This is a genomic window from Aquamicrobium sp. LC103 (assembly GCF_001014615.2).
GTDB lineage: Bacteria > Pseudomonadota > Alphaproteobacteria > Rhizobiales > Rhizobiaceae > LBCQ02.
The window spans coordinates 169,116-225,420 of the sequence record NZ_LBCQ02000012.1; the positions used below are offsets into that span (position 1 = coordinate 169,116).

Below are 56,305 nucleotides of genomic sequence, written 5' to 3' on the forward strand. Positions count from 1 at the left end.
CTGCGGAGTTTCTCCAGCACGACCGTTCCATGCGGGGAGGGGATCGAGAAAGATCCGTTTTCGTTCTGCGTGCCGATGGTGGGGTCCTTCTCCGCCTGCAACCCCTCGAAGGAGGTGGCCGAGACCCAGCTTTGCTGGATGAATTCATATTGACGCTCGATGTCGGCGTTCAGGCACATGAAGAGGAGGCCTTTCTCCTTTCCGTTCTCGTAGGTGCGGCCGACGCGCAATATGCGATGGCGTTTGTTGATCCGGATCTGCTTGTCCGGATCGTCGCCCATCGTGTCGCGCGGATTCGAGCGGCGCACATGCGAGCCGAGCGGGCAGTGCAGGCCTTGCGGGTCTTCCTTGGCGAATGAGAAATCATTGTCTGCCGTACGTTTGGGGCGGCCGTTGGGATTGCGCACCAGCGAGGACCCGTCCTGCCAGCGCCCGACCATCTTCGCTGCGATCCAGCGGGCGTCTATGCTGTCGTTTCCGGATTTTTCGCGCGCGCCACGGACCGCCTGTCTGCAGAATTTGTTGAACGTCTCGACTTCCTGCCGGAGCTGGCGCACGACGACGTAGGAGCCGTTCCTGGCGAAGTCCCTCAAGACAGCATCCCCACCGAAGAGCGGAGCCGCATCGTCTTCAAGGTCGGGCAGGACGCCGCCGCGGTCAAGCGATGCGGGAACGGTCGCCGTCGGCGGAAAAAAGCCGAGCTCGTCCTTGTAGCCGAAAAGAAATTCGCCCGGCGCCACGACATGCATCGGCGCGACCGGCCCGTACGATCGCGGCGTGCCGGCGACGACGGGCTGCGAGATGCCGTCGGCGAAGCCGAAATGCTCATAGGTCTTGTCCCCCTTGCGGTGGATGACCAGCGGCAGGGAGGTGACGACCTCCATGCCGGCCGCCGTCGTCCTTTCCCGGAATTCCGCCACATCCTTTTCGAGGATGGCGGGCGTCGAGGCATAACAGACGACCATGGCGTCGACGGGTTTTTCCCGCGAGCCCCATTCCCATTTCTCGGGCGCGCTGTCGCCTATGTCATCCAGCGCGCGGCTCCTCGCGGGGCTGCCCATCCCCTGCCGGAAGGCCGTCGAGAACGTCTTCAGCGATGCCTCCGCCACGTCGCCGCCAAGTCCGAGCCGCGCAAGCCCTTCCGGGCCGAACAAGGTTATCATTGCCTCCCTGTCGGGCAATCGGTTGGCAAAGGAGGTTTTCGCGGTGACGAGTTCCAGCCATTCCTTCCGCGCCTTTCGGGGTAATCCTTCCGGAATGCGGACCGCGATCATGCGCGCATGCTCCAGCGGACCGAGCGGGCCGAAGAATATCGTCTGGATCTCGTCGCTCTCCAGTGCTCCGGCCGGCGGAGGCAGCGACCCGAACAGGCGCAGCCAGTTGCGGGCCTCGCTCTCCGTCTCGGCCTTGGCCAGGCCGCAGCGTATCAGCGAGTTTATCCTTACGCGCCGCGTGTTGATGCCCGGATAGGCCGAATACCAGAACAGCGTCGGTATCTGCTGGCGCCTGGCCCAGCGCTTGAACCGGTCACCGTCGGTCGCGCCATCGAGAAAAAGCGCCCTCGTCTTCGGAAATCCCAGCGTGTTGCTCCACACGCTGGTGAGGCCGGCATGGGCCTTGTTGATGAAATCCTCCAGATAGCTTTCCCAGCTCCCGCCGAAATTGCTGAAGAACATCAGCTTGTCGGTGCCTGGAAGCTTCACCCAGCGCGCAAAGTGAATGGTGTTGATGTCGGCGAGATAGCCCGGCCGGAAGACCTTCTTTGCCCAGATCGAGATGAACAGGAATGCCAGCCACAGGGTGATCCGCCGCAGCAGGCCGGGCTTCATGATCGAAATAGCGGTCAAGTTGTTCTGCGGAGAGAGGTTTTCGCTCGCGATGATCTCCTCGAGCCGCGCCGGATCGACCGAGACTTCGTCCGACGCGTCCCGCTTTTCCAGATGACGCAGCCATAGAAAGAGCACCAATCCGGCAACGAGAATGAACAACAGCACACCAGCCACCGTGAGCACCAGCGCCGTGCCGATAATCAGAAGGACGCGGAAAAATCCGGTAGGGTTGTCGAAGACCAGGCTGTAGGTGGTCCACCAGCAGAGGCCGAAGACGACCAGGGCGGTCAGAAGGAGTTTGGGTGCCCCCAACGTGGCGGTAAGTGCGTTCCAGGCGCTGTGTCCGGGCCGCTCCAGCAGGCTCTCCGCCGGCTCGAACGCCCAGTCGAACCTGCCGCTCTCCGCGAGGCGGGCGCGAACCGCGGCAAGCGTCTTGCCCGCGTTGATTCCAGCCGGCCTGACGGTTTCGGAAATGATCTTGCGCGACGCGGCTTCAAGTTCGGCCTCGGCGCGGATGCGCGCGATCGAATGACCGGGCGTGCCGGAGAACACGAGGCCGGCGGTGCTGCCGAACAATTGCGAGATCTTGACCGTCCGTTCGCGCATGAAACTTTCGAGAGGTTCTTCGGAGCCAAGGCCGCAGGCCTCTTCGAATATGCCGCGGACGAAAGGGCCGGCGTGGGCTGCGAAGCCTTCCAGGACGGCTGCTTCCGTTCCGTCGCCCGAAAGTTCGAGCACGAGTTGAGCCGGCTCGCCGTCGTGCTCGTCGGCCGGGTCGGCCCTGCCTGCGACCGCCAGGCTTGCGAAATGAATCTTGCCGCTCGCGTCGAGAGCGGCCGTGATTTCCTTGCCAGCCGGATTGCCGAGCGCGCCGACCTTCTCACGCAGGTCGGCGAGGCCGATCTTCGGGTCGATTTCGCACACCACGATGACCATCGCGTGATCTGCGGTCTTCGAGAGAGGTGAAACCTCGAAGTCCACCTTCAGGCTATCGGGATAGGCGCCCAGGGACGCCAGCCGTCCCTGCCGTCCTTTCGCGCGGCGCAGGTTCTTCTTGGAAAAGAGGGCACGAAAGCATTCGGCGATCTGTATCCGCGCAATCGCCCCGCCGATGCATTGATGGATGCCATGCCCGAAGACCATGTAGTCGCGCGCCGGCCGATCGGTGATGAATTCGTTGGGACGCTGCACGGCGCCCGGATCGAACATTGCCGAAAGCGTGGAAGGCACGATCGACGTTCCCGCCTTCACGATGCGCTCACGGTCGGTGCCCTTGGCGATGACCGTATCCTGGTTCGCATAGCGGAACGGGCCTATCCAGATCGGCCGGAAGCGCATCGCTTCCAGGATCGCCCGGTCGAGCCGCTCGTTTTCGCCGGCGGCGATCGCCGCCTCGATCTCCCGCTGCGCTTCCGGACGGGAGAGGACGAAATCGAGACAATTTCCCGATGCCAGCAGGTTCGTCGGCGTGAAGCCGGCGATCATGCCGAGCATGATCGAATGGACGTCGCCGAGCTTGATACCCGGCGCGTTGCGGTCGAGCATTTCCACGAGGCGCCCGAGCGGCGTGTCGCGATCGCCGTCGCCCTCGCGGATGACGTCCATCGAAAGATCGATCGCGTTGACCATGTGCTCGGCCGCCACGACCGCGAGTTCGCGCGCCACCGCACCGCCGAACGGATCGGCGAAGAAAAGGCCGCTCAAGGCGTTGGCCCAATCGGCAAACCGGGCCTCATCCTCCACCACCATGCCGAAATATTCACGGCATATGCGCACCGGAACCACCTTCAGAAGATCGTGCACCGCATCGAAACCGGGTCCGGCCCGCATTATGATCTCGCGGGAATGATGCTCGGCGATTGGCCGCACCCTCTTTTCGACCTCGTCCACCGGAAAGGCGCTGAGAATGGTCGATTTCATCTGCCGGTAGGCGGAGCCATCCCGCATTCCCAGAATGAAGTTGGTTCCGCCGGCGATCTCGGTCATTTCGAGGCCGTAGGGCGTCTCGAAGACATCCTGCCGCTCGAGTATCTCGCGAACGTCCTCGTTGCGCGTGACGAGCAGGACGTTGCCGATCTTCACCATCGGCCGAAAGCGCCTGACGGGGGTCAGCCACCAGCGCGGATCGCGCAGAAAGAGGCCTTTCAGCTTGGTGCCGAGGCCTTTCGAGCGCAGACGCTCGACGTCGAAGGGCGGCAATTCGCTCGCCGGTCGGGAGTGCCCCTGGGCCTCTCGGATACCGTCATAATATTTGGTCGTGATCATCGCTTCAAAGCCCCCGCATCCTCGGTCAAACGGATGCGCCATGAAAGTGATCTACGGCGGTCGGCGACCCGCGTATGTGAAGAGGTTCACAAAACCGCGTCGCACTCGTTTTCTGTCATTTCACGCTCTCGAAATTGCTTATGATGAAGTCGTTCATGGATTTTTTTGCGAACGGGATCCACTCCACCTTGCGGTATGCGAAATCCGGGTGCCGGGTTCGGAAAATCTCCAGTTCCTTGCGCGCCTCCTCCATCCGTCCGCTGCGGGCCAGCGCTCCGATCTTGAGGAAGCGCGGGTAGAAATAGCCGGGTGAAAGCGCGAGCGAGCGGTCGGCCGTGCCGATCGCCGACGCCCAGTCCTCCATGAAGCAATAGGCAGCCGTCAGTTCCCCGAGATTATGGAAGCCGTATGTGTCGAAAGGGCTCAGCCGCACCGCGTCCAGAAACAGTGGGATCGCGTCATTCGCTTCGCCGAGCAGCAGATGCGCGCTGCCCTTGGCGGAACGAGCGAAAGCGAAGCTGGGATTGATGTGCAGCGCTTCCTCGAGATGCTCCAGCGCCGATTTCGGCAGGCCGCGCATGATGTCTGTTATGCCGAGATAGGCGTGGGGCCTGGCGTCCTGGCTGTCCATCAGCAACGACTTGCGAGAATATTCCACCACCTTGTCGAGAAATTCATTATCGCCGAAGCGCAGCCAGGCGCGCCAGAAATTCCACCAGGCAAGCTCGTTGAGCACGGCGCTGGAATTCGGGTCCTCCAGATAGGCCTTCTGAAAATAGTCGAAGGCGATCTGCGTGTCCTCGCGGGTGCGGCGCTGCATGTGCCATCGGCCGCGCCGAACCAGTTGCCAGGTCTCCATGCTCTCCCATGGTATCTGGAAGGTCCGCACCTGCTCCGCCTTGTCGACCTCCTTTTCGAGCATCGAGACGATCTCGCTGCCGATTTCGTCCTGCAGATCGACGATGTCGGCGAAATCGCGATCGAATCTCCTCGACCATGCCAAGCGCCCGGTCGATGCGTCCGCCAGGCTCACGTTGAGCCTGATCTTCCCGCTGCCCCGGGAAAGCTTTCCGCTGACGATATAGCGGGCGCCGAGCGCATTGCCGATGAGCCGCGTCTCGAGTGTGTCGTCGCGGAAGTGGAAGCTCGAACTCCTCGCGATAACCGGCAGCCAGCGAATGTTGGAAAGGCCCTGGATGATGTCTTCCGCGATGCCGTCGGCGACATATTCGATCTCGCGATCGTCGCCCTCGATACGAAAGGGCAGGACTGCGACCGCGGGCGGTCCGCTCGGGCTGGGCCGCGGCCGTGGCGATCTGGCGAGGCTTCCGATCGCCGGCGAGGACGCTCCGCCCCGCGACGCCACGAAGACGCGCACCGGCAGGGCAATGTTTTTCAGCGAAAACTCGCCGAGGTCGGTGAACAGGGCCGCCGACACGCTCTTCACATGGTGCCAGGTCGTCTCCGAGACCGCGAGGCCGTCATGCGGCGCGAATTCCTGGATGCGCGCGGCGATGTTTACATCGTCGCCATAGAGGCTTTCGCCGCGCACGATGACGTTGCCGGTGTTGATGCCGGCGCGAAAGGGCATCCGCATGTGCTCGGACACCGACCCATTGACGTCTGCCAGCCTTTCCTGGAAGTCGAATGCCGCCCGCAGTGCGTCAACCGGCACGCCGAACTCGGCCATGAGGCTGTCGCCGGCTGCGCCGAACATCCTTCCCCCGAAGGAAACGCAACTTTCGACGATGATCGTCCGCCGTTCCTCGAATGCGGAAACGGCCGCTTCGTCATCGAGACCCATGAGCCGCGAGAAACCTACAGCGTCGATGGAGATGATGGTCGCGAGCTGACGGGAATACTGCCGCTCAGCCATGTCTCCTCACCCCTTGCTTTTGGAATCGAAGGTTAGCCTTGACGCTTGCTTGCTGCAATCGCGAAATTCGCGATCTCGACTTTGACGTGTAAAGTTACGATGCAATCCTTAATTGTATCTCGCTTCGAAAAAACTGGCGTTATGCGCGCGCGAGGACAAAATCGCGAATGTAATGATTTTCACAGACGGATGTCATGAACGTCCTGCATCTTGGCGGCGCTCGGCAGCGCGTCTGTTCGGGCAGCGAACAATTAAAGGGAACAGGAAGATGATATCCATTACGTCCAACAGTGGCGCGAGGACGCCGCCGGGCGCCACGATCATGTCGCTTTCAGACGAGTTTCGGCCCGAGAAGAGAAGCCTGCACGAACGTGCGCTGGTGCTGATCGACAATCGCGCGCTGTCGCGCGAATGCCTGTCGCGCAGCCTCGTCTGGCACGGCGTTCAGTGGGAAGTGGTCGCCTGCGGCTCGATTCAGGAATGGCGGGAGACGTCCGCTCTCCACCGCTCGCCGGCCGCCGTTCTCATCCACATCGGCGGCAACAAGGCCACGGATCCCGCAGTTGCGGAGGAGCTGCGTGCCTACGTGTCCGAATTCGGACCGACACCGGTGGTCGTCCTGGCCGATGCCGACGACCTCGCGCAGATATTCGCCGCGCTCGACAGCGGCGTGCGCGGCTACATCCCGGCTTCGGTGGGCGTCGAGATCTGCGTCGAAGCCATCAAGCTCGCGCTGGCGGGCGGCGTATTCGTTCCGGCAAGCAGCGTTCTCGCCATGCAGAAGTCGCTGCCGCAAGCCCAGAGCGGGCCTTCGTTGTCCGACCTGTTCACGCCGCGCCAGGCCGATGTTGCCGACGCTTTGCGCAAGGGCAAGGCCAACAAGATCATCGCCTACGAGCTCAATCTTTGCGAAAGCACGGTGAAGGTCCACATCCGCAACATCATGCGCAAGCTGAAGGCGACGAACCGCACGGAAGTCGCGTACAAGATGAGGGACCTTCTCCCTCTGGATACGGCCGCGGCAGGATGATCCGCCGATCATGCAGGCGCGTAGCTTGCGCGGCTGCTTTCGGGGCAGTTCGCCGGATCACATCGGCCGACCGCCCGTCGCCGGAATGATCGCTCCGGTGACGTAGCTTGCCTCCTCGCAGGCGAGGAAGACGAAGGCACCCGCCATTTCGGCCGGTTGCCCGCACGTCCGAGCGGCGTGTTCTTGCCGAAATTCGCCACCTTCTCCTTCGGCATGGTCGAGGGGATGAGCGGCGTCCAGACCGGCCCCGGCGCCACGGCGTTCACGCGGATTCCGCGTTCGGCGACGAGTTGCGCGAGCCCTTGGGTGAAATTGGCGATCGCGCCCTTGGTCGTGGCATAGGCAAGAAGCTGGGGCGAGGGATCGGCGGCGTTGATCGAGCTCGTGTTGATGATCGAGCTGCCCGGCTTCATCCTCGGGATCGCCGCCTTGCTGAGGTAGAACTGGCTGTAGAGATTGGTGCGGAACGTCACGTCCCATTCTTCGGCGCTGATGTCCTCGATCTGCCTGAACGTCGCCTGATGCGCGGCATTGTTGACGAGAATGTCGAGCCGCCCGAACTCGCTCATCGCTCGCTCGACGAGTTCCTTGCAATGGCCTTCGTCCTTGATGTCGCCTGCCGCGAGAACCGCGCGGCGGCCGGCTCCTTCCACCCAGCGCGCGGTTTCCTGCGCATCCTCGTGTTCGCTGAAATAGGAGACGATCACATCCGCGCCCTCGCGGGCATAGGCGATCGCCACGGCGCGGCCGATACCGGAATCGCCGCCGGTGATGATCGCGGCGCAGCCCTCGAGCTTGCCGCTTCCCTTATAGCTTTCCTCGCCATGGTCGGGACGGGGCGACATTTCCTCGGTGTAGCCGGGCATGTCCTGTTTCTGCGGAGGAAAGGTCGGCGTCGGATATTTGGTCCTGGGATCCTGCATCTGCTCCTGCTCCTCTCGTTTCCTGGATGCAGACCAAACAAGCGCGAGACCATCCTGTTCCGCCTCGACGAGGAAGCTGTGACGGAACCCGGCGCTGCCTGTGCAGTTGAGTGGAAGAGGTGACAGAATGAGCATTCCCGTTCCGCAACCCGATCCGAAACGTCCGCCGCCACCGCCGTTTCCCGGGGAAAAGCCGGTCCGCGAGCCGGACCCGGATCGTCTTCCGGACGAAGCGCCCGTTCCCAACCCGGACGAGAACGACGCTCCTCCGAAGCACGCCGGTTCGGACCGAATTCCTCGCGGCGGCGCCTAGCGCGCTCCGAAGATCATCTCGCGGAGCCAATGAGAGAGCAACTGGTCGTACGCCCGCTGGCTCTCCGCGGTCGAGAGTGCGTGATCGGCGCCGGAGATGACGCGGTAGGTGACCGAGCGGGCATGGACGAAGGAGGAGAGGTAGCTTGCTACCGCCGGATGCGGGACGATCTCGTCATTCTCCGATTCCACGATGAGAACATCGCCTTCGAAGTCCCGGCAATGCTTCAGGGCGACGTTCTGGTCCGCGCGTACGAGCGAGCGGCGGTAGACGGCGAGATCTTCCTTGTCCAGTTGGAATTTCGGCATGCTCCAGTCGACGTCGCGATAGAGTGCGGGAACCCGCAGCGCGAGCCAGCGAACCGGTCGGCGCGACGTGGCTATGGTGGCGAGATAGGCACCGTAGCTGCTGGCGACCACGGCGATGGAGGAGTTGTCCACCTGCGGCTGCCTGGCCAACATGTCATAGGCGGCGCAGATATCGGCGAGATTGTCCTCGCGGGTGACGTGGCGAAGCTCGCTCGTCGACGCGCCGTGACCGCGCAAGTCGAAGGTCAGGCTGACAAATCCCAGTTGCGCGAATGCATTCGCGCGCTTCTTGTCGCGCTCCTGGCTTCCCGCCCATCCGTGGACGAACAATACACCCGGCACGCCGGTGTCCGGCTCGATCAGCTGCCCGGAAATAAGATCGTCATTGAGAGGAATGCTCAGCTTCTTCACACGCAATTCTTGCCTCCACTCGGGCGAACTTGAGCAGCGGCCCTTCCATTTCGTCCTCCCCATCGAAGCCCACCAAAGCATCTTCCGGCGGCATATCCTTTCCGCCGTAGATCTCTACAGTCCTTGCCCTGACGGCGGCCAGTGTCGGGTCGTTCGCCAATGCTTCCAGGGCCAGGATTTCCGCGGCGGTGGCGCCGCCTACTCTCCAGGACTGTTCCAGGACCCCGATGCGCATGGTTCCATTCGGGTCAATGCCGCAGGCGACATCATAGTTGCGTCGCGACGCAATCATTTCCGGCAGATACCGGTCGGCGAGACCATCGAAATGCATCGCGCAGGCGATCGCGTCGCGCAGCATCGGCGATTGCACATGCGCCAGCAGGTCGTCATATCCGCCGGGAACGACAAAAAGCTCGGTTCCGCCATAGGCCTGCTTGCCCTGATTGTTGGTCGTTCTGAACTGCGTGCCCCAATAGCTGGCGCTTTGCCGGGGCAGCCTTATCTGGCCGACGCCGTAGGTGGTCACCTCGCGCAGATTGGTTTCCACGACGAGCGGATCGTCGAGGCTTATGTCGGTATCGAGGGAATCGATAGCGGGCTCGATTTCCGCGGGCGAGGACACGACCGTCTGGCCGTGGCCGCCTCTGGCGTTGACCCGCTTCAGCCGTACCGGGCCGCTGCCGAGGAGCGTATGCGCCGCCGCCGAAGCGTCTTGTCTGCAAAAGGCGGTAAATCCCGGCAGCACCAGATTGATTGCCAGCGCCGGCAGCGCCTGCCGCCAGGAAGCCGGCGCGGTGGAAAATTTTGGTATGAGCGGATGCATGATCGCCTTGCCGGCCATGAAGGCTTCCGGCAGCCAGGCACCGAGCAGATCATGTTCGGATTTGATGTTCAGCCGCTTGGCGCTTTCGGCGCCGCTGAGCGTGTGTTGCGGTACGACATAGCAATTTCGACCGAGCTTGCGTGCTCCGCAATCGCCAGCGAACCGAAGCTCCAGCAGACCCGCAAGACGTTCGGCGACCGCTGCATGCGAGATCGCCTCATGACGGCTGTCCCCGGAGATACAGCCATGGGTATGGAGAATGGTCTTACCGGACCCGCGGGCATCGCCTTGACGGCCCATTGCCGATCACCCAACCTGGTTTGCGACGAATGGCCGGATCCGCGACGGATTTGCGCTCAGAAAAGCCACCAGGCTCCGCAGCCGGGGCGGGTTTTCGCCGCTATTACCTCGCCTTTCCTGCCTTCCTCCTTCCGTTCTTCCTCCAGCGCCGCCGCCAGCATCCGCCGCGCCTTTTCCAGAACCTTCTTGCGATTGGGATTTCTTTGCCCATCCGCGGGTAGCGACAAGGTCACCTTGACCCGTTTCGATCCCGGATCGACTTCCACCCGCGGAGAGCGGGAACTGGAAGAGGGTGAATTCTGCTCACTCGCCATCATTTTTATGTTCTCCCTTCTGGCTTCAGCCGCGAGTGTGTCTCGAATGGACGAAGCCTGAAAGAAAAAACTTTGCGTGAACGGCTTTTGTTCCGTCACTTTTAAATCGAATCAGAGATCCTGGCAGGATCGTCACCGAAAGTCGGTTCCGGGGCGGCTTTCCTCGCCGCTTTCCGCCATGACCGCCTCGATCAGGCGACGGGCCTTGGCGACGATTTCCTCGTGCGACGGCTCGCTTTCCGCAGGCTCGAACGTGCAGTCTACGGTCACGCTTTGCGCGTTCCCGCCGATGAACTCCACCGTATAGTGCAACAGTGGCGAATCCGTATGGCGGATGATGCAGGTTTCGAAAGCGGACATGGCATCCTCGACAATCCGTTGCCCCCGCCTGACAACAACTCGGGCGATGCTCCGGTTCCGGGCCCCGCCTCGACAATCGGAACAGGATCGCCTTGAGCACGTTCGCCGAAGATCATATCTGATTAAGGACGACGTGCCGGGCATCGTTGAGATGTTCTCGCATGCGATCGTCGAAACGGTTCAACGGCTGGCCCGTTGAGGAGCGAAGATTTGTCCGGCCCCGTCTTTTCGAACAGCTACGCGGCTCTTCCAGAGCGTTTCTACGTCCGCACGTCGCCCACGCCGGTGCGGGAGCCTCGGCTGATCCATGTGAACGAAGATCTTGCCCGCGAGCTGGGGCTCGATCTGCAATGGATCTCCGGCAGGGAAGGCGCCGAGCTTTTCGCCGGCAACAAGGTTCCGGAGAGCGCGCAGCCGATCGCATTGGCCTATGCCGGGCACCAGTTCGGGCAATTCGTGCCGCAGCTCGGTGATGGCCGTGCCGTTCTGCTCGGAGAGCTTTTCGACAGCAGCGGCCGGCGACGCGACGTGCAACTGAAGGGCTCCGGTCCCACATATTTCTCGCGCGGCGGCGACGGCCGGGCCGCGATCGGCCCGGTGCTGCGGGAGTATATCGTCAGCGAGGCGATGGCGGCGCTCGGGATCCCGACCACGCGGACCCTGGCCGCGGCGACGACCGGCGAGCCGGTCTACCGTGAGACGCGCCTTCCCGGCGCGGTGGTGACCCGTGTCGCGGCAAGCCACATCCGCATCGGCACTTTCCAGTTCTTCGCCGCGCGCGGCGACACCGAAGCGGTGAGAGCACTCGCCGATCATGCGATAGCACGCCACTACCCGCATCTTTCCGACGACGGTCGGCCCTATCTCGGCCTGTTCTCCGCGGTGGTCTCGGCCCAAGCCGATCTGGTGGCGAAATGGATGCTGGTCGGCTTCATTCATGGCGTCATGAACACCGACAATATGACGATTTCCGGCGAGACGATCGATTATGGACCATGCGCCTTCATGGATGTGTTCGACCCGGGCACGGTGTTCAGCTCGATCGACCATTTCGGCCGCTACGCCTATGCCAATCAGCCCTATATCGCGCAGTGGAACCTCGCGCGCCTGGCCGAGACGCTGCTGCCGCTGATCGCGGACGACAAGAATGCGGCCATCGCCGATGCGGAAGCCGTGCTCGATCAATTTCCCACGCGCTTCGAGAATGCGTTTCGCACCGGTATGAGGAGAAAGCTCGGACTGGAGGCGGACCGGCAAGGCGACATCGCGCTGGCACGCAATCTTCTGGACGTGATGGCGCGCAACAAGGCGGATTTCACGCTGACTTTTCGCGCTCTCGGCAATGATCTGGAAGCAGCGGCAGGCGAGGGGATGACGCGGTCGCTCTTCGCCGTTCCCGAAGAATTCGACGCCTGGGCCAGGGAATGGCGTGCACGCCTTGCAGGAGAACCGATGGAGCCGGCAGCGCGCAAGGCGGCGATGCAGGCCGTCAATCCGAAATACATCCCGCGCAACCATCGTGTGGAAGCCGTCGTCGAGGCGGCAGCGGAGCATTCCGATTTCGCGCCCTTCGAAGAGCTTCTTTCCGTGGTCACGAAACCGTTCGAGGAACAGCCCGGAATGGAGCGCTACGCCGAGGCGCCGGCACCGGATGAGCGGGTCCTGCAGACGTTCTGCGGCACCTGAACCGACGCCCGGCGATAGGCTTTCACTCCATAAGCCGCCTGCGGCGGCTCGACCTCGCGGAAGTTGAAATGGACGTGAGGTGATCGTTTTGCTTGTACAAGAAGGCTCAGCATCTGGTATGATGGCCGCATGAAGAAGAACCTTGCAATCGCCGCAGACGATCTTCCCATGCCGGCCGAACTATCTCTTCTCCTGAAGCAGATAGAGGAAGAACCGGGACCGGCTCGACTTCTCGATCTTGCGATGAAATTGCAGGCGGCGCTGTTGAGCCGGCATGCGGCCGCGAAGGAGAGCGGCGGAGACAATCTCGGCTATTCCGACACGGCGAACTGACCACGAAGCACTCGTCAATCTGCCAGGACTGCCGCCTCGCGCGCCGCTTCCACGAAGGAAAGCCGTGCGACATCGGCGCTTTTCGCGCCGGCAATGACTTCGAGGCAAGCGCGGTTCGCAGCCTTGAACTTGTCCGTTCCCTGTCTTGGCCAGTGATGTTGCAGGACGTCGTGCGCCTGCTTTGCGTTCATGACGTAATAGATATCGCCGATGATGCCGATCGCGATCGGCACCGGCTTATCGAACCAACCCTGGTCCATGGTCAGGCTCCCACCGAATTCGACGGATATCAACGCGTATTCCGAGGGGAGGTTGCATTGGGGGTCGCTATCTCGCCGCCTTGCAATTCCGTCCCTATCTTCCGGCGGCACCGTGCCCTATCAGGTTCCGATACACTGATGATCTCACATCGGAGAAGCGAGAGATGAGTTTCGATCTGATCGTGAAGGGCGGTATCCTGCCCGACGGAAACATCGCGGATATCGGCATCAGGGGCAACAGGATCGCAGCGATCGAGCCGAAGCTCCCGGCAGAGGCCGGCGAGGTCGTCGATGCCACCGGCAATCTCGTCTCGCAACCTTTCGTCGACCCGCATTTCCACATGGACGCGACGCTTTCCTACGGCATTCCGCGCATCAATGCCTCCGGCACTCTCCTGGAAGGCATCGCGCTGTGGGGAGAGTTGAAGCCGATGCTCACCCATCAGGCGGCGAAGGAGAGGGCGCTCGCCTATTGCGACTGGGCTGTATCGATGGGCCTGCTTGCGATCCGCACCCATGTCGATACCTGCGACGACCGGCTGCTCGCGGTCGAAGCGTTGCTGGAGGTGAAGAAGGAGGTTGCGCCCTATATCGACCTGCAGCTCGTCGCCTTCCCGCAGGACGGCTTCTACCGCTCGCCGAACGCGCGCGAAAACACCATACGGGCGCTCGACATGGGTGTGGAGGTCGTTGGTGGCATTCCGCATTTCGAGCGTACCATGACCGACGGTACCCGCTCCGTGACGGAACTGTGCGAGATCGCGTCGGCGCGCGGCCTGATGGTCGACATGCATTGCGACGAAACCGACGATCCGAACTCGCGCCATATCGAACAGCTCGCCTACGAGACACAGCGCCTCGGCCTGCAGGGCCGCGTCAACGCTTCGCACCTCACTTCCATGCATTCGATGGACAATTACTACGTCTCGAAGCTGTTGCCGCTGATCGCCGAGGCCGGCGTCTCGGCCTGTCCCAATCCGCTGATCAACATAGTCATTCAGGGCCGCCACGACACCTATCCCAAGCGGCGCGGCATGACGCGCGTGCCGGAGATGCTGAAGGCCGGCATCAAGGTCGGCTTCGGACAGGATTGCGTGCTCGACCCATGGTACCCGCTCGGCACCGCCGACATGCTCGACGTCGCCTTCATGGGTCTGCATGTGGCGCAGATGACGAGTCCGGCCGACATGCGCCAGTGCTTCGACATGGTGACGAAAACCAATGCCGAGATCATGGGGCTAAACGACCACGGGCTCGAGGTCGGCAAGACCGCGAGCCTCGTCGTGCTCGACGCCGGCGATCCGGTCGAGGCGTTGCGCCTGCGCGCCGAGAGGCTCTGCGTCGTCGCCAAAGGCAAGGTCGTGGCCAGCCGCCAGAAGCAGGAGACCCGGCTGTCGCTTGCCGGTCGGCCGAACAGCGTCAACCGGCGCCACGGCGGCGCCTGACGAGCGGTGATACCGCTCGGGATTGAACTGCCGCGCGACGGCTTATATGCAGATGGCTTCGGGCAATCCCGTATCGGAGGAGGAACGGCATGCTCCTGGGTCTTGATCCGCTTCTGAGCGCGGATGCGCTCTACGTGCTGCGCTCCATGGGCCATGGCGACGATCTCATCATCGCCGACGCGAATTTTCCGGCGGAGTCGGTCTCGCGCGATACCGTCTTTGGTCGCCCGCTGCGCTTCGATTGCGACACCACCCGCGCCGTGCGGGCGGTGCTTTCGGTGATGCCGGTCGATACGTTCGTGACCGACGCGGTGGCGCGGATGGAAGTGGTCGGCGCCCCCGACGAGATCACGGAGGTGCAACGCGAGGTGATCGACCTTCTCGACGGCCGCGACGTGGCCATGGTCGGTATCGAACGTTTCGCCTTCTATGAACGGGCGAAAAAGGCCTACGCGGTTCTGCAGACGCAGGAACGGCGCTTCTATGGCTGCTTCGCCATCCGCAAGGGCGTCATCGGGCCGGAAATGGCACTTCCCGGTTAAATGACCGGCTGCCGTTCAGTTGAGCGACAGCGTTTGCGTGACGTCCTCGAGCAAGGCTAGAACCTCCTCGACATCCGGCTGGGGATGGCCGTCGAGCCGTTGGATATACGGGCAGGTCAGGACGGCGATCGCATATCCGTCGGGCGTGAGGATGGGCGCGCTGATGTCTTCGACGCCCCTGATCTGACGGCTTTCGCCGATCCGGTGTCCGGCCTTGCGGCAGGTCTCGAACGTGTCGGCGAAGGCGGCGAGCTTGGCGGAACGGGCCGGATCGTTCCAGCGGGCCGCGGTTTCCCTGGTGATGTGGGGATCCTGAAAGGCGAGCAGCGTCAGGCCGGAACCGGTGTTCAGGAGATCGATCTCAGTTCCGACCCGAATGCCGAACTCCCAGTTGCCCGGACAGGTCGCCTGGGCGACCACGATCGCCTGCTCGCGGTCTGGCACCACGAGATGGCATGACTGCCGCGCCCCGCGGGCAAAGGCGTCCATGAGCGGCAGGGCGCGCGTGACCAGCCGGCGCACCGGCGGATGGCGATGGGCGAGCACGAAGAGCTTCATGGTCAACGCGTAGCGGTCACCCTCGGGCGAGCGGCTGACATAGTCGCGCGCGACCAGCCGTTCCAGCATGCGGTAGATCTCGCTGGGGCCGCGCCCCATCGCCTTGACGATCTCGCCGCGTGTCAGGCCGCGCGGCTGCTCCGAAAGCAGCTCCAATATGTCGAGCCCCTTGTCGAGCGCCGGCGCGCGATAGCGCTCGTCCGCCTGTTCGGCCCTGGCCGGAGCGGCCGTCTTCTGCATGGCATGACCTCCCTCACGGAACAACGAAGCCGCGACCGAAGTTGAATTTACATATGAACGATTTGTTTGTATATAGAACATGCTGCTGCAGATTGCTGGGAGGACAATCGGCTCATGCGACTGGACGAGAAGCATCGCTTCAAGCCGAAACACCTCGCCGCGTCATCCGACGCGTCGCCGGGTGACGCTTCCTCCCATTCGACCGGATATTCCCGTTCCTGCCGAACCGCTGCGGCCGACGGCGCGGCAAGCTGATGGAACGCAGCCGGACCATCGATGCGCATTGCCATTATTGGAGCCTGGCGCGCGACGACTATGGCTGGCTGACGGCCGGCGATCCTGCGCTCGCTGCGATCCGTCGCGACTTTGGACCGGACGACCTTCCGCGCGAGGCGAAGGAGATGCGCGCCCGTGTGCTGGTGCAGGCTGCGCCCACGGTGGCGGAAACGCGCTATCTGCTGGAGATCGCCGGTCGCGAGAAGGATGTGGCCGGCGTCGTAGGCTGGGTCGACCTGGCTTCCCCAGAAAGCGTCGAAACGCTTGAGGGATTCGCGGCCGATCCGCTTTTCAAGGGCGTTCGGCCTATGCTGCAGGACCTGCCGGATGCGGACTGGATACTCACGCGCCCGCATACCGCCTCTCTCGGAGCGTTGACCCGCCTCGGCCTGCGTTTCGACGCGCTGGTGACGCCGGTCCAGCTCGACGGTCTCCGCCGCTTCGTCGAAGCCAATCCCGATCTTCCCGTCATCGTCGACCATGCCGCCAAGCCGCCTTTCGCGGTATCCCCCGACGACCCGCGGCATGCCGTCTGGCGCCGTTGCATGGCGCGGCTTTCCGAGGCTCCACAGGTCTTCTGCAAGCTTTCAGGCCTGCTGACGGAGCTGCCGGAAGAGCGTCGGGGTACGCCGAGGACCGCGGCGGAGGCGCTGCGGCCGACTTTCGAGAGCCTTCTCGGTTGGTTCGGACCCGAGCGGCTGGCCTGGGGTTCGGATTGGCCGGTGCTGACGCTCGCGGCGGACTACGATTTCTGGCTGGAGACGACCGATCTGCTGCTCGCGAGCCTCGACGAGGTCGGTCGCGACGCGATCCTCGCCGGCGTTGCGGCGCGTTTCTACGGCATAGAGGAGAAGCGTCGATGACCGCTCCTCTCGTTTCCATGACCGGCATCGACAAGACTTTCCCCGGCGTGCGTGCGCTGAAGAATGCCCATTTCGAGCTACGGGCAGGCGAGGTGCATGCGCTGATGGGCGAGAACGGCGCCGGCAAATCCACCTTGATGAAGATCCTGGCCGGCATCTACGCGCGTGATGCCGGCTCCGTTCTGATCGACGGCGAGCCCGCAGACATCGGCACGCCGCGCGCCGCCCAATCGCTCGGGATCGGCATCATCCATCAGGAACTGAGCCTGATGCCCGATCTGAGCGCGGCACAGAACATCCTGATCGGGCGCGAGCCGCGCCGCGCCGGCGGCTTGCTTTTGGACGAGGCCGCGCTCAATGCACGGGCCTCGGAAATCCTCCGGAGCATGCATCTCGCGCTCGACCCCCGCACCGAGGTGCGGGGGCTCACCATCGCCAGACAGCAGATGGTCGAGATCGCCAAGGCGCTGTCCTACCGGTCGCGCGTTCTCGTCATGGACGAACCGACGGCCGCGCTGAACGACGCGGAGATCAACGAACTCTTCGCCATCATTCGGCAATTGCGCGGCGAGGGCGTCGGCATCGTCTACATCTCGCACAAGATGGACGAATTGAAGCGCATCGCCGACCGCGTCACCGTCATGCGGGACGGGGAGACCGTCGGAACCCTGCCGGCCGCCGACACGCCGGTCGAGACGATCATATCGATGATGGTCGGCCGCAAGCTTTCCGAGGAAACCGCGGCCATACCCGACCTCGATGAAACCGACGTGGTTCTGGAAGTCAGGGGACTGAGACGCGGCAGGGAAATCCGCGACGTCGGCTTCTCGGTGCGGCGCGGCGAGATATTGGGCTTTGCCGGCCTGATGGGAGCAGGCCGAACCGAGGTCGCTCGCGCCATTTTCGGAGCCGATCCGATCGATGCGGGCGAGATTTTCGTGCGTGGGCGAAAGGTGACGATCCGGCAGCCGCGGGATGCCGTGCGGGCGGGGATCGGCTATCTCTCGGAGGACCGGAAGAACTTCGGCCTCGCCACCGGCATGGACGTGCGCAACAACATCGCGCTCGCGAGCCTCTCGCGCTTCACCGGCGCCGGAGGTGTCCTGAAGGAGGCCGCGATGCACGAAGCAGCGGTCGCCTACATCGACAGGCTTGCGATCAAGACGCCGTCCGACAGGCAGGAGGCGCGGCTGCTTTCGGGCGGCAACCAGCAGAAGGTGGTGATCGCCAAATGGCTGCTGCGCGATTGCGATATCCTGATCTTCGACGAGCCGACGCGGGGCATCGACGTGGGCGCGAAGAGCGAAATCTACAAGCTGCTCAACGCGCTCGCCGCGCAGGGGCGCGCCGTCATCATGATTTCCTCGGAACTGCCGGAGATCCTGCGGCTCAGCCATCGCATCGCGGTCATGTGCGAGGGCAGGCTGACCGGCTTCCTGCCAGGCGGCGCTTCCCAGGAGGAAATCATGCGGCTGGCGACACGACGCAATACGGTGGAACGCGAGGTGGATCCGGCATCGCGATGAAAATCGAGCACGGGAGGACGAGTTGACGACAGCCGTTTCACAGCCGGGCGCTGCCTCCGGCCCACGTCTTTCGGGCGCGCATCATCGGCTCCTTGCCTTTGCGAGCCTGATCGTCCTCGTCGTCGGCTTCAGCCTCGCGTCGCCGAACTTCATGCAGACGAGCAACGTCATCGCCATCCTTCAGGCGACCTCGGTCAATGGAGTGCTGGCGATCGCGGCGACGCTGGTCATCATTACCGGCGGCATCGACCTGTCCGTCGGTACGCTCATGACCTTCTGCGCCGTCATCGCCGGCGTCGTGCTGACCTATTGGGGCTTGCCGCTGCCCTTCGGCATAGCCGCCGCAATACTGGCCGGTGCCGCGGCCGGGCTTTGCTCCGGCACCTTCGTCGCCAAGCTCAAGGTGCCGCCCTTCATCGCCACGCTCGGCATGATGCTCATCCTGAAGGGGCTTTCGCTGGTCATCTCCGGCACGCGGCCGATCTATTTCAACGAGACGCCGGGTTTCACGCAGATCGCCCAGGGCTCGATCGTCGGCAGGATCATTCCGGCCGTGCCGCTGCCGAACGGCGTGCTGATCCTCTTTCTGGTCGCGATAGTGGTCAGTTTCATCCTGTCGAAGACCGCGCTCGGGCGCTACACATTCGCGCTCGGCTCGAACGAAGAGGCGGTGCGTCTGTCCGGCGTCAACACGGAACGCTGGAAGATCGCGGTCTACGCTCTCGCCGGCTCGATCTGCGGGGTTGCGGGGCTCCTGATCGCATCGCGGCTGAACTCTGCGCAGCCGGCGCTCGGCCAGGGCTACGAGCTCGACGCGATCGCCGCGGTGGTCATCGGCGGCACGTCGCTGTCCGGCGGCAGGGGCACCATTCTCGGAACGCTGATCGGCGCGCTGATCATGAGCGTGCTGGCAAACGGCCTGCGCATCCTTTCGGTCGCGCAGGAATGGCAGACCGTCGTCACCGGATCGATCATCATTCTCGCCGTCTATGTCGACATGCTGCGCCGGCGGAAGCTTTAGGGAGGATTCCGCGCCGGACGGGCGCCAAGGACTTCGAAGAGGACGATGAGCGTCCCGGAGAGACAGGCAGGAAAGCGTACAACCAAGGAGGAAATGGGAATGTTTACAAGACGAACCATGCTCGGCGCGCTCGGCGCCGTCGCGATGCTGGGCGCAAGCGTACCGGCCATGGCCCAGGAAACCTATGTCGCGCTCATCTCGAAGGGCTTCCAGCATCAGTTCTGGCAGGCGGTGAAGGCGGGAGCGGACAAGGCGGCCGCCGAACTCGGCGTGACCGTTACCTTCGAAGGGCCGGACACGGAAGCTCAGGTCGACCGTCAGATCGACATGCTGGCGGCGGCGCTGGCGAAGAAGCCCGCCGCCATCGGCTTCGCCGCGCTCGACAGCCAGGCCGCGATCCCGCTGCTCCAGCAGGCTAAGGACGCGGGAATACCGGTCGTCGCCTTCGACTCGGGCGTGGAATCCGACATTCCCGTCTCGACCGCCTCGACCGACAACATCGCCGCCGCCGCGCTCGCGGCGGACAAGATGGCCGAGCTCATCGGCGGCGAAGGCAAGATCGCGCTCGTCGTCCACGACCAGACCAGCCGCACCGGCATCGACCGGCGCGACGGCTTCGTCAACCGCATGAAGGAGGCCTACCCGAAAATCGAGATCGTCTCGATCCAGTATGGCGGCGGCGACCATCTGCAATCGACCGAGATCACCAAGTCGATCCTGCAGGCCAATCCCGACCTGAAAGGCATTTTCGGCGCGAATGAAGGTTCGGCGATCGGCGTCGTCAACGGCGCGCGCGAGCTCAACCGGCAGCTCGTGATCATCGGCTACGATTCCGGCGCGCAGCAGAAGCAGGCGATCCGTGACGGGCTGATGGCCGGCGCGATCACGCAGAACCCTGTCGGAATCGGCTACGAGACGGTCGTTGCGGCGGTGAAGGCCGCCAAGGGCGAGGGGGTGGAGAAGAGCATCGACACCGGCTTCTTCTACTACGACAAGTCGAACATCGACGATCCGGAGATCGCCGCGGTTCTCTACGACTGATTGCGAGCGGCGCCAGGAATTTCCCGGCGCCGCCCTTCCAGGAAACTGATGCTCGACAGGCTCCCACCGGACACCATCATGACCCATATCGTCGACATGCAGGTGCTCGACCTGCGCTTTCCGACATCGCTTCACCTCGACGGTTCGGACGCGATGAATCCAGATCCCGACTATTCGGCGGCCTATGTGATATTGAAGACCGACGGCAGCCATGAAGGCCACGGGCTGACCTTCACCATCGGGCGTGGCAACGACATCTGCTGCGCGGCGATCGAGGCCATGCGCCATCTCGTCGTCGGACTCGACATGGCGGAAGTCGCCGCCGACATGGGCGCCTTCTGGCGGCACGTAACCTCGGACAGCCAGCTGCGCTGGATCGGCCCCGACAAGGGCGCCATTCATCTCGCCACCGGCGCGATCGTCAACGCGGTTTGGGATCTGTGGGCGAAGATCGCGGGCAAGCCGATCTGGCGTCTGGTGGCGGATATGAGCCCGGAGGAGCTCGTCCGCTGCATCGACTTTCGCTACATCACCGATTGCATCACGCGCGAGGAGGCGCTGTCCCTTCTCAAGGAGAAGGCAGAGGGAAAGGCCGAGCGCATCGCCGTCCTCGAGCGCGAGGGCTATCCCTGCTACACGACCTCGGCAGGCTGGCTCGGCTACGAGGACGAGAAGCTGCGCCGGCTCTGCCGCGAGGCGGTGGAGGCGGGCTTCGACCATGTCAAGCTCAAGGTCGGGCGCGACCGCGCCGACGACATCAGGCGGTTGCGGATCGCGCGCGAGGCGCTGGGGCCGGACCGCAAGCTGATGATCGACGCGAACCAGGTCTGGGAAGTCGGGGAAGCGATCGACTGGGTCCGCGATCTCGCCTTCGCGAAGCCCTGGTTCATCGAGGAGCCGACCAGCCCCGACGACGTCGAGGGACATCGCCGGATCCGCAAGGGCGTCGCGCCCGTGCAGGTGGCGACCGGCGAGATGTGCCAGAACCGCATCATGTTCAAGCAGTTCATCATGCGCGGCGCGATCGACGTCGTGCAGATCGACGCCTGCCGGCTTGGCGGCGTCAACGAGGTGCTGGCCGTGCTTCTGATGGCGGCAAAATACGACCTGCCGGTGTGCCCGCATGCGGGAGGCGTGGGACTTTGCGAGTATGTCCAGCATCTGGCGATGATCGACTATGTCGCGATCGCCGGCACGCGCGAGGGCAGGGTGGTGGAGTATGTCGACCACCTGCACGAACATTTTCTCGATCCCTGCGTTATCCGTGGCGCCGCCTATATGCCGCCGTCGGCTCCCGGCTTCTCGATCGAGATGAAGCCGGCTTCGCGTGCGGCGCATCTGTTCGCAGGCTGAGGGAGGGGTTTCATGGAACTCGGGCTGAAGGACAAGATCGTCATCGTCACCGGCGGAGGGGCGGGCATAGGTGGGGCGATAACGATGGCGCTCGCCGGCGAGGGCGCGGTACCGGTGATCTTCGGGCGCAGTCCGCTTGGCGAGGATTTTTCGACGCGCCTCGCCGGAACCGCCCCGCGTTCAAAATTCGTCCAGTTGGATTTGACGGACGACGATGCCTGCAAGAGGGCGGTGGAGGAAACGGTTTCCGCCTTCGGCCGCATCGACGGGCTCGTCAACAATGCCGGCATCAATGACGGCGTCGGGCTGGAAGCGGGGCCGGAGGCTTTCCGTCAGTCACTGGAGCGCAACCTGATCCACTATTATACAGTCGCCCATCACGCGCTTCCCGCCTTGAAGAAGTCGCGCGGCGCGATCGTCAACATTTCGTCGAAGACGGCGCTGACGGGACAGGGCGACACCAGCGGCTACACCGCCGCCAAGGGCGCGCAGCTCGCGCTGACGCGCGAATGGGCGGCATCGCTGCGCAAGGACGGGATCCGCGTCAACGCCGTCATTCCCGCCGAGGTGATGACGCCGCTCTACGAGAAATGGCTCTCGACCTTCGACGATCCGCGGGCACGCCTCGACGAGATCGTGCGGCGCATACCGCTCGGCCAGCGGATGACGACGGCGGACGAGATCGCCGCCACCGTCGTCTTCCTGCTTTCGGAACGTGCTAGCCACACGACCGGACAATGGCTGTTCGTCGACGGCGGCTACACCCATCTCGACCGCGCGCTGGATTGAACGCGCGTCGAGGCTTTTCAAAGCGCGTTTATTCTATCGACGAGCCCCTCCGGCCAATCGCCCGACAGCGGCGATTCCAGATACGTCTTGTTTGCATGGGTCTGGAACGCGGCGACATCGGGCGTGTAGACTTCGAGCCCTTCTTTCTTGAAGAACTCGATCAGTTCCTTTTCCTGCTCCAGATATTGGCCATTGCTCCATTCGAAGGCGGCGTTCGCGGCTTCCCGCATCCTCGCCTGTTGCTCGGGCGCGAGCGCATCGAATTTCTTGGCGTTTATCAAGAGCATGCCGAACCCGACATTGTGAGCGGTCAGCACGATCTGATCTGTGACTTCATGAAACTTCATCAACTTGTTGTTGGGCAATGGATTGTCCTGCCCGTCGATGGCGCCGGTCTGCAAGCCGGTATAGGTTTCGGCATAGGGCATCGGAGTCGGATTGGCGCCGATCGCCTGTCCCAGGAACTGCCAGGCCTCCCCGTCGGGCATGCGGAGTTTCACGCCTGCGAGGTCTTCAGGCACGTCGATCTTTTTGTCACCCTTCAAATTGACGTGGCGCGTGCCGTAATAGGCGGGAGCGAGAATGACGACGCCGGCCTGTTCCCTGGCCATCTTCTTGAACTCGTCGCCGATTTCGCTTTCGAAGATCGCTTTCATATGGGCCGCATCGCGCACGAGATATGCCGCGGACAAGATGCTGAAGGCAGGTACCTGTTTCGCAAGGTCCGACGGCGGCAGTAACGCCATATCCAGATTGCCGCGCTGCACGGCGACGAGTTCGGAGCCCTGCTTGAACAGCGTGCCGTTAAAATAGGGTTCGAACTTGAACTCGTCGCCGAGTTGCTTGGCGAAGATGTCCACCAGGGCCACGGATCGTGGCGCGTCGGCGGTCGTTACATCCGAAAAGCGCAGGGCGATCTGGTCCGCTGCTTCCGCCATTCCCGTCATCATCGTGGCGGCGGCAAGCGCCAGCGCCGCCCGTCTCGTTAGGTTTCTCATCGGCTTCTCCTCAAATCTGCAAAATTGGAACGATCTTCATCCGAACAGATGTTCAGGAAGCCCTTCGCCGATCCCGTCGATGGCGAAGAGCGCGCCTGCCTGCGGTTCGGCCGCCAGCTGGTCGGGGGACAGGAACTTGTATGCGCTGGTAACATAGAGGGTCTTCAGGTCGGCCCCTCCGAAACATACGCAGGTCGGGTTTGTCACCGGCATGGGAACCGATCGGTCCATCCCGCCGTCGGGCCGATAGCGAACGATCCGCGATCCCGCGAAGAAGGCCGTCCACAGGCAGCCGTCAACGTCGACGCACGCTCCGTCCGGCCGATCGCCGGTTTCGGAATAATCCGCGAATAGACGGCGATTGCTGATCCGGCCGTCGTCGAGGTCGAAGTCGAACGCCCATGTCCGGTATCGGCGCGTGTCGGTCAGGTACAGGGTGCGGGCATCGGGAGAAAAGGCGATGCCGTTGGTGACGACGATGTCGTCGAGCATCTTCGTGACGGTACCGTCGGGATCGACGCGGTAGAGGCTGCCGTTCGGTCGATGGAGTTCATTGTCCATCGTGCCGATCCAGAGACGTCCGCGCGCGTCGACCCGTCCGTCGTTGAGCCTGTTGTCGAGTCCCTGTTCCACGCGGGCAAAGAGCGTGATGTCGCCTTTGGCGGGATCGAAGAGATGCAGGTCGAGATCGATCGCGACGAGGCGTTCACTCGTTTTCGTCAGCGCCTGCGACCCCAGCCATGTGCCCGGCATGGAGTGAGCGCCGCTCTCCCCGTTGGCAGGATCGAGGAATTGCAGCTTGGGCCGTTCTATGTCCACCCACCAGAGCTTGCCTGTGGTGCTGCACCATAGTGGCGTCTCGCCCAATCGGTCCCGGCTGTCGACCACGCATTCGATATGGGGCCTCATCGGCTTCGATACCCGTTTATCCGCGTGTCTGCAGCAGCGTCAGCATGGCCCCGACCGCCACGCCGTAGCCGTTCGCGCCGAGGCCGGCTATGACCGCCGTGGCCGTCTTCGACACCAGCGAATTGTGATAGATCGCTTCGCGCCGGTGGATGTTGGAGATGTGCAGTTCGATGATCGGACCTGGAAACATCTTAAGCGCGTCGAGAATGGCAATCGAGGTGAAGGTGAAGGCTGCTGGATTGATGATGATGCCAGCACCTTCGTCGGTCGCCTCGTGTATCCACCCGATGATTTCGTGCTCGGCGTTGGACTGGTGGAAGCGGAGCGGACGATCGCCGGCAGCTTCCCGGCACATGGCTTCGACTTCGGCAAGGGTCGTGCGACCGTAGATTTCCGGCTCGCGCTTGCCGAGGCGGTTAAGGTTCGGGCCGTTGAGGATGTAGATTGGCTTGGTCATGGACAGTCTTCTGAATGAATCTCAGCCCGAATAGCCGAACAGGCGCGGGACGAAGAGGACGATTCCTGGGATGAAGGTGATCAATGCGAGCGCGGTGAGCATGCCGATCAGAAACGGCATGGTATCCCGGACGATCGCACGCATCGGCGCACCCGAAACGCGGGTAACGACGAAGAGAAGCAGGCCATAGGGCGGCGTGATGAGGCCGAGCATGACGTTGAAGACGACCACGACGCCGAAATGAACCATGTCGATGCCCAGCGCCTGCGCCGTCGGGATCAGCACCGGCACGATCACGAGAAGGATCGTCGTGCCTTCGAGCAGGCAGCCGAGGATCAACAGCACGATATTGACGATCAGCAGGAAGGTCAGCGGCGTCAGATCGAAGCTGAGCAGGAACACGCTGATCGAATTCGGGATGTTCTCGACCGTGACGACGTAGTTGAAAACCAACGCGCCCGCGATGAGCATGCCGACCGAGGTCGTCATGCGGCCGGCCGACTGCAGGGATGCGTACAATTCGCGAAACCCGACGTCGCGATGGATCACGGCCGAGACCAGCAGCGCGTAACCCGCCGCCACCGCGGCCGCCTCGGTCGGCGTCATGACGCCGCCGCGCAGGCCGACCAGCAGCACGACCGGCAGCATCAGCGCCGGCAGGGCGCGAATGGTGATGCCGGGGATATGCTTCAGCGGCACCGGGGCTTCGGTGGGAAAATTCTGCCGCCTCGCGCTCCAAGCGACGATCGCCATCTGGCTGATGCAGATGAGCAGTCCCGGCAGGATGCCTGCCAGAAACAGGAAGCCGATCGAGGCATTGGAAACCAGGGAGTAGATGACGAGCGGAATGGAAGGCGGGAGAATCGGCGCCATGACGGCGGAGACGGCCGTCAGCGCACCCGCGAAGCTCGGCGTGTATTTTCCGTTCTCGGTCATCATCTTCTGCATCATCTTGCCCATGCCCGCCGCATCGGCGATCGCCGAACCGGACATGCCGGCGAAGATGAGGCTCTGCAGCACGTTGACCTGGGCGAGACCGCCGCGGAAGCGGCCGACGATGGCATTGCAGAAGTTCAGGAGGCGGATCGTCATCGATCCCGAATTCATCAGCTCGGCCGCCAGGATGAACAGCGGCACGGCGAGCATGGTGTAGCTCGTGAACATGCTGTTGAGCAGTTGCTCGGCCGCCGTGCCCATGTCGAGGCCCGCCGCGTAGAGATACAGGATCGACGCGCAGATCATGGAATGGCCTATGGGAAGGCCGAGGAGGCTCAGCGCCACCAGTGAGGTTATGCAAAGCGTAAAGGGGTCTGAAAGGTTCATAGACCTGAACTCGCGGTGGTGGGGTCGACTTCCTTGGGCGCGCGACGCAGGGCTTTCCAAAGAAGCCACCCGTACCGGCAGATCACGGCGACCGCGAAGATCACGTAGATGGAATAGAGATAGTCGAAGCGGATCTTGAGATAGGCCGTACGCTCGACCTTCATGAAAGTGACGTAGTCGACGACCGCGGGCAGCGAGAAGATGTAGAGGCCCAGGAGCGCCAGCGAGCTGAGGATCACCATCACCCGACGCGCCGTCGGACCGACGGCGCCGTAGACCAGGTCGAACCGGATCTCCTCGTTCTCGCGCACGACGAAGGCGGCACCCCACAGCACCAGCCATAGCCACATGATGACCGTGAGCTCCGACGTCCAGCCGATGGGGAAATTGAGAAAATAGCGAAAGACGATCTGGCCGATGAAGGCGAGGAACATGATCCCCAGCATCAGGGCAAGGATGTTCTCGGCGCGTCGGTATAACCAATGCCCGATGCGGGACAGATGCATTGCCACCTCTCAAGGAAAGTGTTCGGTAGCGCACGGCGTCGCGCCGCGCGAAGGCGACGTGGCCCGCCATCCGCGGACCACGTCGATCTGTTGAAATCAAAGAGCGTTGATCTTCTCGATCAGCCCTTCCGGCCAGCTCGCCGAGAGGTCGGATTCCAGATAGAGCTTCTGGGCATGCGTGCGGAATGCCTCGATATCCGGCGTATAGACCTCGAGCCCCTTTTCCTTGAAGTAGGCTAGGAGTTCTTCCTCCTGCTTCAGGTGTTCCGCAGCGCTCCAATCGATCGCCTTGTCGGCGGCCGCCTGGACGGCCTGCTGCTGTTCCGGCGTCATGGCGTTCCAGCTTTTCGACGAGATCGTCAGGAGATCGAAGGCGACCAGATGCGATGTCAGGACGATCTGCGACATGACCTCGTAGAACTTCATGTTCTGGACGTTCGGCAGGGGGTTGTCCTGCCCGTCGATGGCGCCGGTCTGGAGGCCGGTATAGACCTCCGCGTAAGCCATCGGCGTGGGGTTGGCGCCAAGCGCTTGCCCGAGGAACTGCCAGGCGTCGCCGCCGGGCATCCTGAGCTTGATGCCTGCCATGTCGGCGGGCGTGTTGATCTTCTTGTCCGGCTTCAGGCCGACCTGACGCGTGCCGTAAAAGGTCGGGCCGAGCACGCGCACGCCAAGCTTTTCCTCGGCCATCTGTTTCATCTCGTCGCCGAGTTCGCTGTCGAAGAACGCCTTGAGGTGGTTGGCGTCGCGGAAGAGATAGGCGGAGGTCAGGATCGACCATTCCGGAAGCTGGTTGGAAATGTCCTGAGGCGCGACATTGCTCATCTCGAGATTGCCGCGTTGCAGGGCGACGAGCTCGGTTCCCTGTTTGAACAGGTTTCCTCCGTAGTAGCCCTCGAAGGTGAAGCTGTCGGCGATGTCCTCGGCGAACGACTTCATCATGTTCGCGCGGATGTCCTGGTCCGAGAACACGGCGGAGAAGCGAAGCTTCGGCTTGTCCTGGGCGAAAGCTGGAAAGGCGATCGCGGCGGCGAGAAGGCTGGTGCCGACCAGGAAACGGCGGCGATTGGTGTTGCGTTTCATATATTCCTCCCTTTTTTCAGTGCATGAGGGCGCAAGCATCTGGCTTTCGGTCTTTCGGCCCAGTGCGCCCGGTTTTCATTGCGACGGGTTCAACCGCTCGACAAAGAACTCGAAGGTACGGTTTGCGGCCGTCAGCGCCGAACTGCGGGCCAGCGCTTCGTCGGGCGCGACGAAGCTGTGATCCACCCCTTCGACATAGAGGGTCTGTACGTCGACGCCCGCGCCTTTCAGCTTCTCCTCGAACTCCCTGGATTGGGAGATCGGGACGACTTTGTCCTCGGTTCCGTGCGCAAGCAGGAAAGGCGGCGACTTGTCGTCGACGAAGCTGACCGGACTCGCCGAGGCCACGACGTAGTTCGTGCAGTAGCCCGGATTGCAGCCCAGGAAGCGCGAGCGTGAATCGCCTGCCAGCGATTGCTCGGGAACAGGGCCCATCGTCGAGAAGTCGAAGATGCCGTACCAGATCGCGGCGGCATCCACGCAGGTTGAAGTTTCGGGCTTCGCCGTCGAAAAGACATCCAGGCTCTGCTGGTCGCAGGAGACGGCTGCCAGCGATGCCAGATGTCCGCCCGCCGAGCTGCCCCAGATTCCGAAACGTTCCGGATCGATGCCGTATTTGTCGGCGTTGTCGCGAAGGAAGCGGATAGCCGCCTTCACGTCGTGGAGCGCGGCAGGAAACGGAGCCTCGCCGCTCAGACGATATTCCGCCGACGCCACGACGAAGCCACGGGAAGCGAAACTGGCCAGCACGCCAGGAAAGTCGGTGAAGACGCCGGCGGCCCGCTTGTGGCTGCGTTCCCAACCGCCGCCATGGATATAGAGGATGACCGGCTTGGGTTCGGTGGCGGCGGGATCATGGTAGATGTCCAGCGCGAGGGGACGGAATCCAACCTGCGTGTCATAGGTGACGTCCCCGATCGCGACTATCCCGTCCGGAAATTCCACCATGCGTTCGGGAAATGCGTCGCCCGATGGCGGCCGGGGCGCGGTCGGGAAATCGGGCGCGTCCGCCGCGCTTTGCGCGAGCGCGTTGCCGCCGGCAAGAAGCGTGCACAAGGCCGCGATCCGCAAGGCTCTCATAATCGCTCTCCTCCTCCGGCAAGTTGAAGCGGATGATCGCTCCGTGAAGCCTCTCGATCTCCAGGCTTCCCACTGCATGAGGCAATTCATTGCACTAGACAATTTCAAATTCAATATGTGTACGGAAATTTATATGAGATTTTTCCATTTCTCCGTTTAAAGTGGAATGCGGCTTGATGCATGGCAACGGTCGTGCGAAGAATTCCCGCCGCAGAACCGGATGTATCGCTTCATGGACTCCTCCACCCCACCCAACGAAACCGCTGGCGAAAACGCCTACAGGAAGATCCGCAGCGACATCATCTTCGGGCGCCTCGCGCCAGGGCAGAAGCTGAAACTGGAAAGGCTGCGGGGTCGTTACGACACGAGCGTCAGCACGCTGCGCGAGATCCTCTACCGGCTTTTGTCTGAAGGCTTCATTCTTGCCGAGGGGCAGCGCGGCTTCGAGGTTCCTCCCCTGTCGGCGGCGAATTTGCGCGAGGTCGCGGATATGCGCGACCTGCTCGAACGGCATGCGCTGCGCGATTCCTTCGCCGCCGGCGATATCGACTGGGAGGGCCGCGTGGTCGCCGCCCATCACAAGCTGGCGCGGATGGAAAGGCGGATGCTGGCGGGCGAGCGCAGCGAAACGGAGCTGTGGAAGCGCTACGATTGGGAGTTCCACCACGCGCTGATCTCCGCTTGCGGTTCGAAGGCGCTTCTGGAAACTCATGCGGTGATCTTCGACCGCTATGTCCGCTATCAGATCATCGCCGTGGTGTTTCGCGGCAAGGCGGCCGCCGACGAGCATGAGGAACTGCTCGATTGCGCGCTTCGCCGCGACGCGGTGCGTGCTGGCGAAATATTGCAGCGCCACATCGCCGCCTGCGTCGACTACACGGTCGGGAACGGCCTGCTGAATTGATCTCTGCTCGTGGAACAGCTTGAAGTTTCGACGCGCAACGGCGATTATCTCCGACATTCATGAAACCGTCGGAAGAATCGTAAATTGCTCGCAAATGACGCTGCCGCCGAAACCATCGGGGAAAACGCCTATCGACGGATAAGGACGGATATCATATTCGGCCGCGCCGCGCCGGGGCAGAAACTGAAGCTGGATCGGCTCAAGGACGAGTATGGCGCGAGCATCAGCACGCTGCGCGAAATCCTCAATCGGCTGTCGTCTGAGGGACTGGTCGTCGCCGAGGGGCAGCGCGGCTTCGAGGTGGCGCCGGTTTCGATTGAAAACCTCAAGGAAATAGCAGCCTTGCGTCTTCTTCTCGAGGGACACGCGCTGGAGCAGTCCTTCGCCTCGGGCGATATGGAGTGGGAAGGACGGGTGGTTGCGGCTCATCACAAGCTGGCAAGCCTGGAGCGCCTGATGAAAGGCGGGGATTTCAGCCAGACCGAGACCTGGAAGCGATACGATTGGGAGTTCCACCAGGCGCTGATTTCAGCCTGCGGTTCGCAGGTGCTGATGGATACCCATGCAAGCGTCTTCGACAAATATCTGCGCTACCAGATGATCGCGCTTTCGTTCCGCGGCGATATCGCCGCCAAAGAGCACCAGACGCTTCTCGAATGCGCGCTCGCGCGCGATGCGGAAACCGCGAAGCTTACGTTGGAGCGCCATGTCGAGGGCGGCGTGGAACATGCGCTGGCCACGGGCGCCATCGCCTGATCCGGAGGAATTGCGATCATGCAAAATCAATAATGTCTGATAGAATGTTGTTTGCCTGCTGAAACGAATTGCGGCATATATGCTCTGCGGTGAGAAAGGCTCTCGCCGGGCAGGAACAATCAGCAGGAAATCAAGGCCAGCATGCGTATCCGTCTCGGACTGATCGGGGACAACATCAAGCGCTCCAAGTCGCCGCTTCTCCATCGCCTGGCCGGGCAGCTTTGTGGAATCGAGGTTTCCTACGAGCCATTGATTCCCGCCGACATGGGACTTGATTTCGATGCCGTCTTCGAACGCTGCAGGGCAGGCGGCTTTCGCGGGATAAACATAACCTATCCCTATAAGGAGCAGGTGGTGTCGAGGCTGCGCGTCGACGATCCTCGCGTGCGCTCCATCGGCGCCTGCAACACGGTGTTGTTCGAGGAGGGCCGGCAGACCGGCTTCAACACGGATTATTCGGGTTTCGCGGCGGCGTTTCGCGCGAACTTTCCCGATCGGTCTCCGGCAAAGGTGGCGATGGCCGGGGCAGGGGGCGTCGGCAAGGCGATCGGCTTCGCGCTGGCCGAACTCGGTGCGACCGAGCTTCGCCTTTTCGATCCGGACGCGGCGAGGGCCGAAGCGCTTGCGCGGTCGATAGCGCGGGCGGAATCCGGATTGCGGGTCACCCTTGCCGGCACGATCGACGAGGCGGCGGCGGATTGCGACGGCCTCGTGAATTGCACGCCGCTCGGCATGGTCGGCTATCCCGGCACCGCGGTGCCGAAACGACTCATGAGGAGCGGAAGCTGGGCCTTCGACGCGGTCTACACGCCGGTCGAGACGCAATTTCTCGACGAGGCCCGCGCGGCGGGACTGGAAGTGATGAGCGGCTACGAGCTCTTCTTCCATCAGGGGGTCGATGCATTCCGGATATTTACCGGCTATGAGGTTGACGCCAAGGTGCTGCGGGCAGCACTTTTGGCGCCCGACGCCGATATTCGAGGAACCGCATGAAGACTTCCATCGCAACCGTTTCGATCAGCGGCGACCTGCGTGAAAAGCTCGCGGCGATAGCCGCGGCGGGTTTCGATGGGGTCGAGATATTCGAGAACGACTTCCTCGCTTATGACGGCACGCCAGAGGAAGTGGGGCGCATGGTGCGGGATCATGGGCTGGAAATCACGCTGTTCCAGCCGTTCCGTGATTTCGAGGGCATGCCCGAGCCGCAGCGCGCCCGCACGTTCGATCGCGCGGAGCGCAAGTTCGATCTGATGCAGGAACTGGGCACCGACCTCATGCTCGTCTGCTCGAACGTCTCGCCGCTGTCGTTAGGCGGCATCGACCGCGCGGCCGCCGATTTCCGCGAGCTCGGCGAGCGCGCCGCCAAGCGGGGCCTGCGCGTCGGCTACGAGGCGCTGGCCTGGGGCCGGCATATCAACGATCATCGCGACGCCTGGGAGATCGTGAGACGCGCCGATCATCCGAATATCGGCCTGATTCTCGATTCCTTCCACACGCTCGCCCGCAAGACCGACGTGAACACGATCCGGGCGATCCCCGGCGACCGCATCTTCATCGTCCAGCTCGCCGATGCGCCGCTGATCGACATGGAACTGCTCTATTGGAGCCGTCATTTCCGCAACATGCCCGGCGAGGGCGACCTGCCGGTGGTCGATTTCATGCGCGCCGTCGCCGCAACCGGCTATTCCGGGCCTTTATCCCTCGAAATCTTCAACGACCAGTTCCGGGGCGGCTCGCCCAAATCGATTTCGATCGACGGTCGACGCTCGCTTGTCGCGCTGATGGACCAGGTCGTCCGGCTCGAACCGCAGATCGCGATCCCGGTGCCGGAAATGCCGGAGAGAATAGCCGTCTCGGGCGTTGAGTTCATCGAATTCGCCGCCGACGAAGGGGAGGCGGAGGAGCTTGCGGCGCTGCTTTCCATGATGGGCTTCGCCGAAGCGGCACGTCACAAGAGCAAGGATGTCTCGCTGTGGCGCCAGGGTGGCATCAACATCGTCGTCAACACCGAGAAGGAAGGTTTCGCTCACTCTTCCTATCTCGTGCACGGCACGTCGGCCTATGCGATCGGCCTCAAGGTCGACGATGCCAAGGCGACGGTGGCACGGGCAAAGGCGCTGGGCGCGGAGCCCTTCGAGCAGCCGCGCGGGCCGGGCGAGCTGGCCATTCCGGCCATTCGCGGTGTCGGCGGCGGGGTGATCTATTTCATCGATGCCAAAAGCGAGCTCGCGCGCGTCTGGGAAATCGAGTTCGAGGAAATCCCGGATACCGCCGCCGGCGAGGATGCGGGTCTGATCTCGATCGATCATGTCGCCCAGACCATGAACTACGAGGAAATGCTGACTTGGCTCCTCTTCTACACCTCGATCTTCAGGACACGGAAACTGCCGATGGTCGACGTGGTGGATCCGGCCGGACTGGTGCGCAGCCAGGTTATCGAAAATGATGACGGTACCTTGCGGCTGACGCTCAACGGCGCCGAAAACCGTAAGACGCTGGCCGGCCACTTCATCGCGGAGAGCTTCGGCTCGAGCGTCCAGCATCTTGCCTTCCGCTCGGACGATATTTTCGCAACCGTCGGAACGCTCAGGGAAAAAGGCTTCCTCCCGCTCGAAATCTCGCCCAACTACTATGACGATCTTGAGGCCCGCTTCGGTTTCGAACCGGAATTCATCGACCGGCTGCGCGGCCACAACATCCTTTATGACCGCGACGACCGGGGCGAATATTTCCAGGTCTACAGCGCGAATTACGGCGAGGGCTTCTTCTTCGAGATCGTCGAGCGGCGAAATGGCTACAATGGCTACGGCGCGCCAAATGCGCCGTTCCGCATTGCCGCGCAGAAGCGGGCGATCCGGCCGAGAGGCATGCCCAGGATCTGAAAGCCGGCCGGCGTCGCGTCACAGATAGCCGGTCGGCACCGCGGTCGTGAACTTCATCTCCTCCATGCTGATCGAGGAGTTGATCTCGGAGAATTCGAGCTTCGAGATCATCGCCTTGTAGACATTGTCGTAGGTTTCGATGTCCGGCACCACGACCTTGACGACATAGTCGGTCTCGCCGGTGAGCCGGTATGCCTCGACGATTTCGGGAATCTCCTCGATCAGGCTTCTGAAGGAGTTGAGCCAGCTCATTTCGTGGCGCGGCGCCTTGATGCCGATGAAGATCGTCATCGGAACGTTCATCAGCTTGCGATCCACGAGGGCGACGCGCCGCTTGATGATGCCGGTTTCCTCCAGCCTGCGGATACGTCGCCAGCATGGGGTCGAGGACAGGTTGACCTCTTCGGCGATCTCGCTCACCGCACGGTCGCTGTCGCGCTGCAGGATATCGAGGATCCTGCGATCGATCTCGTCCAGTCCGCGATGAGGAGCAGGCGGCCTGACGGCCGCTTTCTGGTTGGTGCGTTGGCTGTCGCTCATTGCTCGATGAACTCGACGATGGCGCCGCTGGTCGCAGCCGGGGCGGTGGCGAGGCCGCGCGGCGTTTCATGAAGCGGCACGGCGATCGCTTTCCTCGCGCGGTCAAGATCCTCGACGGCGATCCGCAGGACGGCGAAGGCATGGGTAGGCGTCCGTGAAACGTCGATGCCCTCATAGCGACCGGCGAGCGCTTCGCGTGTGAGGAAGGTCAGCGGCACCGAACCGGTCTTCACCTCGTAACCGCCGTCGACCTCGCGCAGCTGGCCGGCGCGGTAGAGCCGCGCATAGGCTTTTGCCGCCGCCCTGGGATCGTCACTGGCCGCTACCGCGCCGGCCAATCCCTTCGCGCCGTTTGGATGGCGCATCAGTTCCGGCAGCCAGACCGTATCGCGGGTGCGGTGCTGGCACATGAAGGCGATGCCGAGCGGCACCTCAGTCTTGTCAAACTGAAGAATGGAGAAGGCCGCGACCGCCTCGCCTCCCGCCGGCAGCGTCACCGGTCGCTCGAAATCGACCACCTCGCCGGTGGCGATGCCGAGGGCGGCCAGTTCCCTGCGCGCCTCGCGCGCGTCGTCGATCCGACAGGCGATCGCGTAGAGGCCTTCGCCGTCTTTGTTCAGAAGGGCGCGCTTGCCCGCATTCTCCTCCGTCGGCGCCACGATGCCGAGCAGCTCGAAATAGTCATCGGCGGCAAACATGATCGTGTGGTTCGCCGAGCCCATTTTTTCGCTGTGGAAGCCCCGCGGCGAGATGGTGAAGCCCAGCCCGCGGAACTGCTCGAGGCTTCGGTCGAGATCGTTCACGAGCAGATAGCAATGGTCGATACCGGTGACGGGATGGGTCATGAAGGCTCCTTCAACCTCGTTTCGACGGATGCAATGACTATTTTCGCGGGCCGCGTCGTTGGGTTCAAGGACGTATCGCGACCGGGCAGGCTTTCGCAAACCTATTTCATTATTCCGCGGATTCCGGTCCGCGCCGGCGCCTGCTGCAATCTCATTCCTACTTTGTAGCCATGCCATCAAACATTATGCTCAATGTTAAATGAATTTGAGCATCAGATTCGTATTATATGCGAGTACAAGCAATCATATTGTTCATTTCCGTTGAAAATGGTAACCACGATAGGCCGATGAAGAGGCTGGTCGGAATCGGAACGCCTTCCTCGCCGAGGCCCGCATCGCGATAAACGTTAACCTCTCGACCTGAACCGGGACGAGATTTGACACCGCCGCTGGCGGCGGGGGAATGCAGTTCGACCATGATTGAAAGAAACGGCTGGCCCAGCATCGACGACCTGCGGACCGACGTGCTCGGTGAAGGCATCGCCATTCCGGGTCCTTTCGGCCCGCGACCGCTGGTATATGCGGATTACGTCGCCTCGGGCAGGGCGCTGGACTCGATCGAGACGGCGATCCGCAGGGCGGTGCTGCCCTTCTACGGCAACACGCATACCGAGACCTCCTATGCAGGTCGCCACACGACCCGGCTGCGCGAGGCCGCGCGCGCCGCGATCCGCAAGGCGGTCGAGGCCGAGGAACGCCACGCGGTGATCTTCACCGGCAGCGGCGCCACCGCGGCCGCCGACAAGCTGGTGCGGGCATTGTCGAACCGGCCGTCGGCATCGCAGGCCGCCAAGCCGGTCGTCTTCGTCGGACCGTACGAACATCATTCCAACGATTTGCCGTGGCGGGAAAGCGGCTTCGATATCGTTCGCGTACCACTCAACGACAAGGGCATGATCTGCCTTGCCAGCCTCGAAACCGCCTTGCGTGAGCATGGCGACCGCGCGCTCCTGATCGGCGCCTTCGCCGCCGCTTCCAATGTCACCGGCGTGCGCAGCGATCTCCACGCGCTTTCGACGCTTCTGCATCGTCACGGCGCGGTGTTCGTCTGCGACTTCGCCGCCGGCGGTCCCTACATGCCGATCAGGATGCGAGAAAGCGCTCCCGGCGCCGGGGATGGCATCGACGCGGCATTCTTCTCGCCGCACAAATTTGTCGGCGGCACGGGCGCTTCCGGCGTGCTGGTCGCGGACAAGGCGTTGCTTGGCGGCCCGCGTCCGACGGTCGCCGGCGGTGGCACGGTCAGTTACGTGACCCGCGACAGCCACACTTATGTGAGCGACCCGGAACGGCGCGAGGAAGCAGGCACGCCCGGCATCGTCGAGAACATCCGCGCCGGCATCGTCTTCGAGTTGAAATCGCGTATCGGCGTCGACGAGATCGAGCGCCGCGAGCACGCGCAGATGCAGCGGCTCGAAGCCGCGTGGGCGGCGACACCGGAGATAGAGCTGCTCGGTCCGCGCGATGCACCGCGGGTCGGCATCTATTCCTTCAATATTCGCGTGGGCGGACGCCTTCTGCATCACAATTATGTGGTCGCGCTTCTCAACGACCTCTTCGGCATCCAGGCGCGTGGCGGATGCTCCTGTGCCGGGCCGTACGGCCACGCGCTGCTCGGCATCGACACGGCGCATGCCCGCGCCCATGAACGGGCGGTGGCGCGTGGGCTCTCGGCCTTCAGACCCGGCTGGGCCCGCCTCGGCCTGAACTACACCTTCACCGACGAGGTCACCGACTACATCGCGGCCGCCGTCGCGTTCATCGTCAGGCACGGCGCCGACCTTCTGCCGCTCTACAGGCTCGACGCGAAGGCGGGGGTCTGGCGGGCCGTGGACGTTGATACCTTTAGCGCTGAAACCACCTTCGACGACCTCTTCCAGGAGAGGCTGCAGGTCAGTCCGCCCGACTTTGCCGATTGCCTCGCTCGCGCCGAAGCTATAGCGGTGGACGCATCATCGGGAACTGCACTGCCCGAGCGCTTCGACGACGAAGCCGAGGCGTTGCGGTGGTTCTGGATGCCGCACGAGGCCCACCTCATTCCGATCAGGAACAGCGCATGACCGAAAACACCGAATGGCCTGCCTCGTCATGGGCGGCCGTCACGCCGCGCAGCGCGATCGCTCCATCCCTTCAGGGCGATGCGGAAACCGAGGTGGTGGTGATCGGTGGTGGCTTTTCCGGACTTTCGACGGCATTGCATCTGGTGAAGCGCGGCCGCAAGACGATGCTGCTGGAAGGGGCGGAGATCGGCTGGGGCGCCTCCGGACGAAACAATGGGCAGGTGATCCCGACCATGTCGGCGGTGGAGCCCGACGCGATCGTCAAGCGTTTCGGCGAAACCGGCGAGCGCTTTGCGAGGCTGATCGGGCAGAGCGCGGAGACGCTTTTCCGGCTCGCCGAGGCGGAAGGCATCGGTTGCGAGGCCGAGCAGACGGGCTGGTTCCAGCCCGCGCATTCTCCGGGACGGATACGCCTCAGCGAGAGGCGCGTCGAGGCCTGGCGCCGCTTCGGATCGCCGGCGCAGTTGCTCGGCCGCGAGGATTGCGCCCGGCTGCTGGGTTCCGATTTCTGGTATGGCGGCATGCTCAACCCGACCGGCGGCCACGTCAACCCGCTGGCGCTGGCGCGCGGGCTTGCCGAGGCCTGTGCGCGCCAGGGCGCGGTTCTGCACGAGAATTCGCCGGTGACCGGCTATGAGCGCGAGGGCGACGGCTGGCGTGTTCGCACAGCCGGCGGTTCCGTTCGCGCCCGCGCCGTGGTGCTCGCAACCAATGCCTACACCGACGCGCTTGAAAGCGGGCTGGAGCCGCGCATCTCGCGCGGCGCGGTGCCCATCCTATCCTGGCAGATGGCGAGCGAACCCATCGGCGACAATCTGCGCGCCACGATCGTGCCGGGCCGGCAGGCAATTTCCGACACCAGGGCCGATCTCCGCTTCTTCCGCTACGACGCCCGCAACCGCCTGATAACCGGTGGCTCCGTGCTCGGCGCGCACGACGCGGAGGCGCGCGTCATGGCGAAGGCGAGCGAGAACATGGGAAAAGCCTTTCCGCAGCTTTCAGGCATCAGGTTCACTCATGTCTGGAGCGGGCGCGTCGGCATCACGCAGGACCGGCTTCCGCATTTCCATCGGCTCGGGCCCGATCTGTGGGGTTGGACGGGCTGCAACGGTCGCGGGGTGGCGCTGTCGATCTCGCTCGGCCGCGAACTCGCGGCAGCCGTCGACGGCGTGTCGACGAAAGAACTGGCCTTGCCGCTGACGGAGCCGGATCGCGTGCCGTTCCATCCGATCGCGCGGCGCATCGCTCCTTTCATCCTCGCCTGGTACAAGCGGCGCGACCGCAAGGAAATCGCGCCCGCCTGAAATCGGGGGGAACCTCCGGGACCGGCAGTGCCGTCCCTATCGATCGCGGCTGCCGTAAATCGGCGCGGCGACATACCTTCACTCCCTGCGCGCAAGTCGCGTCACAGTACCTTGTCTTTACGGAATTTTTGTCCTCGGACGGTGCTTTCCTCACCGAACCGCGCCAGCATGCCGGCCGGAGCCTGCGGCATTTCTGCACTTGACCCCGCGTCAGTTACGCTTTACGAGTGACGAAAATTGAAAATCGTCAGACGTAAAACGTTACGAGCCATGAGCGACGCAGCCGAAGACAATCTCGACACCGTCCGGCAGGAAAATGTCGAGCGCATACTGGAAGCCGCCGAGCGGCTCTTCCGCCATTATGGCTACGGCAAGACGACCGTGGCCGACATCGCCCGCGATCTCGGCATGTCGCCGGCCAACATCTACCGTTTCTTTTCCTCCAAGGAGGAAATCCACCAGGCGATCTGCGGCCGGATTTTGGGGGCGGGCTATGATCTCATAGTCGCCATCTCGAAGGAATCCGGAAGCGCTTCCGATCGACTGCGCCGCTGCATCTTGGCGGAGCATCGCATGACGCTCGAGACGATGCTCGACGAGCAGAAGGTCCACGAGATGGTGGTCGTGGCACTCGAGCGCGACTGGCACGTGATCGACAAATATATCGACCGCATCAACGAGGTTTTCGCGGAAATCATCCGCCAGGGAATAGATGCCGGCGAATTCGCCGAGCAGGATGCCGCTGCCGCCGCCAGATGTTTTGGGGCCAGCACCGTCATCCTTTGCCACCCGCAAATGGTGGCCCAGTGCCTCGCGAAGCAAAATCGCGCGACACCCGACGAACTGGTCGATTTCGCGATCAGGGCGCTGAAGAAATAGCGGCGGCCGGCGGCCGTCTTTCGATAGCTGGATTTTTTAGGAGTGCGAACGATGAATTCGTTCAAGACCTTCAACGGGGCCGTGCGCCCTTTCGCAACCCTCGCGCTGATCGCCGCACTCGGCATTGCGGTCTCCGCCTGCTCGGAGGCGAAGACGGAAACGGTCAAGGAAATCGTTCGACCGGTCAAGGTGGTGGAGATCGCAAATGGCGGAGACAGCCGCGAGGTCGACTACTCCGGGTCCGTGAAGGCGCGCACCGAAATGAATCTCGGCTTTCGCGTCGCCGGCAAGGTCACCGAGCGGCTGGCCGACATCGGCGACAAGGTGAAGCCGGGCGACGTGCTGGCGCGTATCGACTCGACCGACTATGAGTTGGCCGTCAACACCGCGAAGGCCAATCTGGCCGCCGCCGAGAAGCAGGTCGAGACGGCCGGCCTGGTGAAGCAGCGGGTTGAACAGCTCTTCGCGAAGAGAGTCGCCTCGCAGGCCAATGTCGACGAGGCATTGCTCAGCCACCAGCAAGCCATTGCGACGCGCGACGCGGCCCGTTCCTCTTTGCAGCAGGCCGACAACCAGGTCGCCTATAGCGAGCTGAAAGCGGACCAGAACGGCATCGTGACGGCGGTCAGCGCCGACAGGGGCCAGGTCGTGGCGATCGGCACGCCGGTGGTGACTGTCGCCGTCGACGACGAGAAGGAGATCCAGATCGCCGTACCCGAGGGTGACGTCGCGCATTTCAGGCCGGGCAAGGCGGTCAAGGTGGGCTTCTGGACCGACGACCGGCTTCGTCTGGACGGCACGGTCCGCGAGGTAGCGGGCAGCGCCGATCCGAGGTCGCGCACCTTCTCCGTCCGCATCAGCCTTCCCGACGATCCGCGCGTGCTTCTCGGCATGACGGCGACGGTCAGGGCGGCGGTCGATGCGGAACGTACGCTGGTTTCCGTGCCGCTGGAGGCGCTCGCCGACAAGGATGGCAAGCGGATCGTCTGGGTCGTCGATCGCGGCTCCTCCACCGTGCATGCGCGAGACATCGAGGTCGCCGACTTCACCTCCAACGGCGTCCGCGTGACGGAAGGGCTGCGACCCGGCGACGTCGTGGTTGCGGCCGGCACGCAGTTCATGGCCGAGAACCTGAAGGTCAAGCTGCCGGAAGGATCGGTCTCGCTCGAGACCGCCGAAGCGGCGCGCTGAAACCCTATTCGTTAGATATCGAGGCGTCTCATGACGACTTCCTCCGAAGACAAGAGACCGTTCAACCTCTCGCGCTGGGCGATCGGTCATCCCAGCATCGCCCGCTTCCTCTTCGGTCTCATATTGATCGCCGGCGTGCTCGGCCTGATGAATATGGGCCAGCGCGAGGATCCGGAATTCACCTTTCGCGTGATGGTCGTCCAGGCGGTCTGGCCCGGCGCCTCGCTCGAGGACATGCAGGACCAGGTGGTCAACAAGATCGAGCGCAAGCTGCAGGAAACGCCGCATCTCGACTGGGTGCGCTCCTACGCGCGCGCCGGCAGCGCCATCATCACCGTGCAGGTGAAGGGCGACACCACGCCCGATGAGGTGGCCGACGCCTTCTACCAGATCCGCAAGAAGGTGGGCGACATAGAGACCGAGCTGCCTGAAGGGCTGATGGGGCCGTATTTCAACGACGAGTTCGGCGACACTTTCATCACCATGCACGCGATCAGCGGCGACGGCTACAGCTATCCGGAGCTGAAGGCATTCGCCGTACAGGCGCGCGACATGCTGCTGACGACGCCGGGCGTCGAAAAGGCGGTCGTCATCGGAGACCAGCCGCAGGTGATCTATATCGACGTCTCCTCGAAGACGCTCGCCGAGCGCGGGTTGACGCTGGTTGACCTGCAGAATGCCATCAAAGGCCAAAACAATGTCGACCCGGCGGGTTCCGTCGACACCGGCACGCGCTCCGTGCGCATCTCGGTCGAGGGCGACGTCACGAGCGCGGCCGACATCCGCGAGCTGCGCCTGCGCGCGGGAGATCAGGTGACGCGCCTCGGCGACATCGCCACGGTGACGGAAGGCCTGCAGGATCCCTATCAGCGCAAATACCGCTTCAACGGGCATGAAAGCGTCCAGATCGGCGTCGTCATGGCCAAGGGTTTCAACGTTACCGATGTCGGCAAGAACGTCGAGGCGGTCTATCAGCGCTTCGAGGAAGCGCTGCCCTACGGGGTCTCGGTCGACCAAATTTCGAACCAGCCCCACGTCGTGACCGAGGCGATCGGCGAGTTCATGAAAGTGCTGGCCGAGGCGCTGGTGATCGTTCTCGTCGTCTCCTTCCTGTCGATCGGCTGGCGGTCTGGCCTGGTCATCGCCATAGCCATTCCGCTGGTGCTCGCGGCGACCTTTGCCATCATGTACCAGCTCGGCATCGATCTGCAGCGCATCTCGCTCGGCGCGTTGATCATCGCGCTCGGCCTGCTCGTCGACGACGCGATGATCGTGGTGGAGATGATGGAGCGCAAGCTCGAGGAGGGGCTTGAGAAGATCGACGCGGCAAGCTTCGCCTATTCCTCCACCGCCTTTCCGATGCTGACGGGCACGCTGATCACGACGGCGGGTTTCATTCCGGTCGGCTTCGCGGAATCGGCGGCGGGCGAGTATGTCCGCTCGCTGTTCTACGTGGTCGGCATCGCGCTGGTCATATCCTGGTTCGTGGCCGTGTATTTCACGCCCTGGCTGGGCCATATGATCCTGAAGCAGCGCCAGCATGTCGGCGAGCATCACGACGTCTTCGACACGCCCTTCTACCGGCGCCTGGGGGTGACGGTCGGCTGGGCCGTCAGGCATCGCATCCTCGTTCTCCTCTCGACCTTGGCGATCTTCGCCGCCAGCCTCTGGAGCTTCCAGTTCATTCCGCAGAACTTTTTCCCGGAATCGGAGCGGCCGGAGATCCTGGTCGATCTCTGGCTGCCGGAAGGCACGAGCATCAAGGAAGTCGAGGTCCAGGCCGAGGCGCTCGAGACGCGGATGATGGACGACCCGGACAAGAAGTTCATCGCCACATATATCGGCGAGGGCGTGCCCCGATTCTTCCTGCCGCTCGATCAGCAGCTTCGCAATCCCAATTTCGCGCAGTTGCTCATCATGGCGAATGACGAACCGGCGCGCGAACGACTGATCGAGAAGCTGCGGACGGTCCTCGCCGCGGATTTCCCGTCGATCCGGGCCAAGGTCGACCGGCTGTTCCTCGGCCCGCCGACCGGCTGGCCGGTGCAGTTGCGCGTGATGGGTCCAGGTCGCCAGGAAGTGCGCCGCATCGCCGACGAGGTGAAGGGGCGCTTCCACCAGGATCCGTTGCTCGACGCGGTTCACGACGACTGGCTCGAGCCGGTGTCGGCGATGAAACTGGTGATCGATCAGGACCGCGCCCGTGCGCTCGGCGTCACCTCGCAGCGGGTCCGCCAGATGCTGCAGGCCGCGATGTCCGGTATGCCGCTCGACGATTTCCGCGACGGCGAGGAAACCATTTCCATCGTCGCCCGGGAGCCGGGTGCAAGCAGGTCGCTGCTGTCGGCGGTGGATTCGGTCTACGTTCCGACGGACTTCGGCGACTTCGTGCCGGTCTCTCAGATCGCCCGCGTCGTTCCCGTCATGGAGCAGGGCATCGAATGGCGGCGCGACCGCCTGCCGACGATCTCCGTGCGCGCCACGCTGCCGGACGGCGTGCAGCCGAACGACGTGACGATGAAGCTCTTCAACGAAATGGCCGACCTGCGCGCGAGCCTGCCCGCCGGCTACAAGATAGAAATACAGGGCGGGGCCGAGGATGCTGCCGAAAGTCAGGCCTCGATCGCCGCCAAGGCGCCGATCATGCTGCTTGCGATCGTGCTGCTTCTCATGGTGCAGCTCCAGCATTTCGGCAAGTCGATGCTGGTGCTGGCGACGGGTCCGCTCGGTGTCATCGGCGCGGCCGCGGCGCTGCTGATCAGCGGCGCACCTTTCGGTTTCGTGGCCATTCTGGGGGTCATCGCGCTGCTCGGCATCATCATCCGCAACTCAATCATCCTCGTTGACCAGATCGACCAGGACATCGCCGCCGGGATCGAGCGCTACGAGGCGATCGTGGGGGCGACGGTGCGCCGTTTCCGGCCGATCACGCTGACCGCGCTGACGGCGGTTCTGGCACTGATCCCGATCTCGCGCGGTGTCTTCTGGGGACCGCTCGCCTATGCGATGATGGGCGGCATTCTCGTCGCCACCGTGCTGACCATCCTGGTCCTGCCGGCCGGTTACGCGCTCTTTTTCGGCAGGGAGCCGAAGGGCGCGCGGCCCAAGGCGGAAGCTGGGCAGAACGGGATGCCCGAAATCGAGCAACCGGCGCTGGCGGCGGAATAGGAAGGGACAGTATGATCCGTATCTCCGCCAATCTCGGCTTCCTCTGGAACGAGCTTCCGCTCGCGGATGCCATCCGCAAGGCGAGGGAGGCGGGTTTCGACGCCGTCGAATGCCATTGGCCCTATGGCGAGGATGGCGACGGGGTCAAGGCAGCCCTCGATGAAACCGGCCTGCCGATGCTCGGCCTCAACACCGCGAAAGGACAGCCGGGCGAATTCGGGCTATCGGCTTTGCCCGGCCGTCAGGAAGAAGCGCGCGCGACGATCGATAAAGCCGTCGACTACGCGACGAGGACCGGAGCGCGCGCCGTCCACGTCATGGCAGGCATCACCGACGCGGCCGATGCCGGCGTCGTCTTCCGGGAAAACCTCGTCTATGCCTGCGAGCTCGCGGGCAGGCACCACATGACGATCCTGATCGAGCCTTTGAATACGCGAGACGTACCGGGCTATTTTCTCACCACGCTCGAACAGGCGGCGGATATCATCGAACGTGTCGGGCGGATGGAGCTCAAGATCATGTTCGACTGCTATCACATGCAGATTATGGGCGGCGATCTTCTCGCCCGCTACCGGCATCACCGTGACGCCATTGGTCACGTGCAGTTCGCCGCCGTGCCCTCGCGCGCGGAGCCGGGGGACGGCGAGGTGGCCTTCGAATGGCTGCTGCCCGCGATCGCGGCGGAGGGCTATGAAGGCTTCTTCGGCGCCGAATATAAGCCTTCCGGGCAGGTCGAAGACGGCCTCGACTGGATGAAGGCGTTTCGGCCAGCATAGGCGCAAACCAGCCGATTACGTTCGCGGGCGCCGCTGGCGGGTCACATCACCTGCGCGAGCAGGGCCGCATAGTCTTCCTTGTTCAATTTGCGTGGGTTGGTCTGGTGGCTGTGATCGGCGAGGGCGCGTTCGCAGACCCATTCGACGACGCCCGGCGTCACACCGAGATCCGATAGCTTCTCGGGAATGCCGAGCTGCCGGTTGAGCGCATCCAGCCTGTCGGCAAGGCTTTCGGACGGTGAGAGACCGATTGCGTCGCCGAGCCGTTCGACCTTCTCGCGCGCCGCATCGCGGTTGCATCTCAACACTGGCGGCATAAGGATCGCGTTGAGCATTCCGTGATGCAGCTTGAGGGACTTGAGCCCGCCGAGCGCATGGCTCAGCGCGTGGACGGCTCCCAGCCCCTTCTGGAAAGTAAGTCCGCCCTGCAGCGCACCCATCATGAGCTCGCTCCGCGCGGCGAGATCGGACCCATCGGCGATTGCAGCCGGTAAGGCCTTCCATATACGGGCGAAGCCGTCGATCGCGATCGCCTCGGCCGGCGGATTGAAGCGCGGCGACAGATAAGTCTCGATGCAATGGGAAAGCGCATCGAGCGCGGTCGCCGCCGTGAGCGGGGCGGGCAGGCCAAGCGTCAGCTCCGGATCGCAGATCGCGCGCCTGGGGATCAGATGCGGGCTGATGAAGCCGAGCTTGCGCTCGTCGTCGAGCGTGATCAGGGCCGCGCGGCCGACCTCCGAACCCGTGCCGGCGGTCGTCGGTATGGCGACCAGGGGTGCGACGGCGGGCGTGATCCTCGGGATTCCGCCCAATATCGCCGCGTAATTCTCCAGATCGCCCGGATGGGTCGCGAGCAGCGCGACGCCCTTGGCGAGATCGATCGGGGAGCCGCCGCCGAAGGCGACGACACCGTCGCAGGCTTCGGAACGATAGAGCCGCAGCGCTTCCGCCACGGCGCTTTCGGTTGGGTTCGTGGGGACGTCGAGGAATTGCGGCGTGCCGCTGCCGAGATGCGGCGAGAGGCGTTCGAGGAGACCGGCGGCGGCGATGCCTCGGTCGCTGACAAGGAGCGGCCGCGACATGCCGAGTTCGCGCATCGCGTCCGGCAGCGATGCCAGCGCGCCGGCGCCGAAATTGATGGTCGTGAGATAGGTGATGATGTCCATGGCGGTTCGTTCTTCTTGACGTCGAAGGGGCGTGCGGCTTGGCTCAGGTGACGAGATAACCGCCGTCGATCGGCAGGATCGTCCCCGTGATGAAGGCGGCAAGGGGCGAGGCCAGGAACAGGACCCCGCCCACCATATCCTCCGGCTGGCCCCAGCGCTTGAGCACGGTGCGCGCCAGTATCGCCTCGCTGCGGGTCGGGTCCGCCTGCAGATCCTGCGTCAGCGGAGTCGCGATCCAGCCCGGCGCGATCGCGTTCACGCGGATCGCATCGGAAGCGTAGGCGATTGCCAGGGATTTGGTCATCTGCGCGATCCCGCCCTTGCTGGCGGCGTAGCCCGGCACCAGCCCGCCGCCCTGGAACGAAAGCATGGAGGCGAGGTTGACGATCGCGCCGCCGCCGGATTTTGCCATAGGCGCCCGGGCCGCGGCACAGACGCGCATGGCGCCTATGAGATTGATATCGACGACCGACGCGAAAACTTCCGGATCGAGCTCGTCGCCGCGCCTGATGACCCCGGCGCAATTGACCACGACGTCGAGGCGTTCGAACGAGCTCAACAGATCATCGACCGCCGCGTTGTCACGCACGTCGAGCTGGTGGAAGCTTACGCCGGAGAGCCGTTCTTCACCCGCCGCGGCCACGATCTCCACCTCCGTGACGCCGGTTGCCGTCACTTCGGCGCCTGCCGCGGCAAAGCCCGCGGCTATCGCCGCGCCGATGCCGGAGCTGCCGCCCGTGACGAGCACGCGCCGGCGGGAAAAGAAACGCTCGGCCCAGCCGGCATCCATGGCATCCTGCCTGATCGTCCCCACTCGCTTCCTCCTGATTGGCGTCGTCGTTCCCGGCTCCCGCCGCCTTATGCCGGCGGGAGACAAGACTGCTTTTTGTCGGTGTCAGCCCAGCGTCGAGTTGAACGCGCCGCCGTCCAGGAGCAGGTTCTGGCCGACGATGTAGCCGGCATAGGCGCTGCACAGGAAAGCGCAGGCCGCGCCGAATTCCTCCGTCGTGCCGAAGCGCCCGGCCGGATTTGCGGCATAGGCCGCGGCGCGGGCTTCCTCCACGGTGACACCCCTGCTCTTGGCGGTGTTGTTCATCAGCGACTCGATACGCGCCGTCTCGTGCTGCCCGGGCAGGAGGTTGTTGATGGTGACGCCGTGGCGTGCCACCTGGCGCGACGTGCCGGCGACGAAGCCGGTGAGGCCGCTGCGCGCCGCCCCCGACAGGCCGAGCGCGGGGATCGGTGCCTTCACCGAGCCGGACGTGATGTTCACGATGCGGCCCCAGCGACGCTCGATCATCCCCGGCAGCACGGCCGTGATCAGGTGGATGGGCGACAGCATGTTGGCGCGGATAGCCGCCTGCCATTCCTCTTCGCCCCAGTCCGACCAGACGCCGGGCGGCGGGCCGCCAGCATTGTTGACGAGAATATCCGGATTGGGTGCCGCCTCGAGCAGCTTTTCCCGACCTTCCGGTGTCGTCACGTCGGCGGCCACGGGCACAACCTCCACACCGTAGCGCTTGGCGATTTCGGCAGCCGTTTCCTTGAGCGGTCCTTCCGAACGCGCGTTCAGGATGATACGCACGCCCGCCTCCGCGAGCTTTTCCGCCGAACCGCGTCCGAGGCCCTTGGAGCCACCGCACACGATTGCTGTCTTGCCTTTGATTCCCAAATCCACGTCACTGTCTCTCGGTTTGTGGGCCGTTGGACACGGCTGTTTCGATTCGCGTCCCGCCACGAAGGCGGCGGGACGCATAATGCATTGTCCCGCTCAGGGTTGGAACTCGTATCCTTCCGTTATCCGGGCTTCCTGCGGAATTTCCGCCAGATCCGAAAAGAGATCGGGATGGGTCTCCATCACCTTGAGGATGGGCGCGGGCTCGATATGCGCATTCACATCGAACGTCTTGTCGATGAAGCCGAGGCGGTTCAGCCGGTCGACCGCGCTCCACAATGCATTGTAGTTGTTTGCCGAAAGCCGGCGGTCGGCCTGCTGGACGTTGTAGCGCATGGCTTCCTCCGCGACTTCCGCATTCAGGCCCGGAATCCAGCGCGTCGCGACCTGAGCTGCCTCCGATGGATTGGCGCGCATCCATTTGTCGGCCTCGGAGACCGCGGCGAGGAACTTCTCGATGGTCTCGCCATTCTCCGCCGCCCAATCGCGCATCGCCACGTTGAAGCCGAGATAGGAGATGTGGTTGCCGCCGCGAACCACCTGATAGGCGCCCGGCACATCCTTCTGGGCGACGATCGGCCACGGATCCCAGCCGACGAAGGCGTCGATGCCGCCGGCCAGAAGCGCCACCGTCATGTCCGGGGGAGGGGTGTTGACGAGTTGTACGTCGTCGACCGTCAGGCCAGCCGATTCCAGCAGCGCGAGAATGTAGAGGTGGTTGATGGTGCCGAACGAAGCCGCGATGCGCTTGCCCTCGAGCGTCGACAGGTCATCCCCGGAAATGCCCGATCCGTCGCGGGCGATGAGCGCGACCGTCGTGTCCGAGCCGAGCTGCGCCGCATTGCCGCTGTAGTTGCCGAGCGCCACCAGATCCATTCCGCGCACGACCGCCCCGATCATCGGAACGCCGACCTGGACCGTATCGATCTCGCCGGCCTGGAGCGCGTTCAGCGCGTCGACGCCGGTAGCGTACGGGTTGGCGATATTGACCTCCAGGCCCTGCTTCTCGAAAAAGCCCTGCTCAAGGGCTATCGCAAGTCCGATCTGGTCGATGCCGGACACCATGCCGGCATTGAGCTCGACCAGATCGTCGTCCTGAGCATTTGCCGCGCCCGGCAATGAAAGTGCCAGGGCCAGCGCGAATGCCAATCTCCTCATGAACCTTCTCCTCCTGTTGCGAGCGGCTCGACCTGCTTCACCCAGAAAGGCCTTGCAAGCGCTTGAAGGACCGCTCTGTTTACTCCGCGCAACTGCACGGAATTCCCCTTGGTGCCGGAGATCCGGCCGAATTTCTGAAACTTCTGGATGTGGAATCGCTCGGGCGGGAAGGGGAGCGTGACAAGCACGTCGACCCGCCGTTTCTCCGAATCTATTCCCGGGGCTATCTTGCCGGGCGCGGCCAGGCTCAACCACACCTGCCAGGCACAGATCGCCGCCAGCGCGGCAAGGATGATCCTGCCTCTCGTGGACCTGATTGCTTCCCGCAGCATGTTCATGCCGAGCGCACCAACTGCAGAACCTGGTTCGACAGCGACTTGAACTCGTCGTCCTCGACGAGGCTGTCCCACACGCGCGGCCTTGCGAGCGGAATGTCGACCTCGGCCAGGACGTTGCCGCGCGTGAGCACGACGACCCTGTTTGCCAGGAACACCGCTTCGGGGACGTCATGCGTGATGAAGACCACCGTCGGCCGCCGCTCCTCCCAGATGCGCGTGAGCTCCTCCTGCAGCGTCATGCGCGTCTGCGCGTCGACGCTGGCGAAGGGCTCGTCCATGAGCAGCACGTCGGGCTCGTTGGCGAGCGCGCGCACGACGCCGACACGCTGCTGCATTCCGCCCGAAAGTTCGTTCGGGTATCGGTCGGCGGCGTGGCCGAGCCCGGCCAGCTCCAGATATTCCTGCGCAATCCTGTTCCGTTCGGCCTTGCCGATCCCGCGCATCTTCGGTCCGAAGGCGACATTCTCGATGACGGTCTTCCAGGGAAACAGCGCGAAGGATTGAAACACCACTCCGCGATCCCGGCCGGGTCCGCTCACTTCGCGGCCTCCGACCAGAATGCGTCCGCCGGTGGCCGGAACGAAGCCTGCGATCATGTTCAGGATCGTCGACTTGCCGCAGCCGGACGGTCCGACGACGGCGACGAAGTCACCTTCCTCGACGTTCAGCGAGACGTCCTTGATCGCGGTGAATTGCGTGCCGCGATACGGGTCGAAATAGGTCTTGGACAGGCTTTCGAGAGCGAGGCTTTTCATTTCGTCACCAATCCCCAGCGCTGCCCCGTCGCGCGCTCGATCGGCGCGAGGACCCAGCTGTCAACGATGTACCAGAGCACGCCGAGCAGGATCATTCCGACGACGATCTCCTCGACCGAGCCGGCGCGGCGCGCGTCGAACATCAGGAAACCTATGCCGCTCGTGCCCACGATGATCTCCGCGGCGATGAGCGCTCTCCAGCCGTAACCGAGGCCGTTGCGCAGCCCGGTGATGATGTTCGGCAGGGCGCCCGGCAGCGTCACCTCGAACAGGATGCGGCTGCGCGAGGCCCCGAGGCTCTGCGCGGCACGGTGGAGATCGGGCTTTGCCGAACGTATGCCGAGAACCGTGTTGAGAACCACGGGAAACAGCACTGTGTAGACGATGACGAAGGTCATCGTCGTCAGACCGAAGCCGAACCAGACGAGCAGGATCGGCAGCCATGCGATGTCGCCGATCGCCTGGAAGAAGAGGAGGATCGGCCAGGAAAATTCATACGCCTTGCGGTTGAGGCCGACAAAGACGCCGAGCGGAATCGCGATCGCCATTCCCACCGCCGCGCCGACCGCGAGCCGTCCCAGGCTGTCGGCGAGATAGTCCGTCAGGATGCCCTTGTAGAGCAGTTCCCAAGCCTTTCGCGCGACGTCTCCCGGCCCCGGCAGAAACACGGGCGGAAAGAGTTCCAGCCTCACGACGACGGTCCATGCGAGGACCAGCGGAACGAAGGGAATGAAGGCGGCCAGCGCCGGCCAGCGCGCGTTAAACCGGACGTAGTAGCCCCATATGACGTGAAGCGCGCTCATGACCGTTGCACCATTCCCCAGCGTTCGACGGTCGCGCGCTCGATCGGCGCCAGGAGCAGGCGGTCGAGGATGAGCCAGATCAGGCCGATGACGATCATGGCGAAGACGATGATCTCGGTGCGGTAGAAGTCGCGCGCCAGGAAGAGCATGTAGCCGAGGCCGGTATTGGTCGCGATCATTTCAGCCGCGATCAGGCCGCGCCAGGCGAAGCCCATCCCGGTGCGGATGCCCGTGACGATGTTGGGCAGCGATCCCGGCAGGAGTACTTCCGTCAGCATTCGCCAGCGCGTCGTTCCGAGCGAGGCGGCGGCGTGGCGCAGGGGCATGGGTATGGTCGAGACGCCGAGCAGCGTGTTGTAGGCGACGACGAAGAAGACCGCGTTGAAGATGACGAAGGTGATCGCCCCGAAACCGTAGCCGAACCACAGCGTGGCGATCGGAATCCAGGCAATGCCGGCGAGCACCGAAAAGAAGCGGAAGAGCGGCGTGAGAAAGTCGGACACGCCCTTGCTCACGCCCATCGCGATGCCGAGCGGAACCGCGATGACGATCGCCAGCACCGTGCCCACCGAAACGCGCCAGAGGCTCGCCCCGACATGGGTCCACAGCGAACCGTCGCGGATCGTTTCCCAACCCGCCCGTGCAACGGTGCCGACATCGGGGAAGATGCGCGGGTTGACATCGAAGATCGTCACCACCGCCTGCCAGAGCACGACGAGGAAAAGCAGCGGCGCGACGAATTTCACCGCCTGCCAGGTGCGTCGGTAGGGCAGCGGCGACCATTGCGTGACGGCGTCAACCGACATGGCCGTATCCCGCCGGTCTCGTCGTTCCATCCGAAGGCGACACGCTGTCGGCTCCATCGCTGCGCGAAATGCCGCGCAGGCTCGGAAGCAACAACCTCCCTCTACGTGCTTTGCGCGATCGCGCGCCAAGGACGTGCATTTCTCCTCCCTCTAATTTTCGGCGCCGAAGCGATCCGGATCGATCTCCTCGGCCGTGCGGCCCCACCTCCAGGAGCCGCGCGGTCATGATTTTTCGAGCAACCTCACCGCGCCGCTTTCGATTTTCGTCTCCCGCGTCGCATTCGCCGCTGGAAGCGAACCGACCACCTAGCGAATGAACTGGTCGATATAGTCTTCACCCAAGCCGTTCTTGGAATAGTGCGCGCGACATTTGTCGATGCGTGTGAAGACATCGTCGTAACCGACTGTATTTCCATCCGGATCGACATAGATCATCGCGCCGTTCACCTGGAACAGTGTGATCATCTCCTCGACATGCTTGTCTACGACCAGCGTGTGGGTCTCGCCCGGCGCCTCGTAGACATAGCCGCCTTCGGTGGCCACCCAGTCATGTTCGAGATAGCGCCACTCGCCTTTCAAGACGAAGCCGTGAACAGGCAAGGGGTGGCGATGGCGGGAAAGCACGCCGGACTTGCGCACCTTCAGAAGGTTCATCCAGTAGCCGCGCGAAACGCACATCAGCAGCGGGCGAAACCAGACGTTCTCCTCGACGGGAACCCAGATGCGATCATCCGTCGGAATGGCGTTGGGCACGATGAGTTCGGGCGGTGACTCCCTCGGCTGCGCCTTGCGATAGGGTTGCCACTTGTCTTCGGTCTTCTCGTCCATCGCGTCGCTCCTCCCGTCAACCGGGCGACGAAAGCCTTTGCGGCCTCAATCGCTCAAACGGCTTGACTTGATTGACCATAATGTGGTCAACATGTCCACATTATCGATAGTCCGGTGCTTCGGCATTTGTCAAGCGCATTCACCAATGGAGATTTCGCTGCATGACCGACGCCGAACGAAAGCCCTCAAGGTCTTCGGACGATGCTCCCCACGTGCAGGGGGCGGCGGCGTTCTCGAAGTTCATGACCGTGCTGCAGGCGATCGCCGACGAGCCGGGCAAGCTGAACATCGGCCAGCTCACGAAAACCCTTCCATATCCGCGCGGCACGCTTTACCGCATCGTCACGGCGTTGGCGGCGGAAGGCCTGATCGTGGAAACCACGAACGGAGCCTACCAACTCGGGCACCGGCTGATCAGCCTTGCCTCGAGGAGTTGGGAAGCATCCGACCTGCGCTCGGTGGCGCGTGCACATATCGAAGCACTCCGCGACGCAACCGGCGAAACCGTGCATCTCGCCGTGCCGAGCGGTCATTGCATGGTCTATATCGACAAGCTCGAAAGCCCGCGCACCGTGCGTATGGCCTCGCGGATCGGTACGCGCGTCGATCTGCACTCGACCTCCGTGGGCAAAGCCTATCTTGCGGCACTCTCTCCGGTCCGACGCAAGGAGACCGTGGAGGCGCTCGATCTTCGGCGGATCACCGCCAATACGATCATCACGCGCGCCGCGCTTTACGCGGAACTCGAGAAAACGGCCGCGAACGGCTACGCCATCGACAACGAGGAGAACGAAGGCGAAATCCGCTGCTTCGGCGGCGCTATCCTCGACCGAAACGGCAGTCCCGTCGGCGGCGTCAGCCTCAGTATTCCGCTCTATCGTTTTGATAAGGCTGCGGAACAATCTTATGTGGAAGAAGTGAAAAGGGCGGTGAAAAATATCTCGGCGGCGCTTTCGACCATCATCTGAAGCCCCCGAAGATTCCGGTTAAGGGTGCCGCGCGGCATGGGCGGGAAAGGCCGGATACGTCCGGTTGGTGCTGGTTCATAGCGACCATAGCGGGAGGGTGAAGGAACGTGAGTCTTGCATCGTATGATTTGAGCGGCCGCGTCGCCGTCGTGACGGGCGGTGCCACCGGCATCGGCGCGGCAATTCGCTCGGCGCTGGAGCGTGCGGGAGCATCGGTTGCCGTCTGGGACATCGCCCCGCCGGAGAATGCTGCTTTCCAGGCAAGGGTCGACATCTCGGACCGGGCTTCGGTCGAGCATGCGACCAGGCGCACTGAAGACGCGTTGGGAAAGATCGATATCCTCGTCAACAATGCCGGCTACGCCGGAGCCACCGGCCCGCTCGAATCCTACGATCCCGCCGAATGGGACAGGATCATCGGCATCAACCTGACGGGTACGTTCAATGTCTGCCGCGCCGTGGTTCCGATACTGAGGAAAAATTGCTGGGGCCGGGTCGTCAACGTTGCCTCGCTGGCAGGCAAGGAGGGCACGGCCAACGCAGCCGCCTACAGCGCGGCGAAGGCCGGCATGATCGCAATGACCAAGTCGCTGGGCAAGGAACTCGCCGGCTCCGGCATTTTGGCGAATGCGATAGCGCCCGCCGCCGTGCGCACCGGCCTGCTCGACCAGATGAGCCCGGAACATGTCGCGATCATGATCGGCAAGAGCCCGATGCAGCGGCTCGGCGAGCCCGAGGAAGTGGCGGAACTGGTGCTGTGGCTCTGCTCGGATTCCTGCTCGTTCAGCACCGGCGCGATCTTCGACCTTTCGGGCGGCCGCGCCACCTATTGAACTCGCCACCGCGCATCCTTCGCGGAACAAACTCCCGCCGCCGGCGTTGATTCGCCTTTCCGGGAGAGTTCCAATGGCACCTCGGGCTCAGTGGAAGGGCTATCTCAAGATCGACGAAATCACCTGTGCGGTCGCGCTCTATACGGCGGCTTCGACCGCAGAGCGGACACGATTTCACGTCGTCAACAAAACCACCGGCAATCGCGTCAGGCGCGAATTCGTCGACGAGAAGACCGGCAAACCCGTCGACAAGGAAAACCAGGTCAAGGGCTACCAGACCGACAACAACCAGTACATCATCCTCGAACAGGAAGAGATCGACGCGGTCATCCCCCAGGGCGACAAGACGCTCTCCATCGAAGCCTTCATCGCCAGCGACGATGTCGACACCGTCTATTTCGACAAGCCCTATTTCATCGCGCCGGTCGACCGCGTCGCCGAAAAAGCCTTCGGCCTGATCCGCGAGGGCATGAAGAAGCAGAAGGTCGCCGCGCTTGCCAAGGCGGTGCTGTTCCGCCGCGCGCGAAGCTTGCTGCTGCGGCCCCTGGGAGACGGCATCGTCGCCAACACGCTCAACTTCGACTACGAGGTGCGATCCGCCGAGGAAGCATTCAAGGACGCGCCGCATCCGAAGATCAAGAAGGAGATGCTGCAACTCGCCGAGCACATCATCGACACGATGAGCGGCGAGTTCGATCCCAAGGCGTTCGACGATCGCTATGAGGAAGCGCTGGCTGAGCTGGTGCGGGCGAAGATCGAGGGCCGGCCGATCAAGGTGCCGAAACGCAAGGCGGAAGGAAAGGTCGTCGACCTCATGGAGGCGTTGCGCCAGAGCGCGAAAACGGCCGGCAAGAAGAAGACCGCAGCAAAAGGCAGGAAGGCCGCCTGATCCTATTTCCTGGAGGGCTTCTTCTCCGATTTCTCCAGGCTCTTCTTCAGGGCGCCCATCAGGTCGACCACGTTCGAGGCGCCCCGACCGTCCTGTTCCTCGTCGGGCTTTTTCTTCGCCTTGCCGGATTTTTTCCGCTTTTCGGCTATGATGGCCTTCAACTGCGTCTGGACCGGGTCCTGGACCATCGACGGGGACCAGGACTCCGAGCGTTCGTCGATCAGCGTGGTGATCATCTTGAGCAGTTTGGGTTCAGCCTTTTCGTCGTCGATGGTCGAGAAATAGTCGGCCGGGTCGCGAACCTCGTTGCCGTAGCGCAGCGTCCAGAGCACGATGCCGTTGCCGCGCGGCTCCAGCATGACGGCGCGTTCGCGGCGAAAAAGCACGACGCGCGAGATGCCGACGACGCCCTTCGAGGCCATTGCCTCGCGGATCACGGCGAAGGCTTCCTCGCCGACCTTGTCGTCGGGTGCGACGTAATAGGGGCTGTCGTAATAGATCCAGTTGATCGTGTCCTTCTTGACAAAGGTGTCTATGTCGATCGTCCGGACGCTTTCGAGCGCCACGGCTTCGAGTTCCTCGTCCTCGAAGGTCACGAACTGTCCGTCGGAAGTCTCGTAACCCTTGACCTCGTCGTCCTCCTTGACCGGCTTTCCAGTCTCGGAATCGACATAGCGGGTTTTGACCCGCCTGCCGGTCTCCTTGTTCAAAGTGTGAAACCGAACCTTCTCCCCCTCGGTCGTCGCCGGTGTCATCGTCACCGGGCAGGTCACCAGCGAAAGCTTCAGGTAGCCTTTCCAGAATGCCGCGCGCGCCATCTCTTACCCTCCAGATGAGCCTTGCGGAAAACGCGCTGCCTCGAATCCGGTTCCGCGGCGAAAAAAGCAGAGCCGCGAGGCTCAGCCGTTCGCGCCGAAGACTTTTCGTCCTTCGATCCATACGCTTTCGACGTCGAGCGCAGGCGAGAGATGCACGAGATCGGCGCGGGCGCCCTGGCCAAGCCGGCCGTAATCATCATCGATACGCATCGCGCGGGCGGGATAAAGCGAAGCCATGCGCAGCGCTTCCTCGAGCGGCAGGCCTATCTTTTCATGCACGAAGCGGACGGCGGAGATCATGTCGAGGTCGGCGCCGGCAAGCGTGCCGTCTTCCAGTGTGAGACGTCCGTTCTCGCGCCGGATCAGGCGCCCGTTCAGCGTGAAGGAGCGCATGTCCGTGCCGATCGTCGCCATCGCGTCGGTGACGAGGAAGATGCGGCCGGGGCCTTTCTTGGCGCGAAGCGCAATGCCGATCATCGCGGGATCGACATGGAAGCCGTCGGCGATCAGGCCCGCGTCCAGTTCTCCAGAGTCGAGTGCCGCGCCGACGAGCCCGGGCTCGCGGTTTCCCATCTGGCTCATCGCGTTGAAGAGATGCGTCACCATCGACGCCCCGGCAGACGCAGCCTCCCGGGCCGCGTCGCGGCTGGCATCCGAATGGCCGAGGCTCACCACGACGCCCGCCTCCGAAAGCCTGCGGACACGCTCCGGCGCGGCCGCTTCCGGCGCAAGAGTGACCAGCAGCACCGGCACCTTGCCGTGAGCATCAAGGATCGCCGCTTCGTCGACGTCCTCCATCGGACGGATCATCGCCGGGTCGTGCGCGCCCTTGCGGGCCAGCGTCAGATGCGGACCTTCGAGGTGGAGCCCGAGATAGCCGGGTACGCGCCGTCGGCCCGCTTCGGCACCGGCCTCGACCGCT

Annotated in this window: 53 protein-coding genes and 1 pseudogene (2 of these 54 only partly in view); 25 read left to right on the forward strand and 29 right to left on the reverse strand. The window is 63.3% G+C overall.

What is annotated here, in order from left to right; genetic code table 11:
• A protein-coding gene (locus XW59_RS22605) for a cytochrome P450 (protein ID WP_136068431.1) crosses the window boundary here: on the reverse strand, positions 1-4,094 show its 5' portion. 160 nt of this gene lie to the left of the window's left edge; 4,094 of the gene's 4,254 nt are visible here — the first part of the coding sequence; it begins with the start codon at positions 4,092-4,094; its stop codon lies beyond the left edge, outside the window.
• A 115-nt stretch (positions 4,095-4,209) separates the two neighbouring features.
• Positions 4,210-5,970, reverse strand: coding sequence for an adenylate/guanylate cyclase domain-containing protein (locus XW59_RS22610; RefSeq protein WP_047147900.1), 1,761 nt, complete (start codon positions 5,968-5,970; stop codon positions 4,210-4,212).
• A 322-nt stretch (positions 5,971-6,292) separates the two neighbouring features.
• On the opposite strand from XW59_RS22610, the gene XW59_RS22615 reads away from it, so the two are divergent.
• Positions 6,293-7,000, forward strand: coding sequence for a response regulator transcription factor (locus tag XW59_RS22615; RefSeq protein ID WP_246666182.1), 708 nt, complete (start codon positions 6,293-6,295; stop codon positions 6,998-7,000).
• Positions 7,001-7,057: 57 nt separating this feature from the next.
• Here the strand turns inward: XW59_RS22615 and XW59_RS22620 are convergent.
• A pseudogene (locus XW59_RS22620) lies at positions 7,058-7,923 on the reverse strand (SDR family oxidoreductase).
• Positions 7,924-8,050: 127 nt separating this feature from the next.
• On the opposite strand from XW59_RS22620, the gene XW59_RS29890 reads away from it, so the two are divergent.
• Positions 8,051-8,236 carry a hypothetical protein gene (locus XW59_RS29890; RefSeq protein ID WP_047147898.1) on the forward strand — a complete coding sequence of 62 codons (186 nt, stop codon included), beginning with the start codon at positions 8,051-8,053 and terminating at the stop codon, positions 8,234-8,236.
• On the opposite strand, the gene XW59_RS22630 is transcribed toward XW59_RS29890, so the two are convergent.
• The 4 genes from XW59_RS22630 to XW59_RS22645 are packed head-to-tail and all read right to left on the reverse strand — an operon-like array spanning position 8,233 to position 10,752.
• On the reverse strand, positions 8,233-8,955 hold the full coding sequence (locus tag XW59_RS22630; protein WP_246666183.1) for an alpha/beta fold hydrolase: 723 nt from the start codon (positions 8,953-8,955) through the stop codon (positions 8,233-8,235). The genes XW59_RS29890 and XW59_RS22630 overlap by 4 nt on opposite strands.
• A complete protein-coding gene (locus XW59_RS22635; protein ID WP_047147896.1) occupies positions 8,927-10,078 on the reverse strand; it encodes a DUF3182 family protein in 1,152 nt (383 codons plus the stop codon). The genes XW59_RS22630 and XW59_RS22635 overlap by 29 nt, the downstream gene beginning before the upstream one ends.
• 56 nt (positions 10,079-10,134) lie before the next feature.
• Positions 10,135-10,491: a hypothetical protein gene (locus XW59_RS22640; RefSeq protein ID WP_136068429.1), complete on the reverse strand. Its 357-nt coding sequence runs from the start codon at positions 10,489-10,491 to the stop codon at positions 10,135-10,137.
• A gap of 33 nt (positions 10,492-10,524) precedes the next feature.
• Positions 10,525-10,752, reverse strand: a complete 228-nt coding sequence (locus tag XW59_RS22645) for a hypothetical protein (RefSeq protein WP_047147894.1) — start codon at positions 10,750-10,752, stop codon at positions 10,525-10,527.
• 210 nt (positions 10,753-10,962) lie between these two features.
• Between XW59_RS22645 and XW59_RS22650 the strand changes: the two genes are divergently transcribed.
• Positions 10,963-12,438 carry a protein adenylyltransferase SelO gene (locus tag XW59_RS22650; RefSeq protein WP_047147893.1) on the forward strand — a complete coding sequence of 492 codons (1,476 nt, stop codon included), beginning with the start codon at positions 10,963-10,965 and terminating at the stop codon, positions 12,436-12,438.
• Between the two features lie 129 nt (positions 12,439-12,567).
• Positions 12,568-12,771: a hypothetical protein gene (locus XW59_RS22655; protein WP_047147892.1), complete on the forward strand. Its 204-nt coding sequence runs from the start codon at positions 12,568-12,570 to the stop codon at positions 12,769-12,771.
• A 14-nt stretch (positions 12,772-12,785) separates the two neighbouring features.
• On the opposite strand, the gene XW59_RS22660 is transcribed toward XW59_RS22655, so the two are convergent.
• Positions 12,786-13,031: a DUF982 domain-containing protein gene (locus XW59_RS22660; RefSeq protein WP_047147891.1), complete on the reverse strand. Its 246-nt coding sequence runs from the start codon at positions 13,029-13,031 to the stop codon at positions 12,786-12,788.
• A gap of 164 nt (positions 13,032-13,195) precedes the next feature.
• On the opposite strand from XW59_RS22660, the gene XW59_RS22665 reads away from it, so the two are divergent.
• Positions 13,196-14,476, forward strand: a complete 1,281-nt coding sequence (locus XW59_RS22665) for an amidohydrolase family protein (RefSeq protein WP_047147890.1) — start codon at positions 13,196-13,198, stop codon at positions 14,474-14,476.
• Between the two features lie 89 nt (positions 14,477-14,565).
• Positions 14,566-15,018: an RbsD/FucU domain-containing protein gene (locus tag XW59_RS22670; protein WP_047147889.1), complete on the forward strand. Its 453-nt coding sequence runs from the start codon at positions 14,566-14,568 to the stop codon at positions 15,016-15,018.
• Between the two features lie 15 nt (positions 15,019-15,033).
• Here the strand turns inward: XW59_RS22670 and XW59_RS22675 are convergent, their stop codons facing one another.
• The gene (locus XW59_RS22675) at positions 15,034-15,816 is read right to left on the reverse strand and encodes an IclR family transcriptional regulator (RefSeq protein WP_047147888.1); all 783 of its coding nucleotides are present in this window, start codon (positions 15,814-15,816) and stop codon (positions 15,034-15,036) included.
• Between the two features lie 254 nt (positions 15,817-16,070).
• Between XW59_RS22675 and XW59_RS22680 the strand changes: the two genes are divergently transcribed.
• From XW59_RS22680 to XW59_RS22705, 6 genes are all read left to right on the forward strand, one after another.
• Positions 16,071-16,955: an amidohydrolase family protein gene (locus XW59_RS22680; protein ID WP_047147887.1), complete on the forward strand. Its 885-nt coding sequence runs from the start codon at positions 16,071-16,073 to the stop codon at positions 16,953-16,955.
• Complete coding sequence (locus tag XW59_RS22685; RefSeq protein ID WP_047147886.1) at positions 16,952-18,481, forward strand: sugar ABC transporter ATP-binding protein; 1,530 nt, start codon at positions 16,952-16,954, stop codon at positions 18,479-18,481. Before XW59_RS22680 ends, XW59_RS22685 begins: the two co-directional genes overlap by 4 nt.
• A 22-nt stretch (positions 18,482-18,503) precedes the next feature.
• A complete protein-coding gene (locus XW59_RS22690) occupies positions 18,504-19,502 on the forward strand; it encodes an ABC transporter permease (RefSeq protein WP_047147885.1) in 999 nt (332 codons plus the stop codon).
• A gap of 99 nt (positions 19,503-19,601) precedes the next feature.
• Positions 19,602-20,543, forward strand: a complete 942-nt coding sequence (locus XW59_RS22695; protein WP_047147884.1) for an ABC transporter substrate-binding protein — start codon at positions 19,602-19,604, stop codon at positions 20,541-20,543.
• A 78-nt stretch (positions 20,544-20,621) separates the two neighbouring features.
• Entirely contained in the window at positions 20,622-21,896 is a 1,275-nt protein-coding gene (locus XW59_RS22700; protein ID WP_047148048.1) for an L-fuconate dehydratase, read from the forward strand.
• A gap of 12 nt (positions 21,897-21,908) precedes the next feature.
• Positions 21,909-22,685 carry an SDR family oxidoreductase gene (locus tag XW59_RS22705; protein WP_047147883.1) on the forward strand — a complete coding sequence of 259 codons (777 nt, stop codon included), beginning with the start codon at positions 21,909-21,911 and terminating at the stop codon, positions 22,683-22,685.
• A 17-nt stretch (positions 22,686-22,702) separates the two neighbouring features.
• On the opposite strand, the gene XW59_RS22710 is transcribed toward XW59_RS22705, so the two are convergent.
• The 7 genes from XW59_RS22710 to XW59_RS22740 all read right to left on the reverse strand — a co-directional run bounded on the left by XW59_RS22710 (position 22,703) and on the right by XW59_RS22740 (position 29,041).
• Positions 22,703-23,683 (reverse strand): sialic acid TRAP transporter substrate-binding protein SiaP, encoded by a 981-nt coding sequence (locus XW59_RS22710; protein WP_047147882.1) that lies wholly within the window; start codon positions 23,681-23,683, stop codon positions 22,703-22,705.
• Positions 23,684-23,719: 36 nt separating this feature from the next.
• Positions 23,720-24,592, reverse strand: a complete 873-nt coding sequence (locus tag XW59_RS22715; protein ID WP_047147881.1) for an SMP-30/gluconolactonase/LRE family protein — start codon at positions 24,590-24,592, stop codon at positions 23,720-23,722.
• 16 nt (positions 24,593-24,608) lie between these two features.
• The gene (locus XW59_RS22720) at positions 24,609-25,049 is read right to left on the reverse strand and encodes a type II 3-dehydroquinate dehydratase (protein WP_047147880.1); all 441 of its coding nucleotides are present in this window, start codon (positions 25,047-25,049) and stop codon (positions 24,609-24,611) included.
• Between the two features lie 21 nt (positions 25,050-25,070).
• The gene (locus XW59_RS22725; RefSeq protein WP_047147879.1) at positions 25,071-26,372 is read right to left on the reverse strand and encodes a TRAP transporter large permease; all 1,302 of its coding nucleotides are present in this window, start codon (positions 26,370-26,372) and stop codon (positions 25,071-25,073) included.
• Entirely contained in the window at positions 26,369-26,878 is a 510-nt protein-coding gene (locus XW59_RS22730; RefSeq protein WP_047147878.1) for a TRAP transporter small permease subunit, read from the reverse strand. Before XW59_RS22730 ends, XW59_RS22725 begins: the two co-directional genes overlap by 4 nt.
• A 96-nt stretch (positions 26,879-26,974) precedes the next feature.
• Positions 26,975-27,961 carry a TRAP transporter substrate-binding protein DctP gene (gene dctP / locus XW59_RS22735; RefSeq protein ID WP_047147877.1) on the reverse strand — a complete coding sequence of 329 codons (987 nt, stop codon included), beginning with the start codon at positions 27,959-27,961 and terminating at the stop codon, positions 26,975-26,977.
• 75 nt (positions 27,962-28,036) lie between these two features.
• The gene (locus XW59_RS22740) at positions 28,037-29,041 is read right to left on the reverse strand and encodes an alpha/beta hydrolase (protein ID WP_047147876.1); all 1,005 of its coding nucleotides are present in this window, start codon (positions 29,039-29,041) and stop codon (positions 28,037-28,039) included.
• 232 nt (positions 29,042-29,273) lie between these two features.
• On the opposite strand from XW59_RS22740, the gene XW59_RS22745 reads away from it, so the two are divergent.
• The 4 genes from XW59_RS22745 (at position 29,274) to XW59_RS22760 (ending at position 33,583) form a co-directional block, all read left to right on the forward strand.
• Positions 29,274-29,945: an FCD domain-containing protein gene (locus XW59_RS22745; protein ID WP_047148047.1), complete on the forward strand. Its 672-nt coding sequence runs from the start codon at positions 29,274-29,276 to the stop codon at positions 29,943-29,945.
• An 84-nt stretch (positions 29,946-30,029) separates the two neighbouring features.
• Positions 30,030-30,701: a GntR family transcriptional regulator gene (locus XW59_RS22750; protein WP_047147875.1), complete on the forward strand. Its 672-nt coding sequence runs from the start codon at positions 30,030-30,032 to the stop codon at positions 30,699-30,701.
• 141 nt (positions 30,702-30,842) lie between these two features.
• Positions 30,843-31,694 carry a shikimate dehydrogenase gene (locus tag XW59_RS22755; RefSeq protein WP_047147874.1) on the forward strand — a complete coding sequence of 284 codons (852 nt, stop codon included), beginning with the start codon at positions 30,843-30,845 and terminating at the stop codon, positions 31,692-31,694.
• A complete protein-coding gene (locus XW59_RS22760; RefSeq protein WP_047147873.1) occupies positions 31,691-33,583 on the forward strand; it encodes a bifunctional sugar phosphate isomerase/epimerase/4-hydroxyphenylpyruvate dioxygenase family protein in 1,893 nt (630 codons plus the stop codon). The genes XW59_RS22755 and XW59_RS22760 overlap by 4 nt, the downstream gene beginning before the upstream one ends.
• 18 nt (positions 33,584-33,601) lie before the next feature.
• Here XW59_RS22760 and XW59_RS22765 read toward each other — a convergent pair whose 3' ends face one another.
• Positions 33,602-34,123: an Lrp/AsnC family transcriptional regulator gene (locus tag XW59_RS22765; RefSeq protein WP_136068424.1), complete on the reverse strand. Its 522-nt coding sequence runs from the start codon at positions 34,121-34,123 to the stop codon at positions 33,602-33,604.
• Entirely contained in the window at positions 34,120-34,968 is an 849-nt protein-coding gene (locus tag XW59_RS22770) for a VOC family protein (protein ID WP_047147872.1), read from the reverse strand. The genes XW59_RS22765 and XW59_RS22770 overlap by 4 nt, the downstream gene beginning before the upstream one ends.
• A 416-nt stretch (positions 34,969-35,384) precedes the next feature.
• Here XW59_RS22770 and XW59_RS22775 point away from each other — a divergent pair, with 416 nt between their 5' ends.
• The 6 genes from XW59_RS22775 to XW59_RS22800 all read left to right on the forward strand — a co-directional run bounded on the left by XW59_RS22775 (position 35,385) and on the right by XW59_RS22800 (position 44,346).
• Positions 35,385-37,028 (forward strand): aminotransferase class V-fold PLP-dependent enzyme, encoded by a 1,644-nt coding sequence (locus XW59_RS22775; RefSeq protein WP_047147871.1) that lies wholly within the window; start codon positions 35,385-35,387, stop codon positions 37,026-37,028.
• Entirely contained in the window at positions 37,025-38,332 is a 1,308-nt protein-coding gene (locus tag XW59_RS22780) for an FAD-dependent oxidoreductase (RefSeq protein ID WP_137327079.1), read from the forward strand. Before XW59_RS22775 ends, XW59_RS22780 begins: the two co-directional genes overlap by 4 nt.
• A 270-nt stretch (positions 38,333-38,602) precedes the next feature.
• A complete protein-coding gene (locus XW59_RS22785) occupies positions 38,603-39,211 on the forward strand; it encodes a TetR family transcriptional regulator (RefSeq protein WP_047147869.1) in 609 nt (202 codons plus the stop codon).
• A 51-nt stretch (positions 39,212-39,262) separates the two neighbouring features.
• Entirely contained in the window at positions 39,263-40,402 is a 1,140-nt protein-coding gene (locus XW59_RS22790; protein WP_047147868.1) for an efflux RND transporter periplasmic adaptor subunit, read from the forward strand.
• A gap of 30 nt (positions 40,403-40,432) precedes the next feature.
• Positions 40,433-43,570 (forward strand): efflux RND transporter permease subunit, encoded by a 3,138-nt coding sequence (locus tag XW59_RS22795; protein ID WP_047147867.1) that lies wholly within the window; start codon positions 40,433-40,435, stop codon positions 43,568-43,570.
• Positions 43,571-43,581: 11 nt separating this feature from the next.
• Positions 43,582-44,346 (forward strand): TIM barrel protein, encoded by a 765-nt coding sequence (locus tag XW59_RS22800; RefSeq protein ID WP_047147866.1) that lies wholly within the window; start codon positions 43,582-43,584, stop codon positions 44,344-44,346.
• Positions 44,347-44,387: 41 nt separating this feature from the next.
• Here XW59_RS22800 and XW59_RS22805 read toward each other — a convergent pair whose 3' ends face one another.
• From XW59_RS22805 to XW59_RS22845, 9 genes are all read right to left on the reverse strand, one after another.
• Positions 44,388-45,512, reverse strand: coding sequence for an iron-containing alcohol dehydrogenase (locus XW59_RS22805; RefSeq protein ID WP_047147865.1), 1,125 nt, complete (start codon positions 45,510-45,512; stop codon positions 44,388-44,390).
• 43 nt (positions 45,513-45,555) lie between these two features.
• Positions 45,556-46,302 carry an SDR family oxidoreductase gene (locus tag XW59_RS22810; RefSeq protein ID WP_047147864.1) on the reverse strand — a complete coding sequence of 249 codons (747 nt, stop codon included), beginning with the start codon at positions 46,300-46,302 and terminating at the stop codon, positions 45,556-45,558.
• Positions 46,303-46,407: 105 nt separating this feature from the next.
• Positions 46,408-47,190 carry an SDR family oxidoreductase gene (locus XW59_RS22815; RefSeq protein ID WP_047148045.1) on the reverse strand — a complete coding sequence of 261 codons (783 nt, stop codon included), beginning with the start codon at positions 47,188-47,190 and terminating at the stop codon, positions 46,408-46,410.
• 93 nt (positions 47,191-47,283) lie between these two features.
• The gene (locus XW59_RS22820; RefSeq protein ID WP_047147863.1) at positions 47,284-48,345 is read right to left on the reverse strand and encodes an ABC transporter substrate-binding protein; all 1,062 of its coding nucleotides are present in this window, start codon (positions 48,343-48,345) and stop codon (positions 47,284-47,286) included.
• Positions 48,342-48,683 carry a hypothetical protein gene (locus XW59_RS22825; protein ID WP_047147862.1) on the reverse strand — a complete coding sequence of 114 codons (342 nt, stop codon included), beginning with the start codon at positions 48,681-48,683 and terminating at the stop codon, positions 48,342-48,344. The genes XW59_RS22820 and XW59_RS22825 overlap by 4 nt, the downstream gene beginning before the upstream one ends.
• The gene (locus tag XW59_RS22830; RefSeq protein WP_047147861.1) at positions 48,680-49,438 is read right to left on the reverse strand and encodes an ABC transporter ATP-binding protein; all 759 of its coding nucleotides are present in this window, start codon (positions 49,436-49,438) and stop codon (positions 48,680-48,682) included. Before XW59_RS22830 ends, XW59_RS22825 begins: the two co-directional genes overlap by 4 nt.
• Positions 49,435-50,241, reverse strand: a complete 807-nt coding sequence (locus XW59_RS22835) for an ABC transporter permease (RefSeq protein WP_047147860.1) — start codon at positions 50,239-50,241, stop codon at positions 49,435-49,437. Before XW59_RS22835 ends, XW59_RS22830 begins: the two co-directional genes overlap by 4 nt.
• Positions 50,238-51,047, reverse strand: a complete 810-nt coding sequence (locus tag XW59_RS22840; protein ID WP_047147859.1) for an ABC transporter permease — start codon at positions 51,045-51,047, stop codon at positions 50,238-50,240. Before XW59_RS22840 ends, XW59_RS22835 begins: the two co-directional genes overlap by 4 nt.
• Positions 51,048-51,353: 306 nt before the next feature.
• The gene (locus XW59_RS22845; protein ID WP_047147858.1) at positions 51,354-51,875 is read right to left on the reverse strand and encodes a 2,4'-dihydroxyacetophenone dioxygenase family protein; all 522 of its coding nucleotides are present in this window, start codon (positions 51,873-51,875) and stop codon (positions 51,354-51,356) included.
• A gap of 161 nt (positions 51,876-52,036) precedes the next feature.
• On the opposite strand from XW59_RS22845, the gene XW59_RS22850 reads away from it, so the two are divergent.
• The 3 genes from XW59_RS22850 to XW59_RS22860 all read left to right on the forward strand — a co-directional run bounded on the left by XW59_RS22850 (position 52,037) and on the right by XW59_RS22860 (position 54,565).
• Positions 52,037-52,843, forward strand: a complete 807-nt coding sequence (locus XW59_RS22850; RefSeq protein ID WP_047147857.1) for an IclR family transcriptional regulator — start codon at positions 52,037-52,039, stop codon at positions 52,841-52,843.
• 107 nt (positions 52,844-52,950) lie between these two features.
• Positions 52,951-53,676, forward strand: a complete 726-nt coding sequence (locus XW59_RS22855; RefSeq protein WP_047147856.1) for an SDR family NAD(P)-dependent oxidoreductase — start codon at positions 52,951-52,953, stop codon at positions 53,674-53,676.
• Positions 53,677-53,749: 73 nt separating this feature from the next.
• A complete protein-coding gene (locus tag XW59_RS22860; protein WP_047147855.1) occupies positions 53,750-54,565 on the forward strand; it encodes a Ku protein in 816 nt (271 codons plus the stop codon).
• A 2-nt stretch (positions 54,566-54,567) separates the two neighbouring features.
• On the opposite strand, the gene XW59_RS22865 is transcribed toward XW59_RS22860, so the two are convergent.
• Positions 54,568-55,383, reverse strand: a complete 816-nt coding sequence (locus XW59_RS22865) for a Ku protein (RefSeq protein ID WP_047147854.1) — start codon at positions 55,381-55,383, stop codon at positions 54,568-54,570.
• 81 nt (positions 55,384-55,464) lie between these two features.
• Positions 55,465-56,305: the 3' portion of an N-acetylglucosamine-6-phosphate deacetylase gene (nagA, locus tag XW59_RS22870; RefSeq protein WP_047147853.1), read on the reverse strand. Its footprint extends 326 nt past the window's final position; the window shows 841 of its 1,167 coding nt (coding positions 327-1,167); its start codon lies beyond the right edge, outside the window — the gene reads right to left on this strand; it ends in the stop codon at positions 55,465-55,467.

What these genes read in the sequence shown, in the direction of transcription:
- XW59_RS22695 (WP_047147884.1), top strand. Translation starts at nt 19,602, where the DNA reads ATGTTTACAAGACGAACCATGCTCGGCGCGCTCGGCGCCGTCGCGATG.
- XW59_RS22770 (WP_047147872.1), bottom strand. Translation starts at nt 34,968, where the DNA reads ATGACCCATCCCGTCACCGGTATCGACCATTGCTATCTGCTCGTGAAC.
- XW59_RS22680 (WP_047147887.1), top strand. Translation starts at nt 16,071, where the DNA reads ATGGAACGCAGCCGGACCATCGATGCGCATTGCCATTATTGGAGCCTG.
- XW59_RS22775 (WP_047147871.1), top strand. Translation starts at nt 35,385, where the DNA reads ATGATTGAAAGAAACGGCTGGCCCAGCATCGACGACCTGCGGACCGAC.
- XW59_RS22635 (WP_047147896.1), bottom strand. Translation starts at nt 10,078, where the DNA reads ATGGGCCGTCAAGGCGATGCCCGCGGGTCCGGTAAGACCATTCTCCAT.
- XW59_RS22820 (WP_047147863.1), bottom strand. Translation starts at nt 48,345, where the DNA reads ATGAGGAGATTGGCATTCGCGCTGGCCCTGGCACTTTCATTGCCGGGC.
- XW59_RS22615 (WP_246666182.1), top strand. Translation starts at nt 6,293, where the DNA reads ATGTCGCTTTCAGACGAGTTTCGGCCCGAGAAGAGAAGCCTGCACGAA.
- XW59_RS22755 (WP_047147874.1), top strand. Translation starts at nt 30,843, where the DNA reads ATGCGTATCCGTCTCGGACTGATCGGGGACAACATCAAGCGCTCCAAG.
- XW59_RS22670 (WP_047147889.1), top strand. Translation starts at nt 14,566, where the DNA reads ATGCTCCTGGGTCTTGATCCGCTTCTGAGCGCGGATGCGCTCTACGTG.
- XW59_RS22740 (WP_047147876.1), bottom strand. Translation starts at nt 29,041, where the DNA reads ATGAGAGCCTTGCGGATCGCGGCCTTGTGCACGCTTCTTGCCGGCGGC.
- XW59_RS22805 (WP_047147865.1), bottom strand. Translation starts at nt 45,512, where the DNA reads ATGGACATCATCACCTATCTCACGACCATCAATTTCGGCGCCGGCGCG.
- XW59_RS22645 (WP_047147894.1), bottom strand. Translation starts at nt 10,752, where the DNA reads ATGTCCGCTTTCGAAACCTGCATCATCCGCCATACGGATTCGCCACTG.
- dctP (WP_047147877.1), bottom strand. Translation starts at nt 27,961, where the DNA reads ATGAAACGCAACACCAATCGCCGCCGTTTCCTGGTCGGCACCAGCCTT.
- XW59_RS22810 (WP_047147864.1), bottom strand. Translation starts at nt 46,302, where the DNA reads ATGGATGCCGGCTGGGCCGAGCGTTTCTTTTCCCGCCGGCGCGTGCTC.
- XW59_RS22825 (WP_047147862.1), bottom strand. Translation starts at nt 48,683, where the DNA reads ATGAACATGCTGCGGGAAGCAATCAGGTCCACGAGAGGCAGGATCATC.
- XW59_RS22725 (WP_047147879.1), bottom strand. Translation starts at nt 26,372, where the DNA reads ATGAACCTTTCAGACCCCTTTACGCTTTGCATAACCTCACTGGTGGCG.
- XW59_RS22780 (WP_137327079.1), top strand. Translation starts at nt 37,025, where the DNA reads ATGACCGAAAACACCGAATGGCCTGCCTCGTCATGGGCGGCCGTCACG.
- XW59_RS22865 (WP_047147854.1), bottom strand. Translation starts at nt 55,383, where the DNA reads ATGGCGCGCGCGGCATTCTGGAAAGGCTACCTGAAGCTTTCGCTGGTG.
- XW59_RS22665 (WP_047147890.1), top strand. Translation starts at nt 13,196, where the DNA reads ATGAGTTTCGATCTGATCGTGAAGGGCGGTATCCTGCCCGACGGAAAC.
- XW59_RS22845 (WP_047147858.1), bottom strand. Translation starts at nt 51,875, where the DNA reads ATGGACGAGAAGACCGAAGACAAGTGGCAACCCTATCGCAAGGCGCAG.
- XW59_RS22790 (WP_047147868.1), top strand. Translation starts at nt 39,263, where the DNA reads ATGAATTCGTTCAAGACCTTCAACGGGGCCGTGCGCCCTTTCGCAACC.
- XW59_RS22710 (WP_047147882.1), bottom strand. Translation starts at nt 23,683, where the DNA reads ATGAGAAACCTAACGAGACGGGCGGCGCTGGCGCTTGCCGCCGCCACG.
- XW59_RS22675 (WP_047147888.1), bottom strand. Translation starts at nt 15,816, where the DNA reads ATGCAGAAGACGGCCGCTCCGGCCAGGGCCGAACAGGCGGACGAGCGC.
- XW59_RS22760 (WP_047147873.1), top strand. Translation starts at nt 31,691, where the DNA reads ATGAAGACTTCCATCGCAACCGTTTCGATCAGCGGCGACCTGCGTGAA.
- XW59_RS22705 (WP_047147883.1), top strand. Translation starts at nt 21,909, where the DNA reads ATGGAACTCGGGCTGAAGGACAAGATCGTCATCGTCACCGGCGGAGGG.
- XW59_RS22660 (WP_047147891.1), bottom strand. Translation starts at nt 13,031, where the DNA reads ATGGACCAGGGTTGGTTCGATAAGCCGGTGCCGATCGCGATCGGCATC.
- XW59_RS22830 (WP_047147861.1), bottom strand. Translation starts at nt 49,438, where the DNA reads ATGAAAAGCCTCGCTCTCGAAAGCCTGTCCAAGACCTATTTCGACCCG.
- XW59_RS22860 (WP_047147855.1), top strand. Translation starts at nt 53,750, where the DNA reads ATGGCACCTCGGGCTCAGTGGAAGGGCTATCTCAAGATCGACGAAATC.
- XW59_RS22655 (WP_047147892.1), top strand. Translation starts at nt 12,568, where the DNA reads ATGAAGAAGAACCTTGCAATCGCCGCAGACGATCTTCCCATGCCGGCC.
- XW59_RS22720 (WP_047147880.1), bottom strand. Translation starts at nt 25,049, where the DNA reads ATGACCAAGCCAATCTACATCCTCAACGGCCCGAACCTTAACCGCCTC.
- XW59_RS22610 (WP_047147900.1), bottom strand. Translation starts at nt 5,970, where the DNA reads ATGGCTGAGCGGCAGTATTCCCGTCAGCTCGCGACCATCATCTCCATC.
- XW59_RS22715 (WP_047147881.1), bottom strand. Translation starts at nt 24,592, where the DNA reads ATGAGGCCCCATATCGAATGCGTGGTCGACAGCCGGGACCGATTGGGC.
- XW59_RS22765 (WP_136068424.1), bottom strand. Translation starts at nt 34,123, where the DNA reads ATGAGCGACAGCCAACGCACCAACCAGAAAGCGGCCGTCAGGCCGCCT.
- XW59_RS22800 (WP_047147866.1), top strand. Translation starts at nt 43,582, where the DNA reads ATGATCCGTATCTCCGCCAATCTCGGCTTCCTCTGGAACGAGCTTCCG.
- XW59_RS22835 (WP_047147860.1), bottom strand. Translation starts at nt 50,241, where the DNA reads ATGAGCGCGCTTCACGTCATATGGGGCTACTACGTCCGGTTTAACGCG.
- XW59_RS22795 (WP_047147867.1), top strand. Translation starts at nt 40,433, where the DNA reads ATGACGACTTCCTCCGAAGACAAGAGACCGTTCAACCTCTCGCGCTGG.
- XW59_RS22685 (WP_047147886.1), top strand. Translation starts at nt 16,952, where the DNA reads ATGACCGCTCCTCTCGTTTCCATGACCGGCATCGACAAGACTTTCCCC.
- XW59_RS22850 (WP_047147857.1), top strand. Translation starts at nt 52,037, where the DNA reads ATGACCGACGCCGAACGAAAGCCCTCAAGGTCTTCGGACGATGCTCCC.
- XW59_RS22840 (WP_047147859.1), bottom strand. Translation starts at nt 51,047, where the DNA reads ATGTCGGTTGACGCCGTCACGCAATGGTCGCCGCTGCCCTACCGACGC.
- XW59_RS22700 (WP_047148048.1), top strand. Translation starts at nt 20,622, where the DNA reads ATGACCCATATCGTCGACATGCAGGTGCTCGACCTGCGCTTTCCGACA.
- XW59_RS29890 (WP_047147898.1), top strand. Translation starts at nt 8,051, where the DNA reads ATGAGCATTCCCGTTCCGCAACCCGATCCGAAACGTCCGCCGCCACCG.
- XW59_RS22785 (WP_047147869.1), top strand. Translation starts at nt 38,603, where the DNA reads ATGAGCGACGCAGCCGAAGACAATCTCGACACCGTCCGGCAGGAAAAT.
- XW59_RS22745 (WP_047148047.1), top strand. Translation starts at nt 29,274, where the DNA reads ATGGACTCCTCCACCCCACCCAACGAAACCGCTGGCGAAAACGCCTAC.
- XW59_RS22730 (WP_047147878.1), bottom strand. Translation starts at nt 26,878, where the DNA reads ATGCATCTGTCCCGCATCGGGCATTGGTTATACCGACGCGCCGAGAAC.